63 protein-coding genes (2 of these 63 running past the window's edge) are annotated in these 52,662 nt (G+C 69.0%); 42 read left to right on the top strand and 21 right to left on the bottom strand.

Features of this window, described 5'->3' with window-relative positions:
- The 7 genes in view from AC3WQR_RS05930 to AC3WQR_RS05960 are tightly spaced (at most 37 nt apart) and all read left to right on the top strand, a layout consistent with a single transcriptional unit that may run on beyond the window.
- A protein-coding gene (locus tag AC3WQR_RS05930; protein WP_070059685.1) for an S-(hydroxymethyl)glutathione dehydrogenase/class III alcohol dehydrogenase crosses the window boundary here: on the top strand, nt 1–767 show its 3' portion. Its footprint begins 340 nt before the window's first position; only the last 767 of its 1,107 coding nucleotides appear in the window; the start codon falls outside the window, past its left edge; the stop codon is at nt 765–767.
- A 19-nt stretch (nt 768–786) separates the two neighbouring features.
- A complete protein-coding gene (locus AC3WQR_RS05935; protein ID WP_492741408.1) occupies nt 787–1,716 on the top strand; it encodes an alpha/beta fold hydrolase in 930 nt (309 codons plus the stop codon).
- Nucleotides 1,713–2,591, top strand: a complete 879-nt coding sequence (gene fghA / locus AC3WQR_RS05940) for an S-formylglutathione hydrolase (protein ID WP_492741409.1) — start codon at nt 1,713–1,715, stop codon at nt 2,589–2,591. Before AC3WQR_RS05935 ends, fghA begins: the two co-directional genes overlap by 4 nt.
- Before the next feature lie 37 nt (nt 2,592–2,628).
- Nucleotides 2,629–3,132, top strand: a complete 504-nt coding sequence (locus AC3WQR_RS05945) for a GNAT family N-acetyltransferase (RefSeq protein ID WP_095744567.1) — start codon at nt 2,629–2,631, stop codon at nt 3,130–3,132.
- A 26-nt stretch (nt 3,133–3,158) separates the two neighbouring features.
- On the top strand, nt 3,159–3,554 hold the full coding sequence (locus AC3WQR_RS05950; protein WP_235926677.1) for a VOC family protein: 396 nt from the start codon (nt 3,159–3,161) through the stop codon (nt 3,552–3,554).
- Nucleotides 3,551–3,937 (top strand): TfoX/Sxy family protein, encoded by a 387-nt coding sequence (locus tag AC3WQR_RS05955; RefSeq protein WP_095744566.1) that lies wholly within the window; start codon nt 3,551–3,553, stop codon nt 3,935–3,937. Before AC3WQR_RS05950 ends, AC3WQR_RS05955 begins: the two co-directional genes overlap by 4 nt.
- Nucleotides 3,934–4,554: a 3'-5' exonuclease gene (locus tag AC3WQR_RS05960; RefSeq protein WP_492741411.1), complete on the top strand. Its 621-nt coding sequence runs from the start codon at nt 3,934–3,936 to the stop codon at nt 4,552–4,554. The genes AC3WQR_RS05955 and AC3WQR_RS05960 overlap by 4 nt, the downstream gene beginning before the upstream one ends.
- 9 nt (nt 4,555–4,563) lie before the next feature.
- Here AC3WQR_RS05960 and AC3WQR_RS05965 read toward each other — a convergent pair whose 3' ends face one another.
- Nucleotides 4,564–5,292, bottom strand: coding sequence for an alpha/beta fold hydrolase (locus tag AC3WQR_RS05965; protein ID WP_492741413.1), 729 nt, complete (start codon nt 5,290–5,292; stop codon nt 4,564–4,566).
- A 168-nt stretch (nt 5,293–5,460) separates the two neighbouring features.
- On the opposite strand from AC3WQR_RS05965, the gene AC3WQR_RS05970 reads away from it, so the two are divergent.
- From AC3WQR_RS05970 to AC3WQR_RS05990, 5 genes are all read left to right on the top strand, one after another.
- Nucleotides 5,461–5,778, top strand: coding sequence for an ArsR/SmtB family transcription factor (locus AC3WQR_RS05970; protein WP_070059692.1), 318 nt, complete (start codon nt 5,461–5,463; stop codon nt 5,776–5,778).
- A 303-nt stretch (nt 5,779–6,081) separates the two neighbouring features.
- Nucleotides 6,082–7,368, top strand: a complete 1,287-nt coding sequence (locus AC3WQR_RS05975) for an arsenic transporter (protein ID WP_492741414.1) — start codon at nt 6,082–6,084, stop codon at nt 7,366–7,368.
- Nucleotides 7,369–7,398: 30 nt separating this feature from the next.
- A complete protein-coding gene (gene arsC / locus AC3WQR_RS05980; RefSeq protein ID WP_492729757.1) occupies nt 7,399–7,830 on the top strand; it encodes an arsenate reductase (glutaredoxin) in 432 nt (143 codons plus the stop codon).
- Nucleotides 7,814–8,533: an arsenical resistance protein ArsH gene (gene arsH / locus AC3WQR_RS05985; RefSeq protein WP_095744561.1), complete on the top strand. Its 720-nt coding sequence runs from the start codon at nt 7,814–7,816 to the stop codon at nt 8,531–8,533. The genes arsC and arsH overlap by 17 nt, the downstream gene beginning before the upstream one ends.
- A 147-nt stretch (nt 8,534–8,680) precedes the next feature.
- Nucleotides 8,681–9,706 carry an AraC family transcriptional regulator gene (locus AC3WQR_RS05990; protein WP_492741415.1) on the top strand — a complete coding sequence of 342 codons (1,026 nt, stop codon included), beginning with the start codon at nt 8,681–8,683 and terminating at the stop codon, nt 9,704–9,706.
- A 10-nt stretch (nt 9,707–9,716) separates the two neighbouring features.
- Here AC3WQR_RS05990 and AC3WQR_RS05995 read toward each other — a convergent pair whose 3' ends face one another.
- A complete protein-coding gene (locus AC3WQR_RS05995) occupies nt 9,717–10,913 on the bottom strand; it encodes an ABC transporter substrate-binding protein (protein ID WP_492741416.1) in 1,197 nt (398 codons plus the stop codon).
- A 186-nt stretch (nt 10,914–11,099) separates the two neighbouring features.
- On the opposite strand from AC3WQR_RS05995, the gene AC3WQR_RS06000 reads away from it, so the two are divergent.
- The 6 genes from AC3WQR_RS06000 to AC3WQR_RS06025 are packed head-to-tail and all read left to right on the top strand — an operon-like array spanning nt 11,100 to nt 16,560.
- On the top strand, nt 11,100–12,362 hold the full coding sequence (locus tag AC3WQR_RS06000; RefSeq protein ID WP_492741417.1) for a dienelactone hydrolase family protein: 1,263 nt from the start codon (nt 11,100–11,102) through the stop codon (nt 12,360–12,362).
- Complete coding sequence (locus tag AC3WQR_RS06005) at nt 12,359–13,324, top strand: PDR/VanB family oxidoreductase (RefSeq protein ID WP_492741418.1); 966 nt, start codon at nt 12,359–12,361, stop codon at nt 13,322–13,324. Before AC3WQR_RS06000 ends, AC3WQR_RS06005 begins: the two co-directional genes overlap by 4 nt.
- Nucleotides 13,325–13,347: 23 nt before the next feature.
- Nucleotides 13,348–14,703 (top strand): aromatic ring-hydroxylating dioxygenase subunit alpha, encoded by a 1,356-nt coding sequence (locus AC3WQR_RS06010; protein WP_492741419.1) that lies wholly within the window; start codon nt 13,348–13,350, stop codon nt 14,701–14,703.
- The gene (locus AC3WQR_RS06015; RefSeq protein ID WP_492741420.1) at nt 14,700–15,188 is read left to right on the top strand and encodes an aromatic-ring-hydroxylating dioxygenase subunit beta; all 489 of its coding nucleotides are present in this window, start codon (nt 14,700–14,702) and stop codon (nt 15,186–15,188) included. Before AC3WQR_RS06010 ends, AC3WQR_RS06015 begins: the two co-directional genes overlap by 4 nt.
- Entirely contained in the window at nt 15,185–15,778 is a 594-nt protein-coding gene (locus AC3WQR_RS06020; RefSeq protein ID WP_095744555.1) for a cysteine hydrolase family protein, read from the top strand. Before AC3WQR_RS06015 ends, AC3WQR_RS06020 begins: the two co-directional genes overlap by 4 nt.
- Nucleotides 15,775–16,560 carry an SDR family oxidoreductase gene (locus AC3WQR_RS06025; RefSeq protein ID WP_492741421.1) on the top strand — a complete coding sequence of 262 codons (786 nt, stop codon included), beginning with the start codon at nt 15,775–15,777 and terminating at the stop codon, nt 16,558–16,560. Before AC3WQR_RS06020 ends, AC3WQR_RS06025 begins: the two co-directional genes overlap by 4 nt.
- 7 nt (nt 16,561–16,567) lie before the next feature.
- Here AC3WQR_RS06025 and AC3WQR_RS06030 read toward each other — a convergent pair whose 3' ends face one another.
- Nucleotides 16,568–17,566 carry an AraC-like ligand-binding domain-containing protein gene (locus AC3WQR_RS06030; RefSeq protein WP_492741422.1) on the bottom strand — a complete coding sequence of 333 codons (999 nt, stop codon included), beginning with the start codon at nt 17,564–17,566 and terminating at the stop codon, nt 16,568–16,570.
- A 128-nt stretch (nt 17,567–17,694) separates the two neighbouring features.
- On the opposite strand from AC3WQR_RS06030, the gene gnd reads away from it, so the two are divergent.
- A complete protein-coding gene (gene gnd, locus AC3WQR_RS06035) occupies nt 17,695–19,116 on the top strand; it encodes a decarboxylating NADP(+)-dependent phosphogluconate dehydrogenase (protein ID WP_492741423.1) in 1,422 nt (473 codons plus the stop codon).
- A gap of 143 nt (nt 19,117–19,259) precedes the next feature.
- On the opposite strand, the gene AC3WQR_RS06040 is transcribed toward gnd, so the two are convergent.
- A complete protein-coding gene (locus tag AC3WQR_RS06040; protein ID WP_235926681.1) occupies nt 19,260–19,769 on the bottom strand; it encodes a gluconokinase in 510 nt (169 codons plus the stop codon).
- Between the two features lie 87 nt (nt 19,770–19,856).
- On the bottom strand, nt 19,857–20,951 hold the full coding sequence (locus tag AC3WQR_RS06045) for a PA0069 family radical SAM protein (RefSeq protein WP_492741424.1): 1,095 nt from the start codon (nt 20,949–20,951) through the stop codon (nt 19,857–19,859).
- 134 nt (nt 20,952–21,085) lie between these two features.
- On the opposite strand from AC3WQR_RS06045, the gene AC3WQR_RS06050 reads away from it, so the two are divergent.
- The 6 genes from AC3WQR_RS06050 to AC3WQR_RS06075 all read left to right on the top strand — a co-directional run bounded on the left by AC3WQR_RS06050 (nt 21,086) and on the right by AC3WQR_RS06075 (nt 25,220).
- Nucleotides 21,086–21,688, top strand: coding sequence for a GbsR/MarR family transcriptional regulator (locus AC3WQR_RS06050; RefSeq protein WP_062476691.1), 603 nt, complete (start codon nt 21,086–21,088; stop codon nt 21,686–21,688).
- A gap of 69 nt (nt 21,689–21,757) precedes the next feature.
- Nucleotides 21,758–22,189, top strand: a complete 432-nt coding sequence (locus AC3WQR_RS06055; protein ID WP_492741425.1) for a thiol-disulfide oxidoreductase DCC family protein — start codon at nt 21,758–21,760, stop codon at nt 22,187–22,189.
- 49 nt (nt 22,190–22,238) lie between these two features.
- Complete coding sequence (locus AC3WQR_RS06060) at nt 22,239–23,180, top strand: SAM-dependent methyltransferase (protein ID WP_492741426.1); 942 nt, start codon at nt 22,239–22,241, stop codon at nt 23,178–23,180.
- Between the two features lie 30 nt (nt 23,181–23,210).
- On the top strand, nt 23,211–24,251 hold the full coding sequence (locus AC3WQR_RS06065) for an SRPBCC family protein (protein WP_492741428.1): 1,041 nt from the start codon (nt 23,211–23,213) through the stop codon (nt 24,249–24,251).
- Complete coding sequence (locus AC3WQR_RS06070) at nt 24,248–24,865, top strand: DUF4166 domain-containing protein (RefSeq protein WP_492741429.1); 618 nt, start codon at nt 24,248–24,250, stop codon at nt 24,863–24,865. Before AC3WQR_RS06065 ends, AC3WQR_RS06070 begins: the two co-directional genes overlap by 4 nt.
- A gap of 7 nt (nt 24,866–24,872) precedes the next feature.
- Entirely contained in the window at nt 24,873–25,220 is a 348-nt protein-coding gene (locus tag AC3WQR_RS06075) for a DOPA 4,5-dioxygenase family protein (RefSeq protein WP_492741430.1), read from the top strand.
- Here AC3WQR_RS06075 and AC3WQR_RS06080 read toward each other — a convergent pair.
- The 3 genes from AC3WQR_RS06080 to AC3WQR_RS06090 all read right to left on the bottom strand — a co-directional run bounded on the left by AC3WQR_RS06080 (nt 25,217) and on the right by AC3WQR_RS06090 (nt 28,282).
- A complete protein-coding gene (locus AC3WQR_RS06080) occupies nt 25,217–25,849 on the bottom strand; it encodes a phosphoribosyltransferase (protein ID WP_492741432.1) in 633 nt (210 codons plus the stop codon). The genes AC3WQR_RS06075 and AC3WQR_RS06080 overlap by 4 nt on opposite strands.
- Before the next feature lie 83 nt (nt 25,850–25,932).
- Entirely contained in the window at nt 25,933–27,267 is a 1,335-nt protein-coding gene (locus AC3WQR_RS06085) for a Rieske 2Fe-2S domain-containing protein (protein WP_492741433.1), read from the bottom strand.
- Between the two features lie 31 nt (nt 27,268–27,298).
- Entirely contained in the window at nt 27,299–28,282 is a 984-nt protein-coding gene (locus AC3WQR_RS06090) for a tripartite tricarboxylate transporter substrate binding protein (RefSeq protein WP_492741434.1), read from the bottom strand.
- A gap of 115 nt (nt 28,283–28,397) precedes the next feature.
- Here AC3WQR_RS06090 and AC3WQR_RS06095 point away from each other — a divergent pair, with 115 nt between their 5' ends.
- Entirely contained in the window at nt 28,398–29,225 is an 828-nt protein-coding gene (locus tag AC3WQR_RS06095) for a helix-turn-helix domain-containing protein (protein ID WP_492741435.1), read from the top strand.
- Between the two features lie 10 nt (nt 29,226–29,235).
- On the opposite strand, the gene AC3WQR_RS06100 is transcribed toward AC3WQR_RS06095, so the two are convergent.
- Nucleotides 29,236–29,892 (bottom strand): glutathione S-transferase, encoded by a 657-nt coding sequence (locus AC3WQR_RS06100; RefSeq protein ID WP_062476661.1) that lies wholly within the window; start codon nt 29,890–29,892, stop codon nt 29,236–29,238.
- An 80-nt stretch (nt 29,893–29,972) separates the two neighbouring features.
- Here AC3WQR_RS06100 and AC3WQR_RS06105 point away from each other — a divergent pair, with 80 nt between their 5' ends.
- From AC3WQR_RS06105 to AC3WQR_RS06115, 3 genes are all read left to right on the top strand, one after another.
- Nucleotides 29,973–31,193: a polyhydroxyalkanoate depolymerase gene (locus tag AC3WQR_RS06105; protein ID WP_447742793.1), complete on the top strand. Its 1,221-nt coding sequence runs from the start codon at nt 29,973–29,975 to the stop codon at nt 31,191–31,193.
- Nucleotides 31,194–31,272: 79 nt separating this feature from the next.
- Nucleotides 31,273–31,398, top strand: coding sequence for a hypothetical protein (locus AC3WQR_RS06110; RefSeq protein ID WP_301179195.1), 126 nt, complete (start codon nt 31,273–31,275; stop codon nt 31,396–31,398).
- A 201-nt stretch (nt 31,399–31,599) separates the two neighbouring features.
- Complete coding sequence (locus AC3WQR_RS06115) at nt 31,600–32,298, top strand: N-acetyltransferase (RefSeq protein ID WP_492741436.1); 699 nt, start codon at nt 31,600–31,602, stop codon at nt 32,296–32,298.
- On the opposite strand, the gene AC3WQR_RS06120 is transcribed toward AC3WQR_RS06115, so the two are convergent.
- Complete coding sequence (locus AC3WQR_RS06120) at nt 32,295–33,197, bottom strand: LysR family transcriptional regulator (RefSeq protein ID WP_159275177.1); 903 nt, start codon at nt 33,195–33,197, stop codon at nt 32,295–32,297. The two genes, AC3WQR_RS06115 and AC3WQR_RS06120, sit on opposite strands and share 4 nt — an antisense overlap.
- Before the next feature lie 85 nt (nt 33,198–33,282).
- On the opposite strand from AC3WQR_RS06120, the gene AC3WQR_RS06125 reads away from it, so the two are divergent.
- Both AC3WQR_RS06125 and AC3WQR_RS06130 read left to right on the top strand, forming a co-directional pair.
- Nucleotides 33,283–34,395, top strand: a complete 1,113-nt coding sequence (locus tag AC3WQR_RS06125; protein ID WP_492741437.1) for an adenosine deaminase family protein — start codon at nt 33,283–33,285, stop codon at nt 34,393–34,395.
- A gap of 8 nt (nt 34,396–34,403) precedes the next feature.
- Nucleotides 34,404–35,387: a Bug family tripartite tricarboxylate transporter substrate binding protein gene (locus tag AC3WQR_RS06130; RefSeq protein ID WP_492741438.1), complete on the top strand. Its 984-nt coding sequence runs from the start codon at nt 34,404–34,406 to the stop codon at nt 35,385–35,387.
- Nucleotides 35,388–35,406: 19 nt separating this feature from the next.
- Here AC3WQR_RS06130 and AC3WQR_RS06135 read toward each other — a convergent pair whose 3' ends face one another.
- Entirely contained in the window at nt 35,407–35,865 is a 459-nt protein-coding gene (locus AC3WQR_RS06135) for a CBS domain-containing protein (protein ID WP_062476634.1), read from the bottom strand.
- A 148-nt stretch (nt 35,866–36,013) separates the two neighbouring features.
- Between AC3WQR_RS06135 and AC3WQR_RS06140 the strand changes: the two genes are divergently transcribed.
- Together AC3WQR_RS06140 and AC3WQR_RS06145 are read left to right on the top strand one after the other, a co-directional pair.
- Nucleotides 36,014–37,324 (top strand): O-acetylhomoserine aminocarboxypropyltransferase, encoded by a 1,311-nt coding sequence (locus AC3WQR_RS06140; protein ID WP_369644093.1) that lies wholly within the window; start codon nt 36,014–36,016, stop codon nt 37,322–37,324.
- A 1-nt stretch (nt 37,325) separates the two neighbouring features.
- Nucleotides 37,326–38,132, top strand: a complete 807-nt coding sequence (locus tag AC3WQR_RS06145; protein ID WP_070059720.1) for an alpha/beta fold hydrolase — start codon at nt 37,326–37,328, stop codon at nt 38,130–38,132.
- Nucleotides 38,133–38,156: 24 nt separating this feature from the next.
- Here the strand turns inward: AC3WQR_RS06145 and AC3WQR_RS06150 are convergent, their stop codons facing one another.
- Both AC3WQR_RS06150 and AC3WQR_RS06155 read right to left on the bottom strand, forming a co-directional pair.
- The gene (locus AC3WQR_RS06150; protein ID WP_062476626.1) at nt 38,157–38,822 is read right to left on the bottom strand and encodes an NAD-dependent epimerase/dehydratase family protein; all 666 of its coding nucleotides are present in this window, start codon (nt 38,820–38,822) and stop codon (nt 38,157–38,159) included.
- 21 nt (nt 38,823–38,843) lie between these two features.
- On the bottom strand, nt 38,844–39,227 hold the full coding sequence (locus AC3WQR_RS06155) for a thioredoxin family protein (RefSeq protein ID WP_139705773.1): 384 nt from the start codon (nt 39,225–39,227) through the stop codon (nt 38,844–38,846).
- 98 nt (nt 39,228–39,325) lie between these two features.
- On the opposite strand from AC3WQR_RS06155, the gene AC3WQR_RS06160 reads away from it, so the two are divergent.
- On the top strand, nt 39,326–39,676 hold the full coding sequence (locus AC3WQR_RS06160; RefSeq protein ID WP_062476696.1) for an Mpo1-like protein: 351 nt from the start codon (nt 39,326–39,328) through the stop codon (nt 39,674–39,676).
- A 22-nt stretch (nt 39,677–39,698) separates the two neighbouring features.
- On the opposite strand, the gene AC3WQR_RS06165 is transcribed toward AC3WQR_RS06160, so the two are convergent.
- Nucleotides 39,699–40,910, bottom strand: coding sequence for a YihY family inner membrane protein (locus tag AC3WQR_RS06165; protein WP_492741439.1), 1,212 nt, complete (start codon nt 40,908–40,910; stop codon nt 39,699–39,701).
- Nucleotides 40,911–40,976: 66 nt separating this feature from the next.
- Between AC3WQR_RS06165 and AC3WQR_RS06170 the strand changes: the two genes are divergently transcribed.
- Together AC3WQR_RS06170 and AC3WQR_RS06175 are read left to right on the top strand one after the other, a co-directional pair.
- Nucleotides 40,977–41,393, top strand: a complete 417-nt coding sequence (locus tag AC3WQR_RS06170) for a DUF2069 domain-containing protein (protein WP_062476618.1) — start codon at nt 40,977–40,979, stop codon at nt 41,391–41,393.
- A complete protein-coding gene (locus AC3WQR_RS06175; protein WP_492741440.1) occupies nt 41,390–42,817 on the top strand; it encodes an FAD-binding oxidoreductase in 1,428 nt (475 codons plus the stop codon). The genes AC3WQR_RS06170 and AC3WQR_RS06175 overlap by 4 nt, the downstream gene beginning before the upstream one ends.
- Here the strand turns inward: AC3WQR_RS06175 and AC3WQR_RS06180 are convergent.
- Genes AC3WQR_RS06180 through nthA form a run of 3 tightly spaced genes read right to left on the bottom strand, consistent with a single transcriptional unit; the run spans nt 42,814 to nt 44,488 of the window.
- Nucleotides 42,814–43,191, bottom strand: coding sequence for a nitrile hydratase accessory protein (locus tag AC3WQR_RS06180; RefSeq protein ID WP_492741441.1), 378 nt, complete (start codon nt 43,189–43,191; stop codon nt 42,814–42,816). The two genes, AC3WQR_RS06175 and AC3WQR_RS06180, sit on opposite strands and share 4 nt — an antisense overlap.
- Nucleotides 43,188–43,853: a nitrile hydratase subunit beta gene (gene nthB / locus AC3WQR_RS06185; RefSeq protein WP_492741442.1), complete on the bottom strand. Its 666-nt coding sequence runs from the start codon at nt 43,851–43,853 to the stop codon at nt 43,188–43,190. The genes AC3WQR_RS06180 and nthB overlap by 4 nt, the downstream gene beginning before the upstream one ends.
- The gene (nthA, locus tag AC3WQR_RS06190; RefSeq protein ID WP_492741443.1) at nt 43,850–44,488 is read right to left on the bottom strand and encodes a nitrile hydratase subunit alpha; all 639 of its coding nucleotides are present in this window, start codon (nt 44,486–44,488) and stop codon (nt 43,850–43,852) included. Before nthA ends, nthB begins: the two co-directional genes overlap by 4 nt.
- A gap of 36 nt (nt 44,489–44,524) precedes the next feature.
- Between nthA and AC3WQR_RS06195 the strand changes: the two genes are divergently transcribed.
- The 3 genes from AC3WQR_RS06195 to AC3WQR_RS06205 are packed head-to-tail and all read left to right on the top strand — an operon-like array spanning nt 44,525 to nt 47,012.
- Nucleotides 44,525–45,364: a thymidylate synthase gene (locus AC3WQR_RS06195; RefSeq protein ID WP_492741444.1), complete on the top strand. Its 840-nt coding sequence runs from the start codon at nt 44,525–44,527 to the stop codon at nt 45,362–45,364.
- Nucleotides 45,365–45,369: 5 nt separating this feature from the next.
- Nucleotides 45,370–45,888, top strand: a complete 519-nt coding sequence (locus AC3WQR_RS06200; RefSeq protein WP_390345345.1) for a dihydrofolate reductase — start codon at nt 45,370–45,372, stop codon at nt 45,886–45,888.
- Nucleotides 45,885–47,012 (top strand): phosphatidate phosphatase App1 family protein, encoded by a 1,128-nt coding sequence (locus tag AC3WQR_RS06205; protein ID WP_492741445.1) that lies wholly within the window; start codon nt 45,885–45,887, stop codon nt 47,010–47,012. Before AC3WQR_RS06200 ends, AC3WQR_RS06205 begins: the two co-directional genes overlap by 4 nt.
- Nucleotides 47,013–47,019: 7 nt before the next feature.
- On the opposite strand, the gene AC3WQR_RS06210 is transcribed toward AC3WQR_RS06205, so the two are convergent.
- Nucleotides 47,020–48,261, bottom strand: a complete 1,242-nt coding sequence (locus tag AC3WQR_RS06210; protein WP_492741446.1) for an NADH:flavin oxidoreductase/NADH oxidase family protein — start codon at nt 48,259–48,261, stop codon at nt 47,020–47,022.
- 69 nt (nt 48,262–48,330) lie between these two features.
- Between AC3WQR_RS06210 and AC3WQR_RS06215 the strand changes: the two genes are divergently transcribed.
- The gene (locus AC3WQR_RS06215; protein WP_492741448.1) at nt 48,331–48,825 is read left to right on the top strand and encodes a MerR family transcriptional regulator; all 495 of its coding nucleotides are present in this window, start codon (nt 48,331–48,333) and stop codon (nt 48,823–48,825) included.
- Nucleotides 48,826–48,880: 55 nt separating this feature from the next.
- On the top strand, nt 48,881–49,120 hold the full coding sequence (locus AC3WQR_RS06220; RefSeq protein ID WP_095951069.1) for a hypothetical protein: 240 nt from the start codon (nt 48,881–48,883) through the stop codon (nt 49,118–49,120).
- Nucleotides 49,121–49,133: 13 nt separating this feature from the next.
- Here AC3WQR_RS06220 and gdhA read toward each other — a convergent pair whose 3' ends face one another.
- The gene (gdhA, locus tag AC3WQR_RS06225) at nt 49,134–50,477 is read right to left on the bottom strand and encodes an NADP-specific glutamate dehydrogenase (protein ID WP_070059733.1); all 1,344 of its coding nucleotides are present in this window, start codon (nt 50,475–50,477) and stop codon (nt 49,134–49,136) included.
- 231 nt (nt 50,478–50,708) lie between these two features.
- Here gdhA and AC3WQR_RS06230 point away from each other — a divergent pair, with 231 nt between their 5' ends.
- Nucleotides 50,709–51,200 carry a hypothetical protein gene (locus tag AC3WQR_RS06230; RefSeq protein ID WP_492741449.1) on the top strand — a complete coding sequence of 164 codons (492 nt, stop codon included), beginning with the start codon at nt 50,709–50,711 and terminating at the stop codon, nt 51,198–51,200.
- Nucleotides 51,201–51,256: 56 nt separating this feature from the next.
- Here the strand turns inward: AC3WQR_RS06230 and AC3WQR_RS06235 are convergent, their stop codons facing one another.
- Both AC3WQR_RS06235 and AC3WQR_RS06240 read right to left on the bottom strand, forming a co-directional pair.
- Nucleotides 51,257–52,276 carry a TRAP transporter substrate-binding protein gene (locus AC3WQR_RS06235; RefSeq protein WP_492741450.1) on the bottom strand — a complete coding sequence of 340 codons (1,020 nt, stop codon included), beginning with the start codon at nt 52,274–52,276 and terminating at the stop codon, nt 51,257–51,259.
- 46 nt (nt 52,277–52,322) lie between these two features.
- A protein-coding gene (locus AC3WQR_RS06240; RefSeq protein ID WP_062476577.1) for an IclR family transcriptional regulator crosses the window boundary here: on the bottom strand, nt 52,323–52,662 show its end. The gene runs 443 nt beyond the window's last position; only the last 340 of its 783 coding nucleotides appear in the window; its start codon lies off the right edge, out of view; it ends in the stop codon at nt 52,323–52,325.

Raw genomic sequence — 52,662 nt, forward strand, 5'->3', positions numbered from 1 at the left:
GCAAGGGCCTCATGCCCGACGCCACCAGCCGCTTCAGCCTCGACGGCAAGCCCATCTTCCACTACATGGGCACGAGCACCTTCAGCAACTACACGGTCGCGCCCGAAATCTCGCTGGCCAAGATCCGCGAAGACGCGCCCTTCGACAAGGTCTGCTACATCGGCTGCGGCGTCACCACCGGCATCGGCGCGGTGATCTTCACGGCCAAGGTCGAAGCCGGCGCGAACGTCGTGGTGTTCGGCCTGGGCGGCATCGGCCTGAATGTGATCCAGGGCGCCAAGATGGTGGGCGCCGACAAGATCATCGGCGTCGACCTGAACCCCGAGCGCGAAGCCATGGCGCGCCAGTTCGGCATGACGCACTTCATCAACCCCAAGACCACCGAGAACGTGGTCGACGCCATCGTGCAGCTGACCGACGGCGGCGCCGACTACAGCTTCGAGTGCATCGGCAACACGCAGGTGATGCGCCAGGCGCTCGAGTGCACGCACAAGGGCTGGGGCCGCAGCATCATCATCGGCGTGGCCGAGGCCGGTGCGGAGATCAGCACGCGCCCGTTCCAGCTGGTCACCGGCCGCAAGTGGGAAGGCTCGGCCTTCGGCGGCGCGCGCGGGCGCACCGACGTGCCGAAGATCGTCGACTGGTATATGGAAGGCAAGATCAACATCGACGACCTGATCACGCACACCATGCCGCTGGAAGACATCAACAAGGGCTTCGATCTCATGAAGCGCGGTGAGTCCATCCGCGGCGTCGTTCTGTACTGAGCCCGAGGAGGCGCCCGCCATGAACCGCATGGAACCCCTGCGCACCATCGAAGCGGGCGTCCTCGAGATCGCCTATTACGAGGCCGGCCCGGCCGACGGCCCGCCCGTGCTGCTGATGCACGGCTTTCCATACGACATTCACACTTACGCCGAGGTCGCGCCGATGCTGGCCGCCCAAGGCTGCCACGTGATCGTGCCGTACATGCGCGGCTACGGCGCCACACGCTTCCTGAGTGACGCCACGCCACGCTCGGGCGAACAGGCGGCCTTCGGCGCCGACCTGCTCGCACTGCTCGACGCGCTGAAGATCGAGCGTGCCGTGCTGGCTGGCTACGACTGGGGCGGCCGCGCCGCCTGCGTCGTGGCGGCGCTCTGGCCCGAACGCTGCGCCGGGCTGGTCTCGCTCAACAGCTACAACATCCAGAACATCGCCAAGGCGATGGAACCCGACACGCCCGCCAACGAGCACAGCCTCTGGTACCAGTACTACTTCCACAGCGAACGCGGCCGCGCCGGCCTCGCGAAGGACCGCAAGGCCCTCACGAAGCTGCTGTGGCAGCTGTGGTCACCGACATGGCGGTTCGACGACGCCACCTTCGATCGCAGCGCCGCCGCCTTCGACCACCCCGACTTCGTGGACGTGGTGATCCATTCGTACCGCCACCGCTTCGGCCTCGTGCCCGGCGACCCGGCGTATGCCGACATCGAACGCCGCCTTGCCGCGCAGCCGACGATCACCGTGCCCGCCATCACCTTCGACGGCATCGACGACGGCGTGCGACCGCCCGCCGATGCCTCGGCCCACGCGCACCGCTTCAGCGGGCCGCGCTCGCACCGCCTCGTGCCCGGCGCAGGCCACAACCTGCCGCAGGAAGCGCCGCGCACCTTCGCCGACGCCGTGCTCGAACTCGTGCCCGCGCTGCGCGGCCAGACGACCTCTTCTTCATGACCGACACCACCCCGACACTCCTTTCCGAACACCACGCCTTCGGCGGCGTGCAGCGCTTCATCGAGCACCGCTCGCACGAGATCGGCCTGCCGATGCGCTTCTCGGTCTATCTGCCGCCGCAGGCCGCGCACACGCGCGTGCCCGCCCTGCTCTACCTTGCCGGCCTGACCTGCAACGAAGAGACCTTCGCGGTGAAGGCCGGCGCGCAGCGCATGGCCGCGAGCCTGGGCGTTGCGCTCATCGCGCCCGACACCAGCCCGCGCGGCGCCGAACCCGAAAGCCTGCCGGGCGCAAAAGACAGCTGGGACTTCGGCATCGGCGCCGGCTTCTACCTCGACGCCACCGCCGAGCCCTGGGCCACGCACTGGCGCATGGAAAGCTGGATCGTCCACGAGCTGCTGCCGCTGGTGGCCCGCCACTTTCCCATCGACGGCGAGCGCATCGGCATCTTCGGCCACTCGATGGGCGGCCACGGCGCGCTCACGCTGGCGCTGCGGCACCCGGGGCGCTTCAAGTCGCTCTCGGCCTTCGCGCCGATCTGCGCGCCCACCCAGTGCCCGTGGGGCCAGAAGGCCTTCGCCGGCTACCTGGGCGAACCCGGCGACGACCGCGCGCAATGGCTCGCGCACGACGCCAGCGCGCTGATGCAATCGCAGACCGTGGCGCCCTATCCGCAGGGCATCCTCATCGACCAGGGCCTGGCCGACAAATTCCTCGCCGAGCAGCTGCACCCCGAGGTCTTCGAGGCCGCCTGCTTCGCCGCCGGCCAGCCGCTCACGCTGCGCCGCCACGCGGGCTACGACCACGGCTACTACTTCATCCAGAGCTTCATGGCGGACCACATCGCGCACCACGCGCAGACGCTGAACGGCTGACCACAAAGGGGTGCGGTTCGCACCCGGCGTGGCTATCATGGTCCGCATGTCCGCCGCCCAGATTCCTGCCTTCCAGCTGCGCTCGCGCGATGGCGGCGCCGAAGAGAACATGGTGCTCGCGGGCATCTGGCGCCGCGCCTGGGTGTCGGCCAACCGCAGCGCCGTCCACGTCGAGCCCATCGGCCACTGGCTGCGGCGTGTGCAGACCGAATTCATCCCACCCGCCGACGTGGTGCTGGCCGAACGCGACGGCCAGGTGCTGGCCTTCATGGTGCTGCTCACGGCGCGCGAGTACGTGGCCCAGCTGTTCGTCGAACCGCACCTGCGCAGCCAGGGCCTGGGCAAGGCGCTGCTCGACGAGGCCTGCGTGCGCATGCCGCACGGCTGGCGGCTGCACGTGGCCGTCACCAACACCGAGGCGCAGCGCTTCTACGAACGCTACGGCCTCGTGCGCGGCGTGGTCGACCGGCATCCGGGCAGCGGGCGCGAACGCATCGCCTACCATTGGTCGCCTGCCCGCGCGCCCTGGCGCACGGGCTGACACCCTCCGCACTTCCTTCCTGCCCCATGCGCATCCGCATCGACCACATCGCCCTCTGGACCACCGACCTCGAACGCTGCAAGCGCTTCTACGTCGACTACTTCGGCGCCACCGCCGGCGCCGGCTACGTCAACCCGGCCAAGGGCTTCGCCTCGTGCTTCCTGAGCCTGGGCGACGGCGCGCGCATCGAGGCCATGACCACCAGCACCCTCTCGCCCGTCGTCGCCGAGGCCGGCGCGCAGCGCATGGGCTGGACGCACCTGGCGATCTCGGTCGGCTCCGACGCCGAGGTCGATGCGCTCACGCAGCGGCTGAAGGCCGACGGCTATCCGCTGCTCGACGGCCCGCGCCGCACCGGCGACGGCTACTACGAGAGCGTGGTGCTCGACCCGGACGGCAACCGCATCGAGATCACGTCATGAGCGTCTTTGTTCAAAGCCTGCACGAGACCTTCGAACGCCTCGGCCGCATCGAGACCCGCCGCATGTTCGGCGGCCACGGCGTGTGGCACGAAGGCCGCATGATCGCGCTCGTTGCGAAGGACACGCTGTACCTCAAGGCCGACGCCGGCAGCGCCGCGCACTTCGACGCGCTGAACCTGCCGCCCTTCACCTACGTGCGCGAAGGCAAGGAGATGCCGATGTCGTACCGCCTCGCGCCAGCCGACCTGTTCGAAGACCGCGAGGAAGCCGCGCGCTGGGGCCGACTGGCCTACGAGGCCGCGCTGCGTTCGGGCCAGCCGCCGAAGCCGAAGAAGCCCAAACCCAAGACAACCCCCAAGGCCGCGAAAGCGAAGACCCGGTGAACGCCCCCCACAACAACAGCCACCGGCTCCCTCCGCTTCCCGAGCGCGAACAGATCGCACTGCTCGACCCCTTCGACAGCCTCGACCTGAAAGACATCGTGGTCGTCAGCTCGCTCGCCGAAGCCGAGCGCGCCGCGGACGAATTGCTCGACGCCGGCGTGGCGGGCTTCGACACCGAGTCGCGCCCCACCTTCGCGAAGAACGAAGTGTCGACCGGCCCGCACGTCGTGCAGTTCGCCACGCGCGACACGGCCTGGCTGTTCCAGCTGCACCGCGACGAATGCACCCCCGTGGTCGCGGGCCTGCTCGCGTCCACCGAGTTGCGCAAGGTCGGCTTCGGGCTCTCGAGCGACCTGTCGCTGATCCGCCTGCGGCTGGCGATTGCACCGCAGGCCGTGTTCGACATCGACGACGAGTTCCGCCGGCGCGGCTACCGCCGCTCGGTGGGCGTGAAAACGGCGGTGGCGCTGATGTTCAACCGCCGCTTCGCCAAGTCGCGCAAGGCGACCACGTCGAACTGGGCGCACAAGCAGCTCACCGAATCGCAGATCCGCTACGCGGCCAACGACGCCTATGCGTCGCTGCGCGTGTTCGACGCGCTCTTTCCGAACGGCTGAAGTCTTCCGTCAGTCGCGCCCCGCTTCGAGGATCGCCTGCGCCAGCCGCTGCGGGTTCGAGAAGAACATCTCGTGGCTGCCCGGGCACTCCACGAGCCGGAACAACCCCAGCCGCTCCGACAGCCGCGGATGCCACGGCAGGCTGTGCGGCAGCGCCGTGTCCTGCTGGCAGTTGACGTACGACTTGCCCAGCGCCAGCGCCGCCAGCGGCTGCTTCAGCTGGATCTTGTCGGTGAAGGTGCGGTACGGGTGCGGGTTGAGCTGGTCGTAGGCGGACTGCGCCAGCGCCAGGTCGGCGTCGTTGATGAAGGCTTCGCGCCAGATCTCGAAGGGCAGCGTCACGGCGTTGTGGTTGGCGGCCGCCACCGCATCGAACATGGTCACGTAATGCGGCGGCACCATGTCGTTGAGCGCTTCGCCGTCGAGCGGCACGAAGGCGTTGATGTAGACCAGCCGCCGCAGCCGCGCCGCGATGCGGTCGGCCACGCCCGAGATCACCATGCCACCGTAGCTGTGGCCCACGAGCCGCACCTGTGTGAGGTCCTTGCCCTCGATGAAGCGGACCACCGACGCGATGGCGTCGGCCAGACCGGTGTTCGCGCGGTCGTCGCCGGGGTTGTTGCCCGCCACGGTGGGGCAATGCACGGTGTGGCCGGCCGCGCGCAGGCCGTCGGCCACGGCCTCCATTTCGGCGCCGGTGTGCCAGGCGCCGTGAACCAGAACATAGGTGTCGGACATGGGTGTCTCCTTCGTTGGATGCGTCATTGGGGGATGGACCGAGGGCGACTGTAGAAAAAGCGGTACGTCGTGGATGGCCGTTGCCTGCCAGGGCAATGGCCGATTCGTGCCACCGGTCTTTTTGTGCCGCGGGTTGCCTTGATTCAATAATTCAAAGATACTTGAATAATGGAAGAAAACGATGTGGTCCGCGCCTTGGGCGCACTCGCGCAACCCGTGCGCCTGCGGGTGTTCCGTGCCTTGGTGGTGGCCGGGCCCGACGGGCTGACGCCGGGTGCGCTGACCGAAGCGCTGGCGGTGTCGGCGACGGGGCTGTCCTTTCACCTCAAGGAGCTGGTGAACGCGAGCCTCGTCTCGCAGGAGCGCCAGGGGCGCAACCTCATCTACCGCGCGTCGTTCGAGCGGATGAACGGCCTGCTCGGCTACCTCACCGAGAACTGCTGCCAGGGGGAAGCCTGCCTTCCCGCGACCACCTGCGACTGCTGACCATGAAAGCTTGTGCTGTTGCACGCAGCGTGCGTGCGCTCTGGCGTGCTCCCGCCGACGGGGCACCTTGCTCCGCGAATGTCCCCCGCCCTTCGGGCTCCTCCTTGATTTCGCTGCGCAAGGCACCCCATCGACGTGAGCATGGGGCAGTGCAGTCGTTGATCGGCGCACACCAACAGCGCGTCCCCGTGCGCAGGACACTGGGTGCTTCCCGCAGCGAAATCAAGGAGGAGGCCGCAGGCCGGGGGACATTCGCGGAGGGAAGTACCCGGTGGCCTGTGCACACGCCCTGAACAGAAGAACATGATCCCCGCCCTTCTCATCTTCATCTTCACGCTCGTGCTGGTCATCTGGCAACCACGCGGCCTAGGCATCGGCTGGAGCGCCTCTCTGGGCGCCGTCATCGCCCTGCTCTTCGGCGTGGTGCAGCTCACCGACATCCCCGTCGTCTGGGCCATCGTCTGGAACGCCACCGCGACCTTCATCGCGGTCATCCTCATCAGCCTGCTGCTCGACGAAGCCGGCTTCTTCGAGTGGGCCGCGCTGCACGTGGCCCGTTGGGGGCGCGGCAACGGCCGGCGGCTGTTCGCCTTCATCGTGCTGCTGGGCGCCGCGGTCTCGGCCCTCTTTGCCAACGACGGCGCGGCGCTGATCCTCACGCCCATCGTGATGGCCATGCTCGTGGCACTCGGCTTCACGCCGGCGACCACCCTGGCGTTCGTCATGGCCGCGGGTTTCATCGCCGACACGGCCAGCCTGCCGCTGATCGTGTCGAACCTCGTGAACATCGTGTCGGCCGACTTCTTCGGCATCGGCTTCAACGCATACGCCTCGGTGATGGTGCCGGTCAACGTCGCCGCCGTGCTCGCGAGCCTGGGCGTGCTGCTGTGGTGCTTCCGGCGCGACATTCCCGCCCACTACGACATGGCCCGCCTCAAGCAACCCGCCGATGCGATCCGCGACCGCGACACCTTCTGCGCCGGCTGGGTCGTGCTCGCGCTGCTGCTCGTGGGCTTCTTCGGCCTGGAGCCGCTGGGCGTGCCGGTGAGCGCCGTGGCCGCCTTCGGCGCGGTGATCCTGCTCGCGGTGGCGGCGCGCGGCCCGGTGATCGGCACGCGCCAGGTGCTGCGCGGCGCGCCCTGGCAGATCGTCGTCTTCTCGCTGGGCATGTACCTCGTGGTCTACGGGCTGCGCAACGCCGGGCTCACCGGCCAGATCGCCACGCTGCTGAACCTGTTCGCGCAAGGCGGCGTCTGGGGCGCGGCCATGGGCACCGGCTTTCTCGCGGCGGTGCTCTCCTCGGTCATGAACAACATGCCGACCGTGCTGGTCGGCGCGCTGTCGATCGAGGCCTCGGGCGCGGTCGGCCTCGTGAAGGAGGCGATGGTCTATGCCAACGTGATCGGCTGCGACCTCGGCCCGAAGATCACGCCCATCGGCAGCCTCGCCACGCTGCTGTGGCTGCACGTGCTCTCGAAGAAGGGCATGACCATCACCTGGGGCCACTACTTCCGCATCGGCATCGTGCTGACCCTGCCCGTGCTGGCCGCGACGCTCGCCGCGCTGGCGCTGCGGCTCAGCCTGGGCTGACCCATTTTTTCTTCTCTCAACGAGCTTGCCATGAGCGACATCACCATCTATCACAACCCCGCCTGCGGCACCTCGCGCAACGTGCTCGCGCTGATCCGCAACACGGGCGACGAGCCCACCGTCATCGAGTACCTGAAGACCCCGCCCGACCGCGCCACGCTCACGCAGCTGATCGCGGCGATGGGCGTGCCCGTGCGCGAGGTGCTGCGCCAGAAAGGCACACCGTACGACGAACTGGGCCTGGGCGATCCCAAGTGGAGCGACGAACAGCTCATCGACTTCATGCTGCAGCACCCGATCCTCATCAACCGCCCCATCGTCGTCACGCCATTGGGCACGCGCCTGTGCCGCCCTTCCGAGGCCGTGCTCGACATCCTGCCCAAGCCGCAGCAAGGCGCGTTCGCCAAGGAAGACGGCGAAGCCGTGATCGACGCGAAAGGCCAGCGTGTCGCCAAGCCCTGATCTCCCGCAGCTCGACGCCGACGCGTTCCGTGTCCCCCGCCTGCAGGAGCTGCTGCCCACCGCACGCGCCACGCACGCACCACGCATCCTGCTGCTGTACGGCTCGCTGCGCGAGCGCTCCTACAGCCGCCTGCTGACCGAAGAGGCCGCGCGCCTGCTGCGCGCGATGGGCGCCGAGCCCCGCATCTACGACCCGCGCGGCCTGCCGCTGCCCGACGGCGAACCCGAAGACCATCCGAAGGTGCAGGAGCTGCGCGATCTCGCGCAGTGGGCCGAAGGCATGGTGTGGACCTCGCCCGAACGCCACGGCGCGATGACCGGAATCATGAAGGCGCAGATCGACTGGATTCCGCTGGCCGTCGGCTCGGTGCGGCCCACGCAGGGCAAGACGCTCGCGGTGATGGAAGTGTCGGGCGGCTCGCAGTCCTTCAACGCGGTGAACCAGCTGCGCGTGCTGGGCCGGTGGATGCGCATGATCACCATCCCCAACCAGTCGTCGGTGGCCAAGGCCTTCCTCGAGTTCGACGATGCGGGCCGCATGAAGCCCTCGCCCTACTACGAGCGCGTGGTCGACGTGATGGAAGAGCTGGTCAAGTTCACGCTGCTCACGCGCGACTGCGCGGACCACCTGGTCGATCGCTACAGCGAGCGGCGCGAGAGCGCGGAAGCGCTGTCCAAGCGAGTGAATCTGCGCAGCATTTAGTCACAGCCCAGGCAGGCTTCTTGCAACGGGGACGCCCGTTGCCCGGGCAACTCCCATGGCGGCGCGCGGCGCACCCACGTAGATTCCAGCGTAGAAAAAAGCGTCCGTTTCCGTCGCTTTCCCCACTTTGGCCCCGCAGGAGTGTCCATGGACGCATGGTCGAGTCAGCAACTGTCCCCGCTGTACAGGCGCGAGGTCTTCCGCTCGCGCGAGGCCGAAGAGACGCACGCGCGCGTGGCGCATGAGCTGAAGCCGCACCGCAGCGTGTGGCGCTCGGGCGATGTCGACGCGATCTTCTGTCGCGCCGAGATGAGCGCACTGTCGCTGTGCATCCTGCGCTACGGCTGCGATGTCGACATCGAGCCCGACGCGCTCGGCAACTTCGTGCTGGTGCAGATGCCGCTGCGCGGCCGCGCCGACATTCACACCGGCGGACAGACGCTGCAGATCCACCCCGGCCAGGGCGCCATCATTTCCGCCCACAAGCCGGTGCGCCTGCGCTGGCACGCCGACTGCGAACAGCTGATGCTGAAGATCGAACTCAGCCGCCTGCAGGAAGTGGCGCGCCATGCCTTCGCCCTGCGCGGCGGCGACACCGTGGGCGAGATCGATTTCGACATGCCCCTGCGCCTGGACGACGCGGCGGGCACGCAGTGGTGCCGCATGGTGGCAAGCCTGGCTTCGCTGCTGCCGCCGAACGAGTTCGAGCGCTACGACCCGCGCTGGCTCGCGCACTGCGAAGACAACCTCATGCTCTACCTGCTGTGCCACCGGCCCAACTCGGTGCTGCAGCGGCATGCCGACGCGCAGCGCGGCACCGAGGAAACCAGCCTGCGGCAATTGCGCACGGCCGAGGAGTTCATGCGCGAGCGGCTCGACTCGCTGCTGTCGCTCGAAGAGGTGGCACAGGCCGCGGGCGTCACGCGCCGCGGCCTCGCCCTGCTCTTCAGGCGCCACCGCGACCTGTCGCCCGGCGAGGTGCTGCGCAACATGCGGCTCGATGCCGCGCACGCGCAGTTGGCGCGGCACGACGGCGCCAGCGTCACCGAGGTGGCGCTGAACTGCGGCTTCTCGCACCTGAGCCGCTTTGCCGCCTGCTACCGCGAGCGCTTCGGGCAATTGCCGCGCGACACCTCGCGCGACCCCGCGCGGCTGCCTGCCGCGCGGCACTGAACACACCTCCTCAGGACTTCATCGCGCACTGCACAGCCGTGCGGTCCTGGTAGCGCTCCAGCACGGTGCCGATCACCTTGTTGGCGATGCGCCCGCTGCCGTCCTTGGCGACCACGCGCAGGTAGTAGTTCTGGATCGGGAAGTTGTTGGGGCCGTAGCGGAAATCGCCGCGCACCGACTTGTAGTTGGCCGCCTTGATCGCCTTGAGCAACGCGGGCTTGTCGGCCACCTTGCCGCCGACGTCACGCACGGCCGCATCCATCGCCATGAGCACGTCGTAGGCCTGGCCGGCGTAGAACGACGGGTTGCGCCCGTTGTTCTGCTGGCGGAACGCGGCCACGAAGCGCTGGTTGGCCGGGTTGTCGAGGTCGAACGACCAGTGCGCGGTGTTGAACAGGCCGAGCATCGGCTCGCCGACGGCGGGGATCATGTCCTCGTCGGCCGAGAAGGCGGTGGAGATCAGCGCCACGTCCTTCGACAGCCCCGCGCCGACGAACTGCTTGATGAAGCTCACGCCCATCGCGCCGGGCAAGAAAAAGTACAGCGCATCGGGCTTCGACGCGCGGATCTGCGCCAGCTCCGCCGAGTAGTCGAGCTGCCCGAGCTTGGTGTACAGCTCGTCGCCCACGGCGCCCTTGAAGGTGTGCTTGAAGCCGTTGATGGCGTCCTTGCCGCCGGGGTAGCTGGGCGCGATCATCGCGACCTTCTTGAAGCCCTTGTCGCTCGCGAACTTGCCGGCCGATTCGTAGTACGCGTCGTTCGGGTACGAAGCGCCGAAGAAGTACGGGTTGCAGCGCGCGCCCGAATAGTCGCTCGGGCCGGTGTTGCTCGACAGGTAAGGCACCTTGGCAGCGAAGAGCGGCGGGCCGACGGCCAGCGCGACCGACGAACCGACGGGCCCGGTGAACAGGTCGATCTTGTCGCGCAGCAGCATGCGCTCGACCACCTGGCGCGCCATCTCGGGGTTGCCGGCCGTGTCGGCCTCGACGAACTCCACCGGCACGCCGCCGAGCTTGCCGCCCAGCTGCTTCATCGCCACGGCGAAGCCGGCCTTGGCCTCGGCGCCGCCGACGGCAAACGGGCCGGACAGGTCCATCGCCAGGCCGACTTTCACGGTCTGCGCGGTCTGCGCCTGCGCGGGTAAAGCCAGCGCGCCCACCAGGACGGTGAGCGCGCACAAGACGGATCGGGGCGTGGCCTGCGACATGAAAGGTCTCCTCGGGGTGAGTTCGTTGAACGTGGGGGACTGCAAATGCAGGGCGCAGTCTCTGTGCCGCGGCGGCGCCCCGCTATCCGTTTCGTGCGGCGCAAACCGCTGCACGAAATGGACAGACAACGCCCCGGCGCGCTCCCCAGAATCGCCGCCGACCCCACCACTTCAAGAGACGAACCGATGAGCGACACCATCGACATTCCCGCCGGCGACGGCACCCAGACCTTTCGCGGCTACCTGGCCCTGCCGGCCTCGGGGCGCGGCCCCGGCATCGTGCTGTGCCAGGAGATCTTCGGCGTCAATGCCTACGTGCGCGAGGTGGCCGACCTCTATGCGCAGGAAGGCTATGTGGTGCTGGCGCCCGACCTGTTCTGGCGCATGGAGCCCGGCGTCGAGCTGGGCGACTCGCCCGAAGACTGGCAGCGCGCCTTCGGCTTCTTCCAGAAGTTCGACATCGAAGCGGGCGTGGCCGACGTCACGGCGAGCGTGAAGGCGCTGCGCGCGCACCCGGCCTGCACCGGCAAGGTCGGCGCGCTGGGCTTCTGCCTCGGCGGCAAGCTGGCCTACCTGGCCGCCGCGCACTCGGGCGTGGACGCGGCCGTGGGCTACTACGGCGTGGGCATCGAGGGCGCGCTCGACCTCGTGCCGCAAATCAAATGCCCGATCGCCCTGCACTTTGCGGAGCTCGATCAGTTCTGCCCGCCCGAGGCCCGCGCCCAGGTGCTCGACGCCTTCGCCGGCCAGCCCGATGCGCAGATGTACGTCTACCCCGGCGTCGACCATGCGTTTGCACGCACCGGCGGCGACCATTTCGACAAGCCCTCCACGCTCATGGCGCACCAGCGCTCGATGGCGCTGTTCAAGGACGCGATCGGCCCGGTGTACGACCTCTCGACGCTGTGGGACAAGCACTGCGAGTATGAGTTCGCCACGCGCGACGTGGTCGCCACCATGGCCACGATGGTGAGCGAGCCCTACGTGAACCACATCCCGACCATGACCGGCGGCGTGGGCGCCAAGGAGCTGTCGCGCTTCTACAAGCACCACTTCATTCCGAGCACGCCACCCGACACGCGGCTCACGCCCATCTCGCGCACCGTGGGCGCCACGCAGATCGTGGACGAGATGCTGTTCAGCTTCACCCACACGGTCGAGATCGACTGGCTGCTCCCGGGCATCGCGCCCACCGGCAAGCCGGTGGAGATTCCGCTCGTGGCCATCGTGAAGTTCCGCGGCGACAAGCTGTACCACGAGCACATCTACTGGGACCAGGCCAGCGTGCTGGTGCAGATCGGCCTGCTCGATCCGAAGGGCCTGCCCGTGGCCGGCGCCGAGACGGCACGCAAGCTGGTCGACGAAACGCAGCCGTCGAACACGCTGATGCCGCGCTGGGAAAAATCGACCGGGCTCACCATCGCCGATCCGGCGCTGCCCTTGGGATGAGCGGCGCTTCCGACATGCTGGCGCTGGTCGTGGATTCGGTCACGCCGCTCACGCCGGCCATCAAGGCCTTCGTGCTGCGCTCGGCCGGCGGCGAGCCGCTGCCGCCGTTCACGCCGGGCGCGCACCTGGGCGTGCAGGTGGTGCAGGCCAACGGCCTCCCGGGCCAGCGCGCGTATTCGCTCGCCAAGCCGCACGACGGCTCCGACCGCTGCGAGATCGCGGTGCTGTGCGAACCGCAGGGCGCGGGCGGCTCGGCCTGGATGCACGCGCTGCAACCCGACACCGCGCTGGCCGCGCACGCACCGCGCAACGACTTCGCCTTGCACGCGGGCAGCGCGCCACCGCTGCTCATTGCCGGCGGCATCGGCATCACGCCGCTGCTGTGCATGGCGCGCTCGCTCGCGGCCGAAGCGCGCCCCTTCGACTTCGTCTACGCCACGCGCAGCGAAGAAGCCACGGCCTACCTGCACGAGGTGCGCGCGCTCGGCGGCACCGTGGTGCACGACGGCGGCGACCCCGCACGCGGCCTCGACCTGCGCGCGCTGCTGGCCGCGCCCGTGCCCGGGCGCCACCTGCATGTGTGCGGCCCGCGCGGCATGGTGCAGGCCGTGGTCGACACCGCCCGCACGCTCGGCTGGCCCGACGACCACGTGCACTTCGAGCTTTTCGCCGGCGCCATCGAACAGGCGGGCGATGCGTCCTTCGAGGTGCGCACGCTGCGCTCGGGCAAGACGCTGACCGTGGCGCCCGACCAGAGCCTGCTCGACGTGCTCATCGCCGCCGGCCTGGACCCGCTGTACGACTGCCGCCAGGGCGACTGCGGCGTGTGCGTGGTGGACGTGGTCGAGGGCGTGCCCGACCACCGCGACCACAACCTCAGTCCGCGCGAGAAGGCGGACGGCAAGACCCTGTGCACCTGCGTGTCGCGCGCCAAGACGCCGCACCTGGTGCTCGACATCTGATGACGTTTCAGGAGACCCACCCGATGAATTCCGTGATCCCCATCATCCCCATCGCGGCGACAAAGCCGATCGACATCCAGTCGCTCGTGCAGCCCGACCGCGTGCACAAGCGCGTCTACACCGACCCCGCCATCTTCGAGCTGGAAATGGACCGCGTGTTCGGCCAGGCCTGGATCTACGTCGGCCACGAAAGCCAGGTGCCCAAGCCCGGCGACTACTTCACCACCCGCCTGGGCCGCGAGCCCGTGGTGATGGTGCGCCACACCGACGGCCAGGTGCACGTGATGTTCAACCGCTGCCCGCACAAGGGCGCCAAGCTCGTGCCCGACGGCAGCGGCAGCGCCGGCAAGTTCCTGCGCTGCCTGTACCACGGCTGGACCTTCAAGTGCGACGGCAGCCTGCTGTCGGTGCCGCTGCGCAGCGGCTACGAATGCACCGCGCTCGACCTGAAGGACCCGCAGTACGGCGTGCGCAAGGTGGCGCGCGTGGCTTCGCACCGCGGCTTCGTGTTCGCGAGCCTGTCGGAAGACGGGCCCGAGCTGAAAGAGTTCCTGGGCGGCGTGGCCACGTCGCTCGACAACTTCTGCGACCGCGCGCCCGAGGGCGAAGTGGAAGTGGCGGGTGGCGTTCAGCGCGTGATCCAGCGCAACAACTGGAAGATCTTCTTCGAGAACCTGCACGACACCATCCACGCCGTGGCCACGCACGAGTCGTCGTGGCGCGCGGCCAAGGAAGAGCACGAGGCCATGCCGGCCGGCACGCCCAAGCCCTTCGAGGTGGTGATCGTCGACGGCAACGGCGAGCCGCTGGAGTTCTGGGAGAAGCTGGAGCTCAAGGGCTACGACCACGGCCACGGCTTCATGGAAGGCATCTTCGTGCCGCCGACCGATCCGGTGAGCCTGGCCTACGTGGCCTCGCTCGAAGCCGCGAAGGGCGCCGAACAGGCCGACGCGATCCTGCGCGTGAACCGGCACAACACCATCGTGTACCCGAGCTGCTCGCCGCACACCTCGTTCCAGCAGATCCGCGTGATCCGGCCGCTGTCGGTGGACCGCACGCTGGTCGAGATCTTCAGCTTCCGCCTGAAGGGTGCGCCCGAGGCCACCTTCCAGCGCACGCTCAAGTACACCAACATCGTCAACTCGCCCTCGTCGAACGTGATGCCCGACGACCTGGAGGCCTACAACCGCGTGCAGGAAGGCCTGGGCTCGGACGGCGGCGACTGGGTCAGCATGCACCGCGCCGCGGGGCGCGACCAGCCGCTGCCGGGCGGACGCGCGTCCAACGGCAACAGCGAGATGCCCTCGCGCAACATGTTCGCGGCGTGGGCCGGGTACATGGGTGTCGACACGGGTGCACAGGCTGGGAGCGCCGAATGAACTTCCGCGACTGGAACGAACAGCAGGACCTCACGCAGTTCCTGCACCACGAGGCGCGCCTGCTCGACGAGCACCGCTGGGACGAATGGCAGAAGCTCTTCACGCCCGACGGCCTGTACTGGGTGCCGCTGGTGCACGGCCAGGCCGACCACCTCAACCACGCCTCGCTGTTCTGCGAGGACGCCCTGCTGCGCTCGATGCGCGCGCGGCGGCTCGAGCAGGCGCGCGCCTATTCGCAGCAGCCGCCCACGCGTACCGTGCACGTGCTGGGCAACATCGCGCTCGAGTCGCGCGACGACGATGCGGTCTGCACCGTGCGCTCGACCTTCCTGCTGCTGGAGTGGCGCAAGACCGAGCAGCGCACCTTCGGCGGCAGCGTGCTGCACACGCTGCGCCGCGCCGACGACGGTTGGCGCATCCAGACCAAGCGCGTCGACCTCGTCAACTGCGACGCGCCGCACGAAGCCCTGCAGGTGTTCCTGTGAAGGCCGCGCTGCTGGCCATGCACTACCAGAACGACGTGCTGCACGTCGACGGCAAGGTGCGCGTGGGCGTGGCCGCCGACGACCCGGCGCGCCCGCGCCTCATCGCCTCGGCCGCGCGGCTCATTGCCGGGGCGCGCGCGAACGGCGTGCCGGTGATCTTCGTGCGCATCGCCTTCGCGCCCGACTATTCGGACTGCCTGCGCAACTGCACGCTGTTTCGGCGCGTGGCCGAGAGCGGCGCGGTGCAGGAAGGCAGCTGGGGCGCGGGCTTCTACGACGAACTCGCGCCGCGGCCGGGCGAAGCCGTCGTCACCCACAAGCGCAACAACCCCTTCTGGGCCAGCGGGCTCGAAGACGCCGTGCGCGCCACCGGTGCCAGCCGCCTGTACGTGGCCGGCATCGCCACCAACCACGTCGTCGAACACGGCGCGCGCCATGCGAGCGACCTGGGCTACGACGTGGCGGTGGTCGCCGACGCCTGCAGCACCGCGCAGGCGCACCTGCAGGCAGCCAGCCTGGAAACCCTGGCGATGCTCGCGGACGTGGTGCGCGTGGACGACGCCGTCGCGCAGATGGGAGGCCGGCCATGACGACGCTGCAAGGCAAGGTCGCGATCGTGACCGGCGCCGCCGCGCTGCTGGGCAGCGCCATCGTGCGTGCCTTCGTGCAGGCCGGCGCGCGCGTGGTGGCGGTCGACATCGACACGGCGCGCGGTGCCGCGCTGGCGGCCGATGTGGGCGCGGGCTGCCGCTTCGTCGCCTGCGACATCGCCTCGGACGACGCGCTCGATGCGCTCGTGGCCGGCGTGCTGCGCACCGAAGGCCGCATCGACTTTCTCATCAACAACGCCGTGGTCTACGGCGATGCGGGCTTGGATTCCGCGCGCGCCGACTGGCTGGGCGCGCTGAACGTCAACCTCGTCTCGGGCGCGATGCTGGTGCAGAAGACCGCCGATGCGCTGGCCGCGCATGGCGGCGCCATCGTGAACATGGGCAGCGTCGGCGGCAAGTTCGGCGCGGCGGGCCGCGCGCTGTACCCCGCGGCCAAGGCCGCCATCCTGCAGCTCACGCGCAACCAGGCCGCCACGCTGGCGCCGCGGGGCGTGCGGGTGAACTCGGTGTCGCCGGGCTGGACCTGGTCGGACGCGCTGTCGCGCATGACGAACGGCGACCGCGCACGGGCCGACCGCGTCGGCGCGCCGATGCACCCGCTGGGCCGCGTGGGCGACGGCGACGACGTGGCGCAGGTGGTGCTGTTCCTGTGCTCGGACGCGGCGCGCTTCGTCACGGGTGCGGACATCCCGGTCGACGGCGGCTTCTCGATGCTGGGGCCCGACCAGGGCCGTTCGGCGCGCGACTGGTTCGGGGCGTAGCCGCCGTTCAGCCGCGCGACTGCCGCAGCGCGCCCGGCGTGCCGCCCAGGTGCCGCCGGCACAGGCGCACGAAATGCGAGGCGTCGGCCAGCCCGACGCGCAGGCCGATCTGCGCCACGCTCAGGCGGTCGAAGCGCGCATCGGCCAGCATGCGCTGCGCCACCTGCATGCGGCAGGCGGCCAGCGCGTTGGCGAAGGTGGTGGCGCCGTGCCCTGCCCCGCCGCCTTCGGCCAGGCAGCGGTGCAGGCTGCGCTCCGAGATGCCGAGCCCCTGCGCCACGGCCGCGGCCGTGAGGCCCGGCTCGGCATGGCGCTCGCGCGTGGCGTCGAGTACGCGCTGGCGCAAGGCGGCGCGGCCGCACGGGTCGGGCATGGCCGTGCCACCGACCGGGCCGAGCGCCAGGGCCAGCAGGCCGCCGAGCTGGTCGGCCAGCAACGCCGCCGGCAGCGGCGGCCGCAGGGCCACCTCGGGCGACAGCGCCTGCGCGAAGCCGCTGAGCGCCGCGCCCCAGCCGCTGTGGCCGTCGATGCGGCGCGCCACGTGGTCGCCGGCATCGGGCAGCCACGACTCGACCCACGCGGTCGGCAGCTCGATCGACACCGTGTCGGCCGACTGCTGCAGGTGGAAGGCGTAGCAGCGCCGTGAATCGACCAGCACCGCGTCGCCGGGCAGCAGGCGCGCCGAGCGCTCTTCCTGCACCGCGACCCAGGGCGAGTCGGCCTTGCACAGCAGGTAGTAGAAGTTGCGGCGGCTGTGGGCGATGGCGCGGCGCGTGCGGTACACGTCCTGTGCGCTGCCACGCACCCGGTTCACGTGCAGCGGCCCGAGCGGCGCGGATTCGAGCGAGGCGCCGAAGCCACCGGCCAGCGGGCTGGTCACGTCCATCTCGAGAAAGCCTTCGCAGACCGCGCCGATCCAGTAGTCCAGCCGCTGCGGCGGCGGCACGGTGTCGGTCGACCAGGTGTGGATCGCAGCAGGGGCTGCGGGCATGGCGGCGGAAGTCATCCCGCCAACATAGCCAGCCCGGGCCCGTTTGCCAAGCGGGTATAGACGCCCTCCGACGCCGCGGCGCGCGGGTGCCCGGCACAATGGCCCGCTTCATCCACCGCACACGCACGAAGGGCCCGGCACACATGAGCAAGCAAAGCGATTTCGGATTGATCGGCCTGGCCGTGATGGGACAGAACCTGGTGCTGAACGTGGAAAGCCGCGGCTTCCAGGTCAGCGTCTACAACCGCACCGAGGCCACCACCGAGGCCTTCATTGCCGCCAACCCCGGCAAGCAGCTGGTGGGCGCGAAGACGCTCGAGGAGTTCGTCCAGAGCCTGGCCAAACCCCGCAAGATCCAGATCATGGTGAAGGCCGGCGCGCCGGTCGACCAGGTGATCGAGCAGCTGATTCCCCTGCTCGACAAGGACGACATCGTCATCGACGGCGGCAACAGCCTGTACACCGACACAGAACGCCGCGACGCCTACCTTGGAGCCAAGGGCCTGCGCTTCATCGGCGCGGGCGTGTCGGGCGGCGAGGAAGGCGCGCGCAAGGGGCCGTCGATCATGCCGGGCGGCCCGGCGTCGACCTGGGAGGTGATGAAGCCGATCTTCGAGAGCATCGCGGCCAAGGTGGACGGCGAGCCCTGCGTGATCCACATCGGCCCGGGCGGCGCGGGCCACTACGTGAAGATGGTGCACAACGGCATCGAGTACGGCGACATGCAGCTGATCTGCGAGGCCTACAGCCTGTTCAAGGCGGCCGGCTTCACGACCGACGAGATGGCCGCGATCTTCAACGAATGGAACGAGGGCGAGCTGCAGAGCTACCTGATCCAGATCACCGCCAAGGCGCTCGAGCAGAAAGACCCCGAAACCGGCCAGCCGGTGGTCGACCTCATCCTGGACAAGGCCGGCCAGAAAGGCACGGGCCAGTGGACGCTGCTGAACGCGGCCGAGAACGCGGTGGTCATCAGCACCATCAACGCCGCCGTCGAGGCACGCGTGCTGTCGTCGCAAAAGAAGGCGCGCGTGGCGGCCAGCCAGCTGCTGCAGGGGCCGAAGATCGAACTGTCGCTGGAGAAAAAGGCGCTGGTGGCCAAGGTGCACGACGCGCTCTATGCCTCGAAGGTCATCAGCTACACGCAGGGCTTCGACCTGATCCAGACCATGGGCGAGAAGAAAGGCTGGCAGCTCGACCTGGGCGGCATCGCCTCGATCTGGCGCGGCGGCTGCATCATCCGCGCGCGCTTCCTGAACCGCATCACCGACGCCTTCCGCCGCGACCCGGCGCTGGGCAACCTGATGCTCGACCCGTTCTTTCAAGACCTGCTGAACCGCACGCAGCAGAACTGGCGCGAGGTGGTGGCGCTGGCGGTGAGCAACGGCATTCCAGTGCCGGCCTTCAGCGCCTCGCTGGCCTACTACGACAGCTACCGCACGGCGCGCCTGAGCGCGAACCTGCTGCAGGCGCAGCGCGATTTCTTCGGGGCGCACACGTACGAACGCGTGGACAAGCCCGAAGGCCAGTTCTTCCACACCGACTGGCCCGAAGTCATCGAATAAATAAGTTGGGCTCGCCCCCAGGCTTCGCGCACTTCGTGTCGCTTCGCCAACCCCCTACCGGGGGCAACACCATCGGCCCGGCGAAGCCGGTTCCGCGGTGTTTCTGGTGAATGCCCGCTCGCCGCCTCTTCAGGTGATGCGACTCAGCCGGCGTCGGCCAGCCAGTCGCGCACCACGCCGACCGACTGCGCCAGCGGCGCCGTCGCATCCACCGCCAGCACGCCGGCCTCGCCCACCGGCGATTCGAGCGTGGCGAACTGGTTGTCCACGAGGCTGGCCGGGAACATGTGCAGCCCGGCGCCCGCGCGCGCGGCCACGCGGCGCTCGGCTTCGGCGCGGTCGATCTGCATGAACACGAAGCGCAGGCCCGGCGCGGCGGCGCGCAGCTGGTCGCGGTAGCTGCGCTTGAGCGCGGAGCAGGTCATGACAGCGCCCTGCGGCGCATCGGCCAGGGCACGGCCCAGCGTGGCCAGCCAGCCGGCGCGGTCGGCATCGGTGAGCGCGATGCCGCGGCTCATCTTGTCGACGTTGGCGGGCGGGTGGTGGTCGTCGCCCTCGATCAGCGGCAGCCCGAACGCGGTGGCCAGCGCCGCGCCCATGCTGGACTTGCCGCAGCCCGAAACCCCCATCACCACGAGCCAGACCCTGTTCATGCGCGCCCTTGACCTTGTTTGAAGCAGCCGATGCCGAATGCGTGCCGAGACCGGCACGGCCACGAATCTACCGCGTCGGCGCGATGTTCAGAACAGGCTGCCCTGCCCCACGGCGCCGGGCGGGCGAAAGGCCCCGGTGTCCAGCGCGATCCGCTCGCGGTTGAAGCCCAGCCGGTGCGTCGCCTTCTGGAAGCGCTGATGGATGAGGTCAGCCCACAGGCCGCTGCCCTTCATGCGCGTGGCGAAGTCGGCGTCGTAGTCCTTGCCGCCGCGCATCTCGTGGATGCGCGCCATGACGCGATCGGCGCGCTGCGGGTAATGCAACTCGAGCCATTCCTTGAAGAGCGGCGCCACCTCCCAGGGCAGGCGCACCACGGTGTAGAAGGCGCTGCGCGCGCCGGCCTCCCAGGCGGCTTCGAGCACCTGCTCCATGTCTTCGGTGATGAACGGAATCTGCGGCGCCACGCTCACGCCCACCGGCACGCCGGCCTCGGCCAGGGTGCGGATGGTGCGCAGCCGCCGGTGCGGCGCGGCGGCGCGCGGCTCGAGCTTGCGCGCCAGTTCGCCGTCGAGCATGGTGATCGTGACGTACACGGCCGCGAGCCGGTCGGCGGCCATGGGCGCGATCAGGTCGAGGTCGCGCTCGACCGCGCTCGACTTGGTGACCAGCGCGAACGGATGCCGCACCTCGCTCAGCAGCTCGATCACGCCGCGCGTGAGCCGCAGCTCGCGCTCGATGGGCTGGTAGCAGTCGGTGGCGGTGCCGATGGCCAGGTTGCTGGGGCGGTAGTCCTTGCGCCCGAGTTCGGCGCGCAGCACCTCGACGAGGTTGCGCTTGGCGATCAGCTTGGTCTCGAAGTCGAGGCCGGGCGAGAGGTTGAGGTAGCTGTGCGTGGGCCGCGCAAAGCAGTAGATGCAGCCGTGCTCGCAGCCGCGGTACGGGTTGAGCGAGCGATCGAAGGGGATGTCGGGCGACTCGTTGCTGCTGAGCACCGACTTCACGTCTTCGAAGCGCACCTCGGTGGCCAGCGGCAGCAGCCCGGCGGCTTCGGCCTCGCCGTCTTCCAGCGTGCCCCAGCCGTCGTCGAAGGCGTCGCGTTCGTCCTTGGAGAACCGGTGCGCGAGCCGCGTGGCCGCGCCTCGGCCCTTGATGATGTGGATGGGAACCTGGGCGGCGGGCATGGCGAGTCCTTGGAAGGAAACAGGAAACAAGGCGAATAACTGTCTATTCATACAGTATTTCACTTTTGCGGCCGCCATGCAGCGTTTTTTATTTCTGTCTTGACAGAAATTCAGGAATTCCTAAACTCGACGCCATGGAACTCACCGACATTCAACGCAAGTTCGTCCTGCACTGGGGCGAGATGGGCTCCATGTGGGGCGTGAACCGCACGGTCTCGCAGATCCACGCCCTGCTCTTCGCGCACGGCAAGCCGATGCACGCCGAAGAGCTGTCGGAAACGCTGGGCGTGGCCCGCTCCAACGTCAGCAACAGCCTGAAGGAACTGCAGGCCTGGAATCTCGTGCGCGTCACCCACACGCTGGGCGACCGGCGCGACTACTTCGAGACCAGCGTCGACGTGTGGGAGCTGTTCCGCACCGTGGTGCGCGAGCGCAAGGAGCGCGAGTTCGACCCCACCATCCGCGTGCTGCGCGAGATCGTCGCCAGCCCCGATTTCCAGAAGGAGCCGCCCGATGCGCAGGACCGCATCCGTTCCACCATGGACCTCATGACCAAGCTCGCCACCTGGGCCGACGAGATGCTGCGGCTGTCGCCCGGCACGCTCGACAAGGTGCTCACGCTCGGCGCCAGCGTGCAGAAGTTCGTGCGCGGCGACAGCGCACCGCCCCCCGCCCCTCCTGGCGCGGGCAAGGGTGACGACCCCGACGCACACCACGCCAGCCTGCCCATGATCTGAGAAAGGCCGCGTCCTTTTTTTTGCCTTCTTATTTCTGTTTTGACTGAAATATCGAGAACCAAAAGCACCATGACCCGCTTCGCCCCCGCCACCTATCCGCTCACCGTCTACTTCGACGCCACCTGCCCGCTGTGCACGGCCGAGATGGGCGCCATGCAGGCGCGCGACGCTGCGAAGCGACTGCGCCTGGTCGACTGCTCGCCCATCGGTTTCGCAAACGGCCCGGCACCGCGCGAGGTGCTGATGCGCTCGCTGCACGCGGTCGATGCCGCAGGCCGGCTGCGCGTGGGCGTCGACGCCATCCGCGCCTGCCGCGCGGCCGTGGGCCTGCCGGCCGGCGGCGCGGTGCTCGACCTGCCGGTGGTCGGCCGGCTGGCCGATCGCGCCTACGCGGTGCTGGCGCGCAACCGCTACCGGCTGCCGCGCTGGCTGGTCCTGCGGCTCGCGGGGCACGGTGCGATCGCGCCGGCCACCTGCGCCGACGACCACTGCAAGCTCTAAAAAACCCACGCTGTCACACCCCACCCGCTCACGTCCGAAGGAGTTTTCGATGCCCGACGTCTTCCAGCCCGACTTCCGCCTGCCCGGCACCGCGCGGCCCGCACCGCCCGCCGTCGAAGGCCACGTGAGCCGCGAGGACACGCAGGACTATTTCACCGAGGTCGCCGACGACTACCGCGCCTGGAGCCCCAGCTACAACATGCACTTCGGCTTCTGGCGCCTGGGCCTGAACCCGCTGCGGCGCGAGGGCATGCTGATCGAGATGAACCGCACCGTCGGCCGCGCACTGCGGCTCGACACCGCCACCCGTGACCCGCGCTGCGTGGTCGACCTGGGCTGCGGCGCCGGCGCCACCTCGCGCACGCTGGTCGGCGACGACCCGGCGCTGCATGCGGTCACGGTGACCAACGTGCCGGTGCAGAACGGCATCGCCGCACGGCTCGACGCCCGCGCCGGCGTGGCCGACCGCGTGGCGCACGTCGAGGCCGACTACACGCGCACCGGCCTGCCCGCCGCCCAGGCCGACGGTGCCTGGGCGCTCGAAAGCGCCTGCTACGCCGAGGGCACCGCCAAGGCCGACTTCGTGCGCGAGGCCGCGCGGCTGCTCAAGCCCGGTGCGCGGCTGGTGGTGGTCGACGGCTTCCTGCTGCGCCGCCGGCCGGGCCGCCTCGCGGGCTGGCTGCACCGCCTGTGGGCCGACAGCTGGGCCGTGCCCACGCTGGCTGTGCGCGACGACTTCACGGCCGCGCTGCGCGCGCACGGCTTCGAGGACATCGAGTTCACCTCGCTGCGCTGGCGCGTGGCACCGAGCGCCTTGCACATCCCCGTGCTGGCCACCCGCTTCACGCTGGCCGAACTGTGGAAGGCGCGCGGCAGGCTCAGCCCCTGGCGCCGCAAGCACATCGTGGCCAGCTACTGCGCACTTGCACTGGGCATGTTCTGGCGCGACTTCGACTACGCCATGGTGACGGCCCGGCGCAGCGCCAGCTGAGACATCACAAAAAGAGGAGAAGAGATTTCCATGCGCACCGAGCCCGAAGAAAGCAAACTCGCCGACCTGCCAGCCATCGACGACGTGCCGGCCCCCAAGCCCGTGCGCGGCATGCCCTTCGGCTGGTTCTGGCCCATGTTCGCCGGCGCGGCGCTGGCGCTCGTGCTGCGCCTCGTCTTCAGCGGCGGCCCCGGCGAGCCCTTCTCGGCCATGCTGGGCTCCTTCGTCTATTTCGCGCCCGCGGCGTGCGGCGCGGCCACGGTGTACCTGGCCGAGCGCATCGAGCGGCGCAGCTGGGGCTACTACCTCTGGGCGCCGTGGGTGGCCACCGCGCTGTTCGTCGGCGGCACGCTGATGGTGTTCATCGAGGGCATCATCTGCGCCGCCTTCGTCGTGCCGCTGTTCGCGGTGATGGGCAGCGTCGGCGGGCTGGCCATGGGCATCGTGTGCCGCATCACCAACTGGCCCAAGCCCGCGCTGTACAGCGTCGCCCTGGTGCCGCTGCTGCTCGGCGGCATCGAGCCGCAATGGCCCAACCCCGACCAGTTCTCGAACACCTCGCGCACGCTCTTCATCGCAGCGCCGGCCGACCGCGTGTGGCACGAGCTCAACGCCGCGCGCGACATCCGTCCCAGCGAAGTCGGCGACGCGTGGGCCTACCGCGTCGGCGTGCCGATGCCGGTGTCGGGCGTGACCGTCGACACGCCCGAGGGCCGCGTGCGCCAGGTGCAATGGCAGAAGAACGTGCATTTCGAAGAGGTCGTCACCGAGTGGCAGCCCGATCGCCTGCTGAAGTGGCGCTTCCGCTTCACGCCCGACTCCTTCCCCGCCGGCGCGCTCGACGACCACGTGATGATCGGCGGCCAGTATTTCGACCTGCGCGACGCCACTTACACCCTGACCCCGCGCGACGGTGGCACCGAGCTGCGCGTCGCGGTGTCGTGGCGGCTGAGCACGCGCTTCAACTGGTATGCGGACCCCGTCATGCAGTTCCTGCTTGGCGACGCCTCCGAGAACATCCTGCGCTTCTACAAGGCGCGCAGCGAAGCCACCCAGGCGGTGGCGGGATGAGCGCGCCCCCTGTCTTTCAGCAGGCGCTCGGCACCGCATGGAACCAGCTCGGTGACGTCATCCGCCGCCACTACACGATGGCACCGTTCTCCGACGACTACGTCTGCGTGCGCGGCACCATGAGCGAGGTCTGGCACGCGCCCTGGGCCGCGCTGCTGATGCCCTTCGGCCGGCTGTTCGGCGCGCTGGTTCCGCATCAGGGTACCCACGTGCCAATCGAGGTGCACTACCGCTGCCACCCCGAGAACGCCCATCTCTACTGGAACCGCGTCTTCCACTTCCCGGGCAGGCCGCCTTTTCATTTCCGTTCGCACATGGAGCACGACGCGGCGCAAGGCAGCGAGGTGATCGAATACGTGCGCTTCGGCATCGGCATGCGCCTGGCGGTGAGCGCGGAAGACGGCGCGCTGGTGTTCCGCGACCGGGGCTACATCTGGCGCCTCGCGGGGCTGCGCATTCCGCTGCCGCTGGGCCTCTTTCTCGGCACCGCCTACGTCGAGGAGCGGCCCGATCCCTCCGCCCCCGACCACTTCACGATGAAGATGCTGCTGCGCCACCGCTGGTTCGGCGATGTGTTTCGCTACAGCGGACGCTTCCGCCTCGGTTCACAATGAGCCCACCATGCCGCGCCGCCCCGAAAACCTCTACGCCCAGTACCACGCCCACATCTACTTCGCCCCCGCCACGCTGGCGCAGGCGCGCGAGCTCAGCGAGCGCGCCGGCCGCGAGTTGATGGTGGTGGTGGGCCGGGTGCACGAGCGCCTCGTCGGTCCGCACCCGCACTGGAGCTGCCAGCTGGCCTTCGACGCCGCCGAGTTCGACGAAGTCATCGGTTGGCTCGAAGCCAACCGCAACGGCCTGGACGTGTTCGTGCACGGTGTGACCGGCGACGACTTCGCGGACCACACGACGCATGCGATGTGGCTGGGCGAAGAGAGCGCGCTCGATCTGCGGATGTTCAGGCGCTAGGCCTGCGCCAGCAGCGCGCAGACTTCTTCATCTGTCGTCTGCGAGAAATCTTCATACCAGGCGCCGACCGCCCGGAACACCGTGGGGCAGCGCACGCACAGCACGTCGTCGGCTTCGCGCTGCAAGGCCTCGCAGGCCTCGGGCGACGCCACGGGCACGGCGGCGATGATGGTCCCGGCGCCCTGTCGCCGCAGCCCGCGAACCGCCGCGCGCATCGTGGCACCGGTGGCGAGTCCGTCGTCGATCACGAGCACCGTGCGGCCTTGCACATCGAACGCGGGGCGATCGCCGCGATAGACCTGCGTGCGGCGCGCCAACTCGGCGAGTTCAGCACGGACCACTGCATCGATCTCCGAAGGACGCAGGTCCAGCGTGCGCACCAGGTGTGCGTCGATCTCGGGCACGCCGTCGCCCGCGAGCGCGCCGAAGGCGTACTCGGGTTGTTCGGGCAGGCCCAGCTTGCGCACCACCAGCACGTCGAGCGGCAGCCGCAGCGCGCGGGCCACCTCGAAGGCCACCGGCACGCCGCCGCGCGGCAGCGCGAGCACCACGGCGTCCGCAAAACCGCCGCGCCGCTGCAGCAAGGCAGCGAGCTGGCGGCCGGCCTGTGCGCGATCACGAAACTTCACGGCGTGTGCTCCCGACCTGGGATGTTCACACGCCGTTCGCGTCGAGGCGAGCCCCGGCGCAAAGACCCGGATCGCGGCGTGCGTTACGCAGCCTCTTGCGTTTCCACCTCGGCGTCCGATGTGCCGCCGTGCACCTTGAAGAACTGCGCCCCTTCGACCTTCTGCCCGATGGCCTGCTCATACGCCGCGCGCACATCGTCGGGCTGCCCGGCCTGCCCGAAGAAGTCCTTCAGGTACGGCCCCAGCAGCGGATGCGCAGCCAGCTCCTCGCGCGGCAGGCCGTGCAGCATCTCGTCGCGGCAGGCCGACGGCAGGAACACGTCGCGGTTCTTCTCGGGGTCGCGGATCAGGCCCTTGGGCTCATGCGCCGGATCGGACTGCATCGACTCGAGTTCTTCGAAAAAGCGCCGGCGCATCATCACGATGCCCTTGTCACTCTGGCCCAGCTTCTCGCGCGTGCGGTCGGTGACGGTGCCCTGCCCGACCCAGACCACGAAGTCCTGGTTGGCGACGTGGCTGGTGATCCAGCGGCCCGTGGCCGGGTCCTTGATGGGGCCGTACCACGAGGGAATGCGTTCCTGCACATAGGGCTCCTGCTCGGTGGGCACGCGGCTGAGCACCCACAGCACGCTCAGCGTGTGGTGGTCGTCGATGGGCACGCGCCATTCGAAGTGGTGGCCCAGGAAGAAGCCGTTGGGCCACAGGGTGACGCGGCCGGTGGTCCACATCGCGTTGTCTTCGCGCTCGCCACCGCGCAGGCGCTTGTAGACGAAGCCGTGCTCGAACTCCTCGAAGGCCAGCTTCAGGTGCGTGGGCACGTAGGGGCCTTCGTCGCCCTGCAAGCGCGTGGTCCAGTTGTTGTGCGTCCACTCGAAGTGCACGGGGTCGATGGAGTTTTCCTGGCACTGGAACCAGTTGCAGGGAATCTCGGCGAACACGGCCTGCGCGAAACCGTTCTTGCAGTTGAAGAGTTCCCAGTCGGGCAGCAGCGGCGCGGGCTGCGGGCCCATGTAGGCCCACAGCAGGCCGGCCTTTTCCTGCACGGGGTAGGCCTTGATCTTCGTGTTCTTGCGCATGCGCGCGTCGGGGTCCAGCGTTTCTTCAAAGGGCTGGTGGATGCACTGGCCGCTGGTGTCGTACTGCCAGCCGTGGTAGCTGCAGCGCAGGCCGCACTTCTCCACGTAGCCGTACGACATGTCGGCGTTGCGGTGCGGGCAGCGGCGGTCGACGAGGCCGTAGTTGCCGCTCAGGTCCTTGTAGAGCACGAGGTCCTCGCCGAGGATGCGCAGCGGCTTCACGGCCTTGTCGTCGAACTCGCTGGCGCCGGCGATCGGGTGCCAGTAGCGGCGCAGGTAGTCGCCCATGGGCTTGCCCGGACCCACTTCGGTCAGCAGGCGGTTCTTTTCTTCGCTCAACATGCATCGTCTCCTTGTCTGCGGGTGTGTAGGGTCAGTCGGCGCGGATGCCGAACTCGCGCACCAGCTTGCCGAAGCGCTGGTCGTCGTCGGCGATCTGGCGGGCCAGCACGGCCGGCTCGCCGCCCACGGGCTCGATGCCCAGCGCGGCCATGCGGGCCTGCACGTCGGGCATCTTCAGGATCTCGTTGACGTGGCGGTTGAGCGTCTGCACGACCTCGGCCGGCATCGCTTTCGGGCCGAGCAGGCCCATCCATGCGCTCACGTCCATGTCGCGGTAGCCCAGCTCCAGGAAGGTGGGCACGTTGGGCATGAGCTTCGTGCGCTGGCGCTCGGCCACGGCCAGCGGCACCAGCTTGCCGGCGGCGATGTAGCCTGCCACCGCGCCGGGCGTGATCCAGCCCACGCTCACGTGGCCGCCCAGCGTGTCGTTGACCACCGGCGCCACGCCGCGGTACGGCGCGTGTGCAATGGCCACGCCGGCGTCCTTGTTGAAGAGCTCGCCCGCGATGTGCATCGGCGAGCCCGCGCCCGGCGTGCCGTAGGTGAAGGCCTTGCCGGCCTTGGCGCCGGCCACCAGCTGCGCCACGTTCTGGATGCCGCTCGTGGGCGCCGTGACCATCAGCACCGGGATGTTGCCGGTCTTGACGATGGGGGTGAAGTCTTTCACCACGTCGTGCGCCACGCCGGGGCCGGCCTTGAGCACGTGCTGCGCGATGGGGAAGGTGCTGGGCGTGAAGAGCAGCGTGTAGCCGTCGGCCGGCGCCTTCGCGACCCAGGCGTTGCCGATCATGCCGCTCGCGCCGGGGCGGTTGTCGACCAGCACCGGCTGGCCCAGGCGCTGCGCGAGCTTCTCGGCGTAGGTGCGCGCGATGGCGTCGGTGTCGCCGCCGGCCGGGTAGGCGACGACCAGGGTGATCGGCTTCGCGGGCCACGATTGCGCCAGCGCCGCGGTCGCGGCGCACAGCAAAAGAATGGCTCCTGCAGCGGCACGGACCATGTTTCGTTGGTGGAACATCTTGCGTTTTCCTTCTCGGTGATACGACGTGGGGGTGTCGTCGGACTGTAGGAATGGCGCCGCGTGGCCAGAAGATATAGTTTCACTGAGTGAACCTTTTTTCTTTGGAGGCGACATGTCGGACACCAGCGGCGCGCACAGCGTGAAGTCGATCGATGCCCTGCGCCGCGGGCTCGACGTGATGCTGGCCATCCAGCGTTCGTCGGCCGTCACGCTGCAGGAGCTGCACCGGCAGACCGGCCTGTCGAAGGCCACGCTGCTGCGCATCCTGAAGACGCTGCAACAGGCCGGCTGGGTGGAGCGCAACGAGCTGGAAAAACGCTACGTGCCCACCTCGGCCACCGGCCAGTCGGGCGCCGCAGCGGCATGGCGCACACGGCTCACAGCCCTGGCCGCGTCGCCGCGCGCCACGCTGCAGCGGCTGGTGCCGTGGCCGATCGACCTGGGCGTGCGCGACGGCACCGCCATGCTGATCCTCGACACCGACCGGCCGCGCAACGGCCTGGCGGTGAACTACCGCGCGCTGGGCTTTCGTCCGCCGATGCTGCTGTCGTCGCTCGGGCGCTGCTACCTCGCGTTCTGCCCCGAAGACGAGCGGCGCGAAATCGTTGCCGCACTGGCGCGTTCACCGAACGATTTCGATCGCGGCGCGCGGCGCCCCGACAGCATCCGCCGCATGGTGGCGCATGCGCGCGACCAGGGCTACGCGGCGCGCGACCCCACCTCCACCAGCCTCGATTCGCCCGACCGCTTCGGCGCGGTGTCGGTGCCGGTGCGGCTGGGCGAGCAGGTGGTGGGTTGCCTCAGCTGCGCATGGCTGCCGGCGGTGAAGAGCGAGCGCGAGATCGTGTCAGCGCACCTGGGCGACCTGCAGCAGGCCGCGCAAAGCATTGAGCGCCGGCTGCGGCAGGACGGCCTCGGCCTGCCGCCCGCGAGCGCCTGAAGAAGCAGCGTCAGAACTCCGCGTCGAGTTCGTCGATCTCGTCGGGCTCCTGCAGCGCGGCGGCCACCCATTCCTTCATGGCGGGCAGTTCCATCACGCGCTTGCAGTACGCGGCGCACACGCTGTCCAGCGCCACGTCGTAGCTCAGGAAACGCGTGACCACGGGCGCATACATCGCGTCGGCCATGCCGGGCTGCTTGCCGAACAGGAACGGGCCGCCGTAGGCCTTCAGGCACTCGCGCCAGATGGCGACGATGCGGTCGATGTCGCCTTGCGCGCGCGACCACACCTTGAAGTTCTTGAAGCGGGCCTTGATGTTCATCGGCAGCGCGCCGCGCATCGAGGCAAAGCCCGAGTGCATCTCGCCGCAGATGGCGCGGCAGTGCGCGCGCGCCGCGGCGTCGGCGGGCAGCAGGCCGGCCTTGGGCTTGATCTCGTTGAGGTACTCGCCGATGGCCAGCGTGTCCCACACCTTGATGCCGCCGTGCTGCAGCGAAGGCACCAGCATCGACGACGACAGCAGCAGCATCTCGGCCTTCATGGCCGGGTCGTCGGGCGGGATGACCTTCTCGCTGAAGTCCAGCCCCGCGAGCCTGCACATCAGCCAGCCGCGCAGCGCCCAGGCGCCATAGTTCTTGCTGCTGATCGTGAGAACGGGTTTGGCCATCGCGACACTCCTTGGACGATGCGTGCTGTGTGCAAGCGCCGTGCCACACGGTTGGCCCGCAACTTGCCTGCAGCGGGGGCATGCTGTACCGCGCTTACCAGAACCAGGCCGACCTGCTCTCGCCATGGCGGCTCACCGCGCAGTACCTGGGCCGCGCCCTCTGGCAGGACGGCACCGAGCGCACCGCGCTGCGGCGCATGGCCGCGCGCTGCGAGGTCTTCTCGCGCATGCGGCTCACCCACACGCGGCCGGCCTACGGCATCGACAGCGTGGTGGTCGACGGCGCCGACGTGCCCGTGCACGAAGAGGCCGCGCTGGTCTCGCCTTTCGGGACGCTGTTGCACTTTCGCAAGGCGCACACCGAAGCGGTGCACCCGCGCGTGCTGCTGGTCGCACCACTGTCGGGCCATTTCGCCACGCTGCTGCGCGAAACCGTGCGCACCCTGCTGCGCGACCACGACGTGTACCTGACCGACTGGCACAACGCGCGCGACGTGCCGCTGTGGCAGGGCCGCTTCGGGCTGGACGACTACACGCTGCAGCTGATGCGCTTCGTCGAGGCCGTGGGCCCGGGCACGCACATGGTCGCCGTGTGCCAGCCCTGCGTGGCCGCGCTGGCCGCGACCGCGCTCATGGCGGAAGACGACCACCCGGCCACGCCGCGCAGCCTCACGCTGATGGCGGGGCCGGTCGATTGCCGCATCAACCCGACCGCCGTGAACAAGCTCGCGACCGACCGGCCCATCGACTGGTTCCGCCGCAACCTCATCAGCCATGTGCCGTGGCCGCATGCGGGCGCGATGCGGCGCGTGTACCCCGGCTTCCTGCAGCTCACGGCCTTCATGAGCATGAACCCCGAGCGCCACAAGAAGCAGTTCGAGGACATGGAGCGCCTGCTGGTCGAGGGCGAACTCGACAAGGCCCGCACCATCGCCGAGTTCTACGACGAGTACCTGGCGGTGAACGACCTGCCGGCCGAGTTCTACCTGGAGACCGTCGAGCGCGTGTTCCAGACCTACGACCTGCCGCGCGGCGTGCTCACCGTGGCCGGGCGCACCGTGAACCCCGCGGCGATCCGGCGCACCGCGCTGCTCACGGTGGAAGGCGAGCGCGACGACATCTGCGCGGTCGGCCAGACCGTGGCCGCGCAAGACCTGTGCAGCAGCATCCGCCCCTACCTCAAGACGCACCACCTGCAGGCCGGCGTGGGGCACTACGGCGTGTTCAGCGGCAGCAAATGGAACACGCAGATCTACCCGCGCGTGCGCGAGACGATCCACGCGGCCGACGAACTGCACTGAGCGCAACCCGCGTTCAATCTGGCAGAGACCGCGGGGGCTTTGGTTGCCCGAACACCCTCGGCTTCCTACAATCGACCCTATGAACGTCATGGTTTTCATCCCCGGTTTCGATCGCGCGGCGGCCTCTGCGGCCCCGGGCGACGCGCGCGTGCGCGCACCCGCGGCGATGACGGCGAGGTCGCAGCAGACCCTCGCACATCCCTGAGCCCGGCGGTCAGCCTCCTTTTTTCTTCAGCGCACATCGACCGTCGGGCACCCGCCCCGCGCGGTCGCGCGTCCTGGCTCTGATCCGCCCGGGCGACGCACCACTTCCCCCAGCGTCCGACCTTCTTCCCGCCTCCGGCCCCGTGCCGCGCGGAAGGACCTCGCCCGCTTCGTCGTCGTGTTTCGTCGTGAGGATTTCCCCGTGGTGGCTCTTGCCTGCTCCCCTTCCGTCTCTTTTTCGCCTTCGCCTGCCCTGCCGCCCTGGCCCGCCTGGCTGTCGTTCGACGCGCTGCGCCGCCGCTGGCTGCGGCCGGCCGAGCTGCGCATCGACGTCGATCCGAAGAAGGGTCGCCCGAGCGAGCCGCTGACGCCGGTGTACGAGCGCATGCGCGCCATGGGCGACCGGGTGCGGGACCTGCCCGCGCTGCGCCTGGACGACCCCGACCTGCGCGCGCGCTTTCGCGAGGCCGACGGCGAGACCTACGTGTACATCGAGGACGTGCGCCACCAGCGGCTGGTCGGCTACACCGTGTTCAACCGCCTCATCGAGCTCGACCGCCGCGCCGACCGCCACATCCGCGCGCCGCATTCGCAATACGACCCCGCCTACCAGCGGCGCGGGCTGGCCACGGCCGTGTACCGCTGGGCGTTGGGCAGCGGCATGTGCCTGATGAGCGGCGCGCGCCAGTCGCCGGGCGCGCATGCGCTGTGGCTGCGCCTGGGGCGGGACTACACGACGGGCTTCGTCGACCTGCGCGAGAAGCGGCTGAATTACCTCGGCGACGAAGTGGACGGCGACACGCTGTCGCAGCTGCACACGCGCATGTTCATGCTCGGCGAAGGCTGGACGCTGGAGCGTTTCAGCAGCGAAACGCGCATGGCGATGTTGGAGACTGCTTAGGCCTGCGGCAGCCGCTCGCGCAGGAACCCGATGAGTTCCTGCGCTGCCACGTTGCGCATCGGCCCCGGCAGGTAGGCCAGCACCACGCGCCGCTCGATGCGCGGCGCCGACAGCGGCACCACGGCCAGCTCGGGGTCGCGCAGCGACGAGGTGTACAGCCGCGGCATCAGCCCCAGCGCCTGCCCGCTGCGCACCAGCGCGTAGAGCGTTTCGGAATAGCTCACGCGGTACGGCTGCGCGCCCTGCGCGAACTGCGCGCGCGCCGGGTCGCCCAGCGCCGGCATGCTGCCGCTTTCGAACAGCACGAGGCGCTCGCTGCCGATGGCCTCCCAGCGCGCCTCGCCGGCCGCCGCCAGCGCATGGTCGCTGCGCACCACCAGCACCAGCGGGTCGCGGAACAGGTCGATGCATTCCAGGCCGCCCGGCGGCTCGGTGATCGCGGCCACGGCCATGTCGAGCTGGCCGCTGCGCAGCTCGGCCAGCAGCACCGTGGAGGGTGCATCGCGCCAGGCCAGTTCCACCTCGGCGCGCTGCTGCAGGAAGCCGGCCGCCGCCGCCGCGACGCGCGCGCTGGCCGAGGGGATCACGCCCACGCGCACGTAGGCCCGGCCGCGCTGCACCGTGCTCTCGATGTCGCGCAGCGCCACCTCGAAGGTGTGGACCAGGAAATCGGTGCGCGCCAGCACCTCGGCGCCGACCGGCGTGAGTTCGAGCCGGTGAGTGGAGCGGGTCAGCAGCTCGGCGCCGAGCAGCTTTTCCATCTGCTTGATCGCGTTGCTCAGCGCGGGCTGCGTGATGGCGAGCCGGCGCGCCGCGCGGCCGAAGTGCCCTTCCTCGACCAGCACCGAGAAACACTGCAGCTGGCGCAGCGTGAGCGCACGCAGGGGCAAGGCGGCCATGGGCGTCCTGGTTATCGATTCAATGAATCAAATTATAGAAATTCAAAATTTTCCTTATGAGCATGCACTGCCTAGACTGCGCCGCATGACCCTTGCCGTGCCTGCGCCCGCCGCCGCTCCTTTCACGCTCGAAGCGATGCTGCGCGCGATTCCCAAGGTGGAGCTGCATTGCCACCTCTTCGGCACCGTGCGCCACGACACCTTCCGCCAGCTCAACCGGCGCGCCGGCGCGCCGCTGGCCGACGCGGAAATCGACGGCTTCTACACGCGCGGCGAAAAGCCCGTGGGCGTGCTGCGCGTGCTGCGCGCGCTCGACGCCCAGCTGGTGCGCAGCGCCGACGACCTGTACCAGCTCACGCTCGAATACCTGCAGGACGCGGCCTCGCACCAGGTGCGCTACGCCGAGTTCTTCTGGAACCCGACCGGCACGGTGCACGGCTCGGGCATTGCCTACCCGCTCGCGCAGGGCGCCATCGTCCGCGCGATCCACGATGCGCAGCAGGCGTTCGGCATCACCGGACGGCTCATCGCCGCCATCGACCGCGAGGCCAGCGCCGAAGCGGCCGTGGAGATGGTCGAGTGGGTCCGGGCCCACCGCTGCGACGAGGTGATCGGCATCGGCATCGACTACCGCGAGAACGACCGGCCGCCCGAGCTCTTCGCCCGCGCGTATGCCGATGCGAAGAAGGCCGGCCTGAAGACCACCGCGCACGCCGGCGAGTTCGGCATGCCCTGGACCAATGTGCGCACCGCGCTCGAGCTGCTGCAGGTCGACCGCATCGACCACGGCTACACGGTGGTCGACCAGCCCGACTTCGCGCGCCAGTGCGCCGAGCGCGGCGTGATCTTCACCGTGGTGCCGACCAACTCCTACTACCTGCGCACGCTGCCGCCCGAGCGCTGGGCGCTGGACCACCCGATCCGCCGCATGCCCGGCCTGGGCCTGCGCATCCATCCGAACACCGACGACCCGACGCTGCACCAGGTCACGCCCACGGGCGCCTGGCTGATGATGGTGCGCGACTTCGGCTTCGGCCTGGACGACCTGCGCGGCTTCATGCACAACGGCCTGGACGGCGCCTGGATCGACGACACGCAGCGCCGCCAGTGGCGCGCCGAATGGAGCGTCGACTTCGACGCGCTGCGCGCCCGCCTGCCCTGCGAGCCCACGCCTTCCGCCACTCCCTTCCCCGGATGAACCCCGCCATGACCACGAACCGCCGCCTGATCCTCGCCGCCGCAGCGCTTTGCGCCGCCCTGCCCACGGGCGCCCTCGCCCAGCAGGCCTGGCCCGCCGCCAAGCCCCTCACGCTGATCGTGCCCTACACGGCCGGCGGCAGCGTGGACGTCAACGCCCGTCTCGTGGCGCAGCGCCTGGGCGAGCGACTCAAGCAGTCGGTGGTCATCGAGAACGTGAGCGGCGCGGGCGGCGCCATCGGCGTGGCCAAGGCCGTGAGCGCGGCGCCCGACGGCTACACGCTGGTGGTCGGCCCCGACAGCGCCATCGCCATCGGCCGGCTGGTCAACCCCTCGGCCTTCCGCTTCGATCCGCTGAAAGACCTGGCGCCCGTCGGCCTGCTCAACACCGCGCCGATGGTGCTGGTGGCGCGCCCCGGCCTCGATGTGCGCAGCTACGCCGACTTCGTGAAGCTCGCCAAGGCCCAGCCGGGCCACTACAACTACGCCACCTCGGGCGTGGGCACCGTGCTGCAGCTGGCGATGGAACTGCTCAAGGAGCGCAGCGGCATCTTCGTGACCCACGTGCCCTACCGCGGCGGTGCGCAGATCGCCACCGACGTCATCGGCGACCAGGTCGACCTCGCGATGCTGGTGAGCACCAGCGCCATCCCGCACGTGAACGGCAAGCGCCTGAAGGCCCTGGGCATCACCGGCAGCCAGCGCCTGCCGGCGCTCGCGCAGGTGCCCACCTTCAACGAGATGCCCGGCCTCAAGGGCTACGACATGGTGAGCTGGACCGGCATCTTCGCGCCCGCGAAGACGCCGCCGGCCGTGGTGGCGCGGCTCAACCAGGAACTGAATGCGGTGCTGCAGGAGGAAGGCGTGCGCGCCAAGCTGGCGGAGCAAGGCGCATTGCCGGGCAGCGGAACGCCGGAGGCGTTCGGGAAGTTCGTGCAGTCGGAGTACGCACGCAACAAGAAGATCGTAGAGACCGCCAACATCAAAGAGTAGGCGGTCCGGCCGGCCGGGCTCAGCCGGCCTTTTCGTTGCTCTCGTCTTCCGGCCAGTCGCGGATGTAGGCCTTGAGCATCTTGTTCTCGAAGTTCTGCGCGTCGACCACGGCCTTGGCCACGTCGTAGAAGCTGATCACGCCCATGAGCATGCGCTTGTCCATCACGGGCATGTAGCGCGCGTGGCGCTCCAGCATGATGCGGCGGATTTCGTCGAGGTCGGTTTCGAGCGTGCAGGTGACGGGCGCGTCGTCCATGGCCTTGCGCACCAGCGTGGTCCCGACCTGGCCGCCGTTGTTGACGACCGCCACGATCACTTCACGGAACGTGAGCATGCCGACCAGGTCGCCGTGCTCCATGACCACCAGCGAGCCGATGTCCTTGTCCGCCATGGTCTTGGCGGCTTCCGCCAGCGGGTCGTCGGGCGTGGTGGTGAAGAGCGTGTTGCCCTTGACGCGAAGAATGTCGCTGACTTTCATGGTGGTGCTCCTCTCGGGGATTCGTCGTTCTCGGCGTCGTGCCGATTTGAATATAGCCCACAATCGACGCCGACCCGAACGCCCCTGTCGCCTGTGCAAGCATTGCCGGCGTCACGGGGCATTGCGAAGAGACAACAGAAAGGCCTTCATGCCCGGTTATTCCGACCCCGGTTTCGACACCCTCGCGCTGCATGCCGGCGCCGCCCCCGACCCCACCACCGGCGCGCGGGCCGTTCCCATCCACCTGACGACCTCCTTCGTCTTCGAATCCAGCGACCACGCGGCCGCGCTGTTCAACCTGGAACGCGCCGGCCACGTCTACTCGCGCATCAGCAACCCGACCAACGCGGTGCTGGAACAGCGCGTGTCGGCGCTCGAAGGCGGCATCGGCGCCATCGCCACGGCCAGCGGCCAGGCGGCGCTGCACCTGTCGGTGGCCACGCTGATGGGCGCGGGCTCGCACATCGTCGCCAGCACCGCGCTGTACGGCGGCTCGCAGAACCTGCTGCACTACACGATGCGCCGCTTCGGCATCGAGACCACCTTCGTGAAGCCCGGCGACCTCGATGGCTGGCGCGCCGCGGTGCGCCCCGAGACCAAGCTCTTCTTCGGCGAGACCGTGGGCAACCCGGGCCTGGACGTGCTCGACATCCCCGCCGTGAGCGACATCGCCCACGAAGCCGGCGTGCCGCTGCTGGTCGACTCCACGCTCACCTCGCCCTACCTCATCAAGCCCTTCGACTGGGGCGCCGACCTGGTCTACCACTCGGCCACCAAGTTCCTGTCGGGCCACGGCACCGTCATCGGCGGCGTGGTGGTCGACGGCGGCAGCTTCGACTGGGAGAAGTCGGGCAAGTTCGCCGAGCTCACGCAGGCCTACGACGGCTTCCACAACATGGTCTTCAGCGAGGAAAGCACCGTCGGCGCCTTCCTGCTGCGCGCACGCCGCGAAGGCCTGCGCGACTTCGGCGCCTCGATGAGCCCGCACACCGCCTGGCTGATCCTGCAGGGCATCGAGACGCTGCCGCTGCGCATGGAGCGCCACATCGACAACACGCAGAAGGTGGTCGAGTTCCTGGCCAGCCATCCGTTCGTGTCGCGCGTGGGACATCCGCTGATCGAGTCGCACCCGAGCCATGCGCTCGCGCAGAAGCTGCTGCGCCACGGCGCGCGCGGCGCCGGCGCGGTGTTCAGCTTCGACATCAAGGGCAGCCGCGCGCAGGGCAAGGCCTTCATCGAGGCGCTCAAGCTGTTCAGCCACCTGGCCAACGTGGGCGACTGCCGCAGCCTGGTGATCCACCCGGCCAGCACCACGCACTTCCGCATGACCGACGAGGCACTGGCGGGCGCGGGCATTTCGCAAGGCACGATCCGTCTGTCGATCGGGCTCGAAGATCCGGCCGACCTGATCGACGACCTCAAGCGCGCGCTGAAGGCCGCAGAAAAGGCGGGTGCCTGAGATGAACTACACCGTCAACGGCCACGACACCTACTGCTACACCGCCGGCAAGCCCTTCGATGCGGCCAAGCCCACGGTGGTGTTCATCCACGGCGTGCTCAACGACCACAGCGTGTGGATTTTGCAAAGCCGCTGGTTCGCCAACCACGGCTGGAACGTGCTGGCGGTCGACCTGCCCGGCCACTGCAAGAGCGCCGGCGCACCGCCGGCCAGCGTGGAAGAGGCGGCGCAGTTCGTCATCGCGCTGCTCGACGCGGCGGGTGTGCAGAAGGCCGCGCTGGTCGGCCACAGCTTCGGCTCGCTGATCGCGCTCGAAACCGCGGCACGCGCGCCCGAACGCATCACGCAGCTGGCGATGGTCGGCACGGCCTACCCGATGGTGGTGTCGCCCGCGCTGCTCGAAAGCTCGGTGAGCGATCCGCAGCGCGCCATCGCCATGGTCAACACCTTCTCGCACTCGCTGCTCGCGCCGCCGCCTTCGTCGCTCGGCCCGGGCACGTGGCTGTACGGCAGCTCGCGCGCGCTGATGCGCCGCGTGCTCGCGAGCAACCGCGAGGCCAATGTGTTCCACATCGGCTTCAAGGCCTGCAACGACTACGCGAACGGCGAAGCCGCGATGGAGAAGGTGCAGTGCCCCGTGCTGTTCCTTTTGGGCGACGCCGACCAGATGACGCCGCCGCGCGCCACCAAGGCGCTGGTGGGCAAGGCGCGCAACGCCAAGGTGGTGACAGTGCATGCCGGCCACGCGCTGATGAGCGAGGCGCCGGACGAGGTGCTGTTCGCGCTGCGCGACTTCGTCGCGGGCTGAAAACTGCGAAGAACGCGGGGCAGCTCAGCTGCCCAGCGCGTTGATGTCCGCCGGATCGAGCAGCACCTTGCGTGCGCCCCGGCGCGCCACCGCGAGCATCGCGCGGCCCACCTTCTCCGTGGTGGTCACGCGGTCGGGCCACCAGCGGTGGGCCAGCCCGAGCACGGGCTTGAGCACCACGATCGCGGCGTCGTACAGCGGCGTCTTCGAGCGCACGCCGTGCAGCGGCTGGATCATGCCGGGCCGGAACATGTAGGACGCGCGAAACGGCAGGCGCATCAGCGCGTTCTCGGTCGCGCCCTTCACGCGCGCCCACATGCGTTCGCCGCGCTCGCTGCTGTCGGTGCCGGCGCCCGTCACGTAGGTGAAGGTCATGCCCGGGTTGAGCCGCGCCAGCACGGTGGCGGCCGCGATCGTCAGGTCGTAGGTGATGCGCTTGTACTCCGGCTCCTTCATGCCGACCGACGACACGCCCAGGCAGAAGAAGCAGGCATCGAAACCCGTCAGCTGCGACTCGATGGCGCGGTAGTCGTACATGTCTTTGTGCACCAGGTCCTGCAGCTTGGGATGCTGCTGCCCGGTGGCGCTGCGTCCCACGGCCACCACGCGTTCCACGTCGGGCGCCAGCAGGCACTCGCGCAGCACGCCCTGCCCCACCATGCCGGTGGCGCCAAAGATCAGGATGTTCATGGGAGGGAAGCTCCGAAGAGGTCAGACCGCGAAGGCCGCGGGCTTTTTCTCGAGCACGGCCAGCAGCAGGTCGACGTCGAGGCTGGAAGGCTGCGGCGGCTGCAGCGCGCCGAGCAGCCGCGACAGCGTTTCGATGTGCGGCAGCAGCGGACCGAGAAAGCGCGTGCCGTCGGCGCCCGCCACCAGCAGGGTCGGGAAGGTCTCGACGTCGAAGGCGTCGGCGATCTCGGCGTGGTCCTCGATGTCGACCCAGGCGAAGCGGAACTGCGGATGCGCCTTTGCCAGCTCGACCAGCAGCGGCCGGTAGTCGCGGCAGGTGCCGCACCATTCGGCGCACAGGCAGACGACCCACAGCGCGTTGGCATCGGCGGAAGAATCGACGGGGACGACGGGAACAGCGCTCAAGGTGGATACGGCGAAGGTGGGATGGCGAACCCGGGTGGTGCGGCCGCGGGGTCGTGGCTATTATCAACAAAGCCCCTGCGGGGCGCAGGAGACCCACGATGAACACCTCCACCCCTGCCGCGCCGGACACGCCGGCCACGGTCGATCCGCGCCGCTTCACGAGCTTTGCCGAGTTCTATCCCTTCTATCTGACCGAGCACGCCAACGTCACCTGCCGGCGGCTGCATTTCGCGGGCTCGACGATCTCGCTGCTGTGCCTCGTGGCCCTGGTGGTCACGCTCAATCCGTGGTGGCTGCTGGCCGGGCTGGTGGCGGGCTACGGCTTCGCCTGGGTCGGGCATTTCGGCTTCGAGAAGAACAAGCCGGCCTCGTTCAAGCGCCCGCTGTATTCCTTCATGGGCGACTGGACGATGTACCGCGACATCTGGGCCGGCCGGGTCAAGATCTGACGGACCGAACGCCAGGGCGCTCCTAGATCAATAGCACGTCGCCCAGCCGCAGCGTGCGCAGCGGGCCCTTCTGCCACAGGTCTTCGAGCGGTTCGGCGCGCGGCATCAGCAGCTCGCGCAGCAGCGGTTCGATGGGCGTCGACGGGTCGGCCAGCAGCACGTAGCGCGGGTCCTGGTTGGCGGGCTCCTCGGCCAGCGGCGCGATCCAGTCGAGCCGCACCAGCGTGTCGATCACCGGCACCAGCTGCAGCCCGTCGACCCGCATGCGCGTCAGCAGTTCGCTCGCGCCCATGCCCTTGGCCGGCGTGGCCTGCGCGCGCGCCAGGTGCTGCAGCACCTCCATCGCGAGCTGCATCGGCCAGCCCGCCGCGCCGCCCCGGCGCGCCACGCCGGTCAGCAGGCTCGGCAGGTAGGCCGCGATGACGGCGCCCAGCAGCACGATCACCCAGGCCACGTAGATCCACACCAGCAGGATCGGGAAGGTGGCGAAGGCGCCGTACAGCACCGAATAGGTCGGCACCAGGCTCAGGTAGTAGCCCAGCACGCGCTTGGCGATCTCGATGGCCGCCGCCACGAAGAGGCCACCGGCCCAGGCATGCGACCAGCGCACCGTGGTGTTCGGCACGTAGTGGTACAGCCCGGCCATGCCGGCCGCGAGCAGCAGGAATTCCAGGGAGTCGAAGGCCAGCTTGACGATGCCTCCACCCACCACGTCGCGCGAAGCGGCGAACACGTACGAGGTGGTCGACAGGCTCACCGCAAGGATCAGCGGCCCCAGCGTGATGGTGGCCCAGTAGATCAGCACCCGCTGCGCGAGCGGCCGCGGCGTTCGCACGCGCCAGATGTTGTTGAGCGTCTTGTCGATCGTGAGGATCAACGCGATGGCGGTGATCAGCAGCACCACCAGGCCCGCGATACCGAGCCCGCTGGCCTTGCTCGCGAACTGGTTCAGGTAGCCCAGCACCTGGCGCGCGATATTGTCGGGAATCAGGCTTTCGATCAGCCAGCGCTGCAGGCGGCCCTGCATGGTGGCGAACATCGGAAACACGGTGAAGAGGGCAAGCGCCACCGTGAAGAACGGCACCATGGCGATGGTGGTGGTGAAGGTCAGGCTGCTGGCCGTGAGGCCGAGGCGGTCTTCGCGGAAACGCTCCCCCAATACCGCTGCGGTGTTGCGCCAAGGAAAGCGCGAAAGATCCCTCCAAAGCTGCCGACGATTCATGCCCGGTATCATGCCATCCGCTCTTTCCAGAGGCGCCCGGCCCCCCGGTGCGCCCCCTCTTCTTCTTTCGCCGCCACCGTGTCCGACACCCCACTCCCGCCCTCTTCCGTCCGCGCCACCCGATGGGCCGCCGTGGGCAGCCTCGTCGGCCTGATCGTGCTGGGCCTGGCCTGGGAGCTGTGGCTGGCGCCGCTGCGCCCGGGCGGCTCGCTGCTCGCGCTCAAGGTGCTGCCGCTGGTCATTCCGCTCGCGGGGCTCTACAAGAACCGCATGTACACCTACCGCTGGGTCAGCCTGATGATCTGGCTCTACTTCACCGAAGGCGTGGTGCGCGCCTGGAGCGACACCAACGGCGTGGGGCAGGTCCTCGCGCTCGTCGAGGTGCTGCTGTGCCTCGTGCTCTTCGCGGCCTGCGCGTGGCATGTGCGCCTTCGCCTGCGCCACGCCAAGGCCGCCGCTGCTGCTGCCCGTCCCCTGGAGGCTTCCGCCCAATGACCACCTCTTCTTCCCTCCTCGACCAACTGCGCGCCATCGTCGGCGCCACGCACGTGCTGACCGAGGGCGACCTCGCGGCCTACGAGCAGGACTGGCGCAAGCGCGCGCGCGGCAAGTCGCTCGCCGTGGTGCGCCCGGCCAATGCGCAGCAGGTGGCCGACGTGGTCAAGGCCTGCGCCGCGGCCGGCACGGCCGTCATTCCGCAGGGCGGCAACACCGGCCTGGCGGTCGGCTCCATTCCCGACGACAGCGGCACGCAGGTGGTGCTGAGCCTGCAGCGACTGAACGCCATCCGCAACATCGACGCCGCCAACCTCACGATGACCGTCGAGGCCGGCTGCATCCTGCAGACGCTGCAAGAGACCGCCGAGAAAGCCGGCTACCTGTTCCCGCTGAGCCTCGCGGCCGAAGGCAGCTGCACCATCGGCGGCAACCTCGCGACCAACGCGGGCGGCACGCAGGTCGTGCGCTACGGCAACACGCGCGACCTGTGCCTGGGCCTGGAAGTGGTCACGCCGCAGGGCGAGATCTGGGAAGGCACGAGCGGCCTGCGCAAGGACAACACCGGCTACGACCTGCGCGACCTGATCGTCGGCAGCGAAGGCACGCTGGGCGTCATCACCGCGGCGACCATGAAGCTCTACCCGCTGCCCGCCGCGCAGCTCACGGCCTGGGCGGCCGTGCCTTCGCTCGACCATGCGGTCACGCTGCTGGGCCTGGCGCACAAGCACCTGGGCTCGGGCCTCACGGGCTTCGAGGTGATGGGCAAGTTCGCGCTGAGCCTGGTCGACAAGCACATGCCGCAGCTGCGCGTGCCCTTCATCGACGACGAGGCCGTGCCGTATTGCGTGCTGCTCGAGAACTCCGACAGCGAGTCCGAGGACCACGCCCGCGCGCGCTTCGAGGCGCTGCTCGAAACCGCCTTCGAAGACGGCTGCGTGACCGACGCGGTGGTGGCCGAGAACCTCACGCAGGCGCACCAGCTCTGGCACATCCGCGAGAGCATTCCGCTCGCGCAGGCAGAGGAAGGGCTGAACATCAAGCACGACATCTCGATCCCCGTGTCGCGCATTCCCGCCTTCGTGGAAGCCACCGACGCTCTGCTGAAACGCGAGATCGCCGGCGTGCGGCTGGTCAACTTCGGCCACCTTGGCGACGGCAACCTGCACTACAACGTGCAGGCGCCCGAGAACATCGACACCAAGGCATTTTTGAAGAACGAGGAAGAGCGCATCAACACGCTGGTCTACGACGCGGTCGAGCAGTTCGGCGGCTCGTTCTCGGCCGAGCATGGCGTGGGCTCGCTCAAGGTCGACAAGCTCGAGAAGCACAAGTCGCCGGTGGCGCTGGAGATGATGCGGGCGATCAAGCGCGGGCTCGATCCGAAGAACATCCTGAACCCGGGGCGCGTGATCCGCGTCTAGCCCGGAAAGTCTTCGCCGCGCAGCTCGATCGGCTGGCCGTGCGGCGTGCGCTCCGCCGCGTGGTCCCAGGCGTGGCGGTAGCGGGTCAGCTCGTCGCCGGAACTCGCGCCCTTGCGCGCCACGAGGTTTTCGAGCGCGGCGAGCCAGTGGCGGTAGTAGGTGTCGCCCGTGTCGGGGTCGCCTGCGGCTTGCGCAGCGCTGATCTGGGTGGCCAGCGCCTCGGCCCATTCGACCCAGCTGAACAGCCCGCGCTCGTGCAGCGCGAGCGTCATCGCGAAGGCCTGCGCCTCCCACGGTTCCCTGAACACCGGCCCGTCGGCGTCGCGCGGCATCCCCGGAGCAAGTGCGAGCGGCGGCATGTCGTTCGCCTTCATGCCGCAGGCTCCAGGTAGCTTTCCCACGCATCGACCGATACCGCGAGGTTCTGGCGCGGCGTGCCCTCGCCCCACAGCTCGGCCTCGTCGAAGACCACGGTGTAGAGCCACTGCGGCTGCTCGCCCAGGCCCTGCGCATTCGCATCGGCGAACACGTGCGCGCCGTGGATGTGCTCGATCGTGCCGCGCTTGCCCTGCACATAGGCCGGCAGGCGCGTGTGGTGGTCGACGCGCCCGAGGTGCATGCGCACGGCCTGCCCGACCGCAAAGCGCGCGGGCGCCGATGCGGGGCGCTCGGTGCCGGAGCCCTTGGCGAGCACGGCGGGCACGTTCGCGGCCTGCAGCACGCGGGCGACCGGTGCGGCCGGATGGTGCATCTGCCCGGATTCGATCTCGTCCGCGAAGACCTGGCCACGCTGCAGCATCAGCTGCTCCAGCGCGCCGAGCCAGATCTGGTAGTAGCTCAGGTCGCGGTAGTCAGGCAGCGTCTCACGCGCGGCGCGGCTGGTGTCGATGTTCCAGGAGCCGGTGGCACCCATGGCCAGCGTGAGCGCCAGCGCGCGCGGCTCCCAGGCGCCATGGAACAGCTCGCCTTCGGGCTCGGGCGTGACGGGGCCGAAGCCGGGTTGTCCGCCGAGGTCGGCATGCGTCGTGTAGGTCATGTCGTGCTCCTTGCCGACGGCGCCTCGACCACGCGCGTGCCGATCATCGAATCGCGCGAGACCAGCGCGGCGAGCTCGTCTTCGCTCCAGCCCTCGGTGCCGGCCGGGCGCTGCGGGATCACGAGGTAGCGCACCTCGGCAGTCGAGTCCCAGACGCGGATGCGCGTGGCCTCGGGCAAGGTGGTGCCGAAGTCGGCCAACACGCCGCGCGGGTCTTTCACGGCGCGCGAACGGTAGGGCGCGCTCTTGTACCAGGTGGGCGGCAGGCCGAGCACGGGCCAGGGGTAGCAGCTGCACAGGGTGCAGACGACCATGTGGTGCTGGTCGTCGGTGTTGGCCACGGCCACCATGTGTTCGCCCTGGCGGCCCGTATAGCCCAGCGAGGCGATGGCCGCCGTGGCGTCGGCCATCAGCCAGTCATGGAACGTCTGGTCGACCCAGGCCCGCGCCACCACCCGTGCGCCGTTGCGCGGGCCGATCCGGGTCTGGTAGGTGTCGATCAGCGCGTCGAGCGCGGCGGGGTCGATGTAGCCTTTTTGCGTGAGCACGCTTTCGAGGGCGCGCACGCGCAGGTCCATCTCGCCGAGTTCGCTGTGGTCGTGGGAATGGTCGTGGGAGTGGTCATGGCCGGTCATCGGCCGATGCTAGCGCCGCCCCGTAAAATTCCCAACATGACCCTCCCTGCCCGCCCCGTCCGCTCCCAGTACGAAGATTTCATGCGCCACGTCGACACGCACGGCGTGTTCAAGAGCGACCGCACGGGCACGGGCACCAAGAGCGTGTTCGGCCACCAGATGCGCTTCGACCTGAACGAGGGCTTTCCGCTGGTGACCACGAAGAAGGTGCACCTCAAGTCCATCATCCAGGAACTGCTGTGGTTCCTGACCGGCTCCAGCAACAACAACTGGCTCAAGGAACGCGGCGTCACCATCTGGGACGAATGGGCGCGCGAAGACGGCGACCTGGGCCCGGTGTACGGCGTGCAGTGGCGCAGCTGGCCCACGCCCGACGGCGGCCACATCGACCAGATCTCCGACGTCATCAAGACGCTGAAGAGCAACCCCGACTCGCGCCGCATCATCGTGAGCGCCTGGAACGTGGCCGAGCTCTCGAAGATGGCGCTCATGCCCTGCCACGCCTTCTTCCAGTTCTACGTGGCACCGCCGCAAGCCGAGGGCGAACGCGGCAAGCTCAGCTGCCAGCTCTACCAGCGCAGCGCCGACATCTTCCTGGGCGTGCCCTTCAACATCGCCAGCTACGCGCTGCTCACGCACATGGTCGCGCAGCAGTGCGACCTCGACGTGGGCGATTTCATCTGGACCGGCGGCGACTGCCACATCTACAGCAACCACGCCGAGCAGGTGAAGCTGCAACTCAGCCGCACGCCCTTCCCCTACCCCACGCTGAACATCAGGCGCAAGCCCGACTCGATCTTCGACTACCAGTACGAAGACTTCGAAGTGCTCGACTACAGGCACGGCGATCCGATCAAGGCGCCGGTGGCGGTGTGAACGCGATGAGCGCCACCACGCCCCGCATCAACCTGATCTTCGCGCGCGCCGCCAACGGCGTGATCGGCGTGAACAACACCATCCCCTGGCACCTGCCCGAGGACATGGCCCACTTCAAGCAGCAGACCGCGGGCGCGCCCGTGGTGATGGGCCGCAAGACCTGGGACTCGCTGCCCCCGCGCTTTCGTCCGCTGCCGGGCCGCCGGAACATCGTGGTCACGCGGCAGGCCGACTGGCAAGCCGAAGGCGCGCAAGCGGTCGGCAGCCTGCCCGATGCGCTGTCGCTGTGCACGCCGGCGGACTCGCCCGAAGTCTGGGTGATCGGCGGCGCACAGATCTACGCCGAAGCCGAACCACTGGCCCAACGCGCGGTGGTCACCGAGATCGCACGCGACTACGAAGGCGACGCGCACGCCCCCGTGCTCGACGCCGCCGTGTGGCGCGAGACGCAGCGCGAGTCGCACGTCTCGGCCAAGGACGGCCTGCCCTTCAGCTTCGTGACCTACGAACGCGTCACTGCATGACGATCAAGCACCGCGCGCCCGGTACCTCGCCACAACTGTCGCGGCGCACCGTGCTGGCCGGTGCCGCCCTGCTCGCCGGCCTCGCGCCGCTGCAGGCCCTGCATGCTGCCGGGCCGCTGGAGTCGGACGAAGAGGTGCTGTTCATGCCCGGCACCGCGCGCCCCACGGCCGATGGCCGGCTCGAGGTCGACGTGCATGCCTGGGTGTTCGAGCGCGAGCACCGCTGGGGCCTGGACGCCGCGCTCGCCCGCTACCTCGGCATGAACCTGAAGAAGCTCACGCCGGCCGCGCGGCTGCGCTTCAGCCAGCGCACCGCGCTGTTCCATGCCGAATCGGAAGAAGGCAAGGTGATCGACGTCGTCTTCGACGGCTCGGCCACGCGCCTCACGATGCCGCCCACGGGCGCCGACGGCCGCAGCAACCTGCGCGCGGTCATCGAGGCCTCGCACATCCCGGCGTCGCAGGAGTGGCTGCCGTTCCACGGCGTGACCGGCCCGGGCGAGCTGCTGCCGCGCTTTCGCGGCCGTGCGCAGATCGTGCCGGCGCAGGGCGTGTCGGTCATCTCGGACATCGACGACACCATCAAGCGCACGCAGGTGCGCGACCGGCGCGAGATGCTGCTGAACACCTTCGCGCGCCGCTTCGAGGCCGCGCCGGGCATGGCGGCGCACTACCGCGCGCTGGCGCAGGCGCCCGGCACGCGCTTTCACTACCTCTCGGGCAGCCCGATCCAGCTGTACCCCGCGCTCACGGACTTCATTCGCGACGCCGACTTTCCCGCCGGCAGCATGCACCTGCGCGAGAGCACGACATGGCGCACGCTGATCCCCAGCGCCGAAGACTCGCGCGCGCACAAGCTCGGCGTGATCGAGCGGCTGCTGGCCGAATTTCCGCAACGCCGCTTCCTGCTCGTGGGCGATTCGGGCGAGGCCGATCCCGAGATCTACGCGCAGGTGTTCCGCGCGCATCCGCAGCGCATCGACGGCATCGTGATCCGCGACGTGACCGACGAGAACCGGCTGTCCGATCGCTACCGCGCCACCTTCGAAGGCATCGAGCCCGTGGTCTGGCACCTGCTGCGGCCCGACACCACCGCGTGGCCCATTCAACCGGCCAGTCGATAGCGGCGGCTCAGGCCGTGCGCGCACCCAGCCAACGCCGGTAGCGCTTCGTCAGCCGCTTCGTGCGCAGCTGGTCGAGCACCAAGGTCAGGAACGGCGAATGCGCGGGCGCAGCGTTGCGGCCCGGGCGCAGCGTGCGCAGCCGGCGCTTCACCAGCGCCATGCGCGCCAGCGCGGCCATGACCTGGTCCTTCCAGTCGACCTGCGGGCTCTGCGCCGCCGCGTCTTCGCCCGCGCGCCAGCGTGCGGGCAGGTCGGGCGCCACGGCCAGCGCGGTGGCCATGCCCACCACGGCGACGCCCTCCCCCAGCACCCGTTCAGCGACGGCGCGGCGCACGATGCCGCCCGTGGTCATGACCGGCATGCGCGCCTCGGCGGCCAGCTCCCGGGCGAACTCCAGGAAGTAGGCTTCGCGCGCCAGCGTGCGGCCGTCGGCGGTGCGCCCCTGCATCGCCGGGCTTTCGTAGCTGCCGCCCGACAGTTCGACCAGGTCCACGGCCTCGTCGTTGAGCCAGCGGATGACCTGCTTCGCATCGTTCTCCGAGAAGCCGCCGCGCTGGAAGTCGGCGGAGTTGAGCTTCACGGCCACGGCGAAGCCGCGCGCCACGCGGGCCCGCACGGCACGCACCACGTCGAGCAGGAAGCGCGCGCGGTTCTCCAGGCTGCCGCCCCAGGCATCGGTGCGCTGGTTGGTCAGCGGCGACAAAAACTGCGAGAGCAGGTAGCCGTGCGCCGCATGGACCTGCACGCCGGTGAAGCCCGCACGCTCGGCGGCCTGCGCCGTGGCGGCGAAGCGGTCGACGGTCTCGGCGATCTCCGCCTCGCTCATCGCCTTGGGTTGCACGAAAAGCTTGCTGTGCTTGCCCAGCTCGAGCGCCACCGACGACGGCGCCCACGCCGTGCCGCCCATGCTGATCTGCACCTGCCGGCCCGGATGGTTGATCTGCATCCACACCTGCGCGCCGCCGCTGCGCGCGGCCGCGGCCCATTCGCTGAAGCGCTCCAGCGGCGTGCCGGCTTCGAGCACGACGCCGCCCGGGCCGGTGAGCGCACGGCCGTCGATCATCACGTTGCCCGTGAGGATCAGGCCCGCCCCGCCCTGCGCCCAGACGCGGTACAGGTCGTGCAGCGCCGCGCCGGGCAACTGCCCGGCATCGGCCATGTTTTCCTCCATGGCAGCCTTGGCCAGGCGGTTGGGCAGGACGCTCCCGTTGGGCAGGGTCAGCGGCAGGAAAAGCGGCGAGGAGTTCACGATGAGGACCGGGTGGTGGAGTGGAAAAACCCGATGCTAAGATTCAAGCCAACTTGAAGGTCAAGCGATATGAAGATCGGTGAACTGGCAGACAAGACCGGCATGGCGCCCTCGGCCATCCGCTTCTACGAACAAAGCGGCCTGCTGCCCGCACCCGAGCGCGGCGCCAATGGGTACCGCGTCTACAACGAGGCCGCGCTCAAGCGGTTGCAGCTGATCCAGATCGCGCAGAACCTCGGCTTCTCGCTGGACAGCCTGCGCAGCGCCTTCGCAGGCTGCGAGGTCTTCTCGGGGGACGACCTGCTCGAACGGCTCGACGGCCGCGTGCGCGAAATCGACCAACTCATGGCCGGCCTGCGCGCGCAGCGGCGCGACCTGACCGACCTGCGCACCACCTTGCGCCAGACCTGGGCCGCCGGCGAATGCATGGACCCCGCCACGCTGGCCGAAAGCATGGCTACGACCAGAAACAAAGTGGCACGTCCCTCGCGCCCGCAGAAAGAACTGGAAACTTCGGTACACGCCTCGAAAGGCATGCGCGGCGCAGGGTTTAGACAGCGCTAATTGTTTGTGCGCACAATGTCCGAACCGCCCTCCCCTCAACACAAGGAGACGACCCATGTCCATGGAATTTCTTCGGACCCTCGCCGAGCAGAAATTGCCATACGTCCTCCACACGCCCGCAGACATCGACAGGCTGCGCGTGCTGCGTGCCGCCGACCTCGTGACTGCCTTCATTCCGCCGTCGGAGCACGCGCCCGACGAGCGCGCGATTCATCAGCTGGCCCAGGTGGAATCGATCACCGCGAAGGGCCGCCTGGCCCTGAACAAGGCGACCTCTTCGTTCATCGAACTCTGACGATTCCGAATCGTCAGACCACGCCCTGCGCCAGCATCGCATCGGCCACGCGCACGAAGCCGGCGATGTTCGCGCCATCGACATAGCTCACGCTGCCGTCGGCGCGCGAACCGTAGTGCAGGCACGACTCGTGGATGCCCTGCATGATCTGCAGCAGGCGCGCATCGACCTCGTCGCGCGTCCATGACAGCCGGGCTGCGTTCTGGCTCATCTCCAGGCCCGACGTGGCCACGCCGCCCGCGTTGCTGGCCTTGCCCGGTGCGTACAGCACGCCGTGGCCTTCGAGCACCTTCACAGCCTCGATGGTCGATGGCATGTTGGCGCCTTCGGCCACGCACACCACGCCGTTCTTCACCAGCGTGCGCGCGTCTTCCTCGTTGAGCTCGTTCTGCGTGGCGCTGGGCAGCGCCACGTCGACCGGCACGTGCCACGGCGTGGCGCCGGCCACGAAGCGGGTGCCGGTGCGCTCGGCGTAGTCGCTCACGCGGCCGTAGAGGTGGTTCTTCACGTCCATCAGCACGGCCAGCTTCTCGGGCGTGAAGCCTTCCTCGTCGACCACGGTGCCGCTCGAGTCCGACACGGTGACCACCTTGGCGCCCAGCGCCATGGCCTTCTCGATGGTGTACTGCGCCACGTTGCCCGCGCCCGAGACGCTCACGCGCAGGCCGTCGAAGCTGCGGCCCTTGCGCTTGAGCATTTCCTGCGCGAAGTAGACGTTGCCGTAGCCGGTGGCTTCAGGGCGAATGAGCGAGCCGCCGAAGCTCAGGCCCTTGCCCGTGAACACGCAGTCGGCGCGGTTGGTGAGCTTCTTGACCATGCCGGCCATGAAGCCGACCTCGCGCCCGCCCACGCCCACGTCGCCCGCCGGCACGTCGGTGTCGGAGCCCACGTGGCGGAACAGCTCGGTCACCAGGGCCTGGCAGAAGCGCATCACCTCGCCCTGGCTCTTGCCCTTGGGATCGAAGTCGGCACCGCCCTTGCCGCCGCCCATGGGCAGCGTGGTCAGCGCGTTCTTGAAGGTCTGCTCGAAGGCCAGGAACTTGAGGATCGACAGGTTCACCGAGGGGTGGAAGCGCATGCCGCCCTTGTAGGGGCCGATGGCCAGGCTGTGCTGGATGCGGAAACCGCGGTTGACCTGCACCTCGCCGTGGTCGTCCACCCAGGACACGCGGAACATGATCACGCGCTCGGGCTCCACCAGCCGCTCCAGCAGGCTGTGGCTCGTGTACTTGGGGTGCTTCTCGATGTAGGGCCACAGGCTCTCCATCACTTCGGTCACGGCCTGCAGGTACTCGGGCTGTCCGGGGTTGCGTTGTGCGACGTGTGCGAGGAACCCCCCGACGGATGCGTGCTTCATTCCAATCAATCCTCTGTTTTCCAAAACGGTGCATAACCTTATGCGAATCCTGCATTTTGCCGGATCGGAGAACCAGATTGAGGCGCAAAGCCCTAACAAGGTGCGTTGTTTGGAACGTGTGGCGTAGTGAGGCCCCAACTTGGAACATCGCCCGGGCGCACAGGCGGCCGCAAAAGCGGTCAGAATCCCGCCCCGCGCGCCCTCCCGCACGGCCCGTCTCGGAATTCAAAGATGCAGATCAGCTACCGCTTCCAGTTCTCGCAGGCGCATGTGCTCACCGGCTTCCTGCGCAACCTGCAGCAGGTCTGGTGGGTCCGGTTCAAGTGGCCATTGGCACTCCTGTTCGCCCTGGCCCTGGCCGTGTGCGTCTACGAGGGGTTTCCCGCCCTGGCGGCCGTTTTCGCGGTCGGCATCGCGCTGCTGCTGAGCGCGCCGGCCATCGCCCGGCTGGCCCTCCATCGTTTCAGGCAGAGCCCCTTCTACGACGACGAGATCGACTTCTCGCTGTCGGAGAACGGCTCCCATGCGCGGGGCCGCCACAGCGAGGTGCGCCACGGCTGGGAGGCCTACACCAAGGCCCGCCGCTTCAAGGACGGCCTGCTGCTGTGCCACGGCCCGGACGCCTTCCACTGGCTGCCCGATGCGGCCGCGGCCGATCCGGCGGCCATTGCAGCGGCGCAGCAGCTCGCACGCGCGCGCATCCGGGACTACCGCGAGCTCTGACCGGGAACCGTGGACGATGAAGGCCAGGCGCCCCGGATCAACGGCACGCCCGCCTGCTACTTGCGCGCCTTCTCGATCTCGGCCATCAGCTCCTTGACGGTGGCCTCGCCGACCGAGGCCGTGTACTTGTCGATCACCGGCTTCACCTTGGCGCGCAGCTTCGCCATCTCTTCGGGCGGTAGTTCGGAGACCGTCATGCCGGCCTTCTTGAGCGCATCGAGCGCGCTGTCAGCAGCGCCGCGCGAGGCCTGGCGCTGGAACGTGGTCGCCTCCGCGGCGGCCTCGTTGACGATCTTCTTTTCGTCGGCACTCATGCCGTCCCAGGTCTTGCGGCTGATCAGCAGCGCCTGCGGGTTGTAGATGTGGCGGGTCTGGGTGATGTACTTCTGCACTTCCGCGAACTTGGACGACAGGATGGTCGTGTTCGGGTTCTCCTGGCCGTCGACCGCCTTCTGGTCGAGCGCGGGGTACAGCTCGGGGAACGGCAGCGGCGTGGCGTTGGCGCCCAGCGCGCTGAACATGTCGATGTAGATCGGCGACTGGATCACGCGGATCTTCAACCCCGCGATGTCGTCGGCCTTGACGATCGGACGCTTGCTGTTGGTGAGGTTGCGAAAGCCCAGGTCCCAGTAGCCCAGGCCGTGCAGCGCCTTGTCCTCCAGCTTGGCCATCAGCTTCTGGCCGAAGGGGCCGTCGGTGACGACGTCGGCTTCCTTGCCGCTGTTGAAGAGGAACGGGAAGTCGTAGGCCGCGAACTCCTTCACCTGCGCCGACAGGATGCCGGCGTTGAGCACGGTCATCTCCACCGTGCCACCCTGCAGCGCCGACACGGTCTGCAGGTCGCCGCCCAGCGTGCCGCCCGGGAACAGCTTCACGGTGATCTTGCCGCCCGACTTCGCGGCCACGAGGTCGGCGAACTTCTGCGCGCCCTGCGCCTGCGGATGGCCGGCCTGGTTCTGGAACGCGAACTTGATGGTGCGCTCCTTGAGCTGCGCGAACGCACCGGGGGCAGCGAACGCAACGGCCGCCGCCACGGCGGCCATCAACAGGGTGCGCTTCGAATGCTTCGTCTTCATGGTGATGTCTCCTTCTCTTTGTTGGGGATGGTGCAAACGGCTGGGCCTACGCCCTCTTCTTGAACAACGCCGAGGCCCCGCTGGCGCGCGCCACCTCTTCGGCGGCCTGGCACAGCGCCGGTCCCAGCGCCTCCATGCGCTGCGGCGTGAGCCGCACCGACGGGCCCGCGATGGTGACGACCCCGATCGCCGTGCCATCGGCGCCGAACACGGGCGCGGCCATGGCGGTCATCGCGGGGGCGAACACCTCGTTGATCATGCTGAAGCCGCGCTGGCGCGCCGCCTTCACGAAAGCCATCACGGCCTTGAGCGACGTGGGGGCCTTGGGGCCGTAGTCCTCGGGCTTGCCCAGCCCCTTCTTGGCGACGAGCGCCATCGCGTCGTCC

The sequence above is a fragment of the Variovorax sp. FW305-3-2-15-B-LB1 genome (assembly GCF_058787635.1).

Coding starts and splice junctions, on each gene's coding strand:
- AC3WQR_RS05935 (WP_492741408.1), top strand. CDS start 787: ATGAACCGCATGGAACCCCTGCGCACCATCGAAGCGGGCGTCCTCGAG.
- fghA (WP_492741409.1), top strand. CDS start 1,713: ATGACCGACACCACCCCGACACTCCTTTCCGAACACCACGCCTTCGGC.
- AC3WQR_RS05945 (WP_095744567.1), top strand. CDS start 2,629: ATGGTCCGCATGTCCGCCGCCCAGATTCCTGCCTTCCAGCTGCGCTCG.
- AC3WQR_RS05950 (WP_235926677.1), top strand. CDS start 3,159: ATGCGCATCCGCATCGACCACATCGCCCTCTGGACCACCGACCTCGAA.
- AC3WQR_RS05955 (WP_095744566.1), top strand. CDS start 3,551: ATGAGCGTCTTTGTTCAAAGCCTGCACGAGACCTTCGAACGCCTCGGC.
- AC3WQR_RS05965 (WP_492741413.1), bottom strand. CDS start 5,292: ATGTCCGACACCTATGTTCTGGTTCACGGCGCCTGGCACACCGGCGCC.
- AC3WQR_RS05970 (WP_070059692.1), top strand. CDS start 5,461: ATGGAAGAAAACGATGTGGTCCGCGCCTTGGGCGCACTCGCGCAACCC.
- AC3WQR_RS05975 (WP_492741414.1), top strand. CDS start 6,082: ATGATCCCCGCCCTTCTCATCTTCATCTTCACGCTCGTGCTGGTCATC.
- arsC (WP_492729757.1), top strand. CDS start 7,399: ATGAGCGACATCACCATCTATCACAACCCCGCCTGCGGCACCTCGCGC.
- AC3WQR_RS05990 (WP_492741415.1), top strand. CDS start 8,681: ATGGACGCATGGTCGAGTCAGCAACTGTCCCCGCTGTACAGGCGCGAG.
- AC3WQR_RS05995 (WP_492741416.1), bottom strand. CDS start 10,913: ATGTCGCAGGCCACGCCCCGATCCGTCTTGTGCGCGCTCACCGTCCTG.
- AC3WQR_RS06000 (WP_492741417.1), top strand. CDS start 11,100: ATGAGCGACACCATCGACATTCCCGCCGGCGACGGCACCCAGACCTTT.
- AC3WQR_RS06005 (WP_492741418.1), top strand. CDS start 12,359: ATGAGCGGCGCTTCCGACATGCTGGCGCTGGTCGTGGATTCGGTCACG.
- AC3WQR_RS06010 (WP_492741419.1), top strand. CDS start 13,348: ATGAATTCCGTGATCCCCATCATCCCCATCGCGGCGACAAAGCCGATC.
- AC3WQR_RS06015 (WP_492741420.1), top strand. CDS start 14,700: ATGAACTTCCGCGACTGGAACGAACAGCAGGACCTCACGCAGTTCCTG.
- AC3WQR_RS06025 (WP_492741421.1), top strand. CDS start 15,775: ATGACGACGCTGCAAGGCAAGGTCGCGATCGTGACCGGCGCCGCCGCG.
- AC3WQR_RS06030 (WP_492741422.1), bottom strand. CDS start 17,566: ATGACTTCCGCCGCCATGCCCGCAGCCCCTGCTGCGATCCACACCTGG.
- gnd (WP_492741423.1), top strand. CDS start 17,695: ATGAGCAAGCAAAGCGATTTCGGATTGATCGGCCTGGCCGTGATGGGA.
- AC3WQR_RS06040 (WP_235926681.1), bottom strand. CDS start 19,769: ATGAACAGGGTCTGGCTCGTGGTGATGGGGGTTTCGGGCTGCGGCAAG.
- AC3WQR_RS06045 (WP_492741424.1), bottom strand. CDS start 20,951: ATGCCCGCCGCCCAGGTTCCCATCCACATCATCAAGGGCCGAGGCGCG.
- AC3WQR_RS06050 (WP_062476691.1), top strand. CDS start 21,086: ATGGAACTCACCGACATTCAACGCAAGTTCGTCCTGCACTGGGGCGAG.
- AC3WQR_RS06055 (WP_492741425.1), top strand. CDS start 21,758: ATGACCCGCTTCGCCCCCGCCACCTATCCGCTCACCGTCTACTTCGAC.
- AC3WQR_RS06060 (WP_492741426.1), top strand. CDS start 22,239: ATGCCCGACGTCTTCCAGCCCGACTTCCGCCTGCCCGGCACCGCGCGG.
- AC3WQR_RS06065 (WP_492741428.1), top strand. CDS start 23,211: ATGCGCACCGAGCCCGAAGAAAGCAAACTCGCCGACCTGCCAGCCATC.
- AC3WQR_RS06070 (WP_492741429.1), top strand. CDS start 24,248: ATGAGCGCGCCCCCTGTCTTTCAGCAGGCGCTCGGCACCGCATGGAAC.
- AC3WQR_RS06075 (WP_492741430.1), top strand. CDS start 24,873: ATGCCGCGCCGCCCCGAAAACCTCTACGCCCAGTACCACGCCCACATC.
- AC3WQR_RS06085 (WP_492741433.1), bottom strand. CDS start 27,267: ATGTTGAGCGAAGAAAAGAACCGCCTGCTGACCGAAGTGGGTCCGGGC.
- AC3WQR_RS06090 (WP_492741434.1), bottom strand. CDS start 28,282: ATGTTCCACCAACGAAACATGGTCCGTGCCGCTGCAGGAGCCATTCTT.
- AC3WQR_RS06095 (WP_492741435.1), top strand. CDS start 28,398: ATGTCGGACACCAGCGGCGCGCACAGCGTGAAGTCGATCGATGCCCTG.
- AC3WQR_RS06100 (WP_062476661.1), bottom strand. CDS start 29,892: ATGGCCAAACCCGTTCTCACGATCAGCAGCAAGAACTATGGCGCCTGG.
- AC3WQR_RS06105 (WP_447742793.1), top strand. CDS start 29,973: ATGCTGTACCGCGCTTACCAGAACCAGGCCGACCTGCTCTCGCCATGG.
- AC3WQR_RS06110 (WP_301179195.1), top strand. CDS start 31,273: ATGAACGTCATGGTTTTCATCCCCGGTTTCGATCGCGCGGCGGCCTCT.
- AC3WQR_RS06120 (WP_159275177.1), bottom strand. CDS start 33,197: ATGGCCGCCTTGCCCCTGCGTGCGCTCACGCTGCGCCAGCTGCAGTGT.
- AC3WQR_RS06125 (WP_492741437.1), top strand. CDS start 33,283: ATGACCCTTGCCGTGCCTGCGCCCGCCGCCGCTCCTTTCACGCTCGAA.
- AC3WQR_RS06130 (WP_492741438.1), top strand. CDS start 34,404: ATGACCACGAACCGCCGCCTGATCCTCGCCGCCGCAGCGCTTTGCGCC.
- AC3WQR_RS06135 (WP_062476634.1), bottom strand. CDS start 35,865: ATGAAAGTCAGCGACATTCTTCGCGTCAAGGGCAACACGCTCTTCACC.
- AC3WQR_RS06140 (WP_369644093.1), top strand. CDS start 36,014: ATGCCCGGTTATTCCGACCCCGGTTTCGACACCCTCGCGCTGCATGCC.
- AC3WQR_RS06145 (WP_070059720.1), top strand. CDS start 37,326: ATGAACTACACCGTCAACGGCCACGACACCTACTGCTACACCGCCGGC.
- AC3WQR_RS06150 (WP_062476626.1), bottom strand. CDS start 38,822: ATGAACATCCTGATCTTTGGCGCCACCGGCATGGTGGGGCAGGGCGTG.
- AC3WQR_RS06160 (WP_062476696.1), top strand. CDS start 39,326: ATGAACACCTCCACCCCTGCCGCGCCGGACACGCCGGCCACGGTCGAT.
- AC3WQR_RS06165 (WP_492741439.1), bottom strand. CDS start 40,910: ATGATACCGGGCATGAATCGTCGGCAGCTTTGGAGGGATCTTTCGCGC.
- AC3WQR_RS06175 (WP_492741440.1), top strand. CDS start 41,390: ATGACCACCTCTTCTTCCCTCCTCGACCAACTGCGCGCCATCGTCGGC.
- AC3WQR_RS06180 (WP_492741441.1), bottom strand. CDS start 43,191: ATGAAGGCGAACGACATGCCGCCGCTCGCACTTGCTCCGGGGATGCCG.
- nthB (WP_492741442.1), bottom strand. CDS start 43,853: ATGACCTACACGACGCATGCCGACCTCGGCGGACAACCCGGCTTCGGC.
- nthA (WP_492741443.1), bottom strand. CDS start 44,488: ATGACCGGCCATGACCACTCCCACGACCATTCCCACGACCACAGCGAA.
- AC3WQR_RS06195 (WP_492741444.1), top strand. CDS start 44,525: ATGACCCTCCCTGCCCGCCCCGTCCGCTCCCAGTACGAAGATTTCATG.
- AC3WQR_RS06200 (WP_390345345.1), top strand. CDS start 45,370: ATGAGCGCCACCACGCCCCGCATCAACCTGATCTTCGCGCGCGCCGCC.
- AC3WQR_RS06205 (WP_492741445.1), top strand. CDS start 45,885: ATGACGATCAAGCACCGCGCGCCCGGTACCTCGCCACAACTGTCGCGG.
- AC3WQR_RS06215 (WP_492741448.1), top strand. CDS start 48,331: ATGAAGATCGGTGAACTGGCAGACAAGACCGGCATGGCGCCCTCGGCC.
- AC3WQR_RS06220 (WP_095951069.1), top strand. CDS start 48,881: ATGTCCATGGAATTTCTTCGGACCCTCGCCGAGCAGAAATTGCCATAC.
- gdhA (WP_070059733.1), bottom strand. CDS start 50,477: ATGAAGCACGCATCCGTCGGGGGGTTCCTCGCACACGTCGCACAACGC.
- AC3WQR_RS06230 (WP_492741449.1), top strand. CDS start 50,709: ATGCAGATCAGCTACCGCTTCCAGTTCTCGCAGGCGCATGTGCTCACC.
- AC3WQR_RS06235 (WP_492741450.1), bottom strand. CDS start 52,276: ATGAAGACGAAGCATTCGAAGCGCACCCTGTTGATGGCCGCCGTGGCG.